This is a genomic window from Bradyrhizobium sp. USDA 336, from assembly GCF_044908355.1.
GTDB lineage: Bacteria > Pseudomonadota > Alphaproteobacteria > Rhizobiales > Xanthobacteraceae > Bradyrhizobium > Bradyrhizobium yuanmingense.
This window is the reverse complement of the sequence record NZ_JBIYDC010000002.1, coordinates 6,457,501-6,513,828: the sequence shown is the minus strand read 5'-3', so window position 1 is coordinate 6,513,828 and position 56,328 is coordinate 6,457,501. Positions and strand designations below refer to the sequence as shown.

Annotated in this window: 55 protein-coding genes (2 of these 55 cut by a window edge); 24 read left to right on the top strand and 31 right to left on the bottom strand. The window is 65.1% G+C overall.

Going from position 1 to position 56,328, the window contains the following annotated elements:
* Positions 1-139, top strand: partial view of a GMC family oxidoreductase gene (locus ABIA45_RS31530; protein WP_404654729.1) — the final stretch only. The gene continues 1,454 nt to the left of window position 1, outside the view; the window shows 139 of its 1,593 coding nt (coding positions 1,455-1,593); its start codon lies beyond the left edge, outside the window; its stop codon occupies positions 137-139.
* Positions 140-346: 207 nt separating this feature from the next.
* Here ABIA45_RS31530 and ABIA45_RS31525 read toward each other — a convergent pair whose 3' ends face one another.
* The gene (locus ABIA45_RS31525) at positions 347-1,108 is read right to left on the bottom strand and encodes an SDR family oxidoreductase (protein WP_157283146.1); all 762 of its coding nucleotides are present in this window, start codon (positions 1,106-1,108) and stop codon (positions 347-349) included.
* A 121-nt stretch (positions 1,109-1,229) separates the two neighbouring features.
* Between ABIA45_RS31525 and ABIA45_RS31520 the strand changes: the two genes are divergently transcribed.
* Complete coding sequence (locus ABIA45_RS31520; protein ID WP_036021099.1) at positions 1,230-1,742, top strand: CvpA family protein; 513 nt, start codon at positions 1,230-1,232, stop codon at positions 1,740-1,742.
* 130 nt (positions 1,743-1,872) lie between these two features.
* Positions 1,873-2,655: an SDR family oxidoreductase gene (locus tag ABIA45_RS31515; RefSeq protein WP_275510782.1), complete on the top strand. Its 783-nt coding sequence runs from the start codon at positions 1,873-1,875 to the stop codon at positions 2,653-2,655.
* 170 nt (positions 2,656-2,825) lie between these two features.
* On the opposite strand, the gene ABIA45_RS31510 is transcribed toward ABIA45_RS31515, so the two are convergent.
* Positions 2,826-3,302: a DUF3775 domain-containing protein gene (locus tag ABIA45_RS31510; protein ID WP_225174984.1), complete on the bottom strand. Its 477-nt coding sequence runs from the start codon at positions 3,300-3,302 to the stop codon at positions 2,826-2,828.
* A 127-nt stretch (positions 3,303-3,429) separates the two neighbouring features.
* Between ABIA45_RS31510 and ABIA45_RS31505 the strand changes: the two genes are divergently transcribed.
* The 6 genes from ABIA45_RS31505 to ABIA45_RS31480 all read left to right on the top strand — a co-directional run bounded on the left by ABIA45_RS31505 (position 3,430) and on the right by ABIA45_RS31480 (position 9,694).
* Positions 3,430-4,278: an MBL fold metallo-hydrolase gene (locus ABIA45_RS31505; protein ID WP_404654728.1), complete on the top strand. Its 849-nt coding sequence runs from the start codon at positions 3,430-3,432 to the stop codon at positions 4,276-4,278.
* Positions 4,279-4,364: 86 nt separating this feature from the next.
* Positions 4,365-5,207, top strand: a complete 843-nt coding sequence (locus ABIA45_RS31500; protein WP_035997147.1) for a fumarylacetoacetate hydrolase family protein — start codon at positions 4,365-4,367, stop codon at positions 5,205-5,207.
* Positions 5,208-5,357: 150 nt separating this feature from the next.
* Positions 5,358-5,969 (top strand): glutathione S-transferase family protein, encoded by a 612-nt coding sequence (locus ABIA45_RS31495; RefSeq protein WP_157283150.1) that lies wholly within the window; start codon positions 5,358-5,360, stop codon positions 5,967-5,969.
* A gap of 15 nt (positions 5,970-5,984) precedes the next feature.
* Positions 5,985-6,851, top strand: coding sequence for an MBL fold metallo-hydrolase (locus ABIA45_RS31490; protein WP_404654727.1), 867 nt, complete (start codon positions 5,985-5,987; stop codon positions 6,849-6,851).
* A gap of 128 nt (positions 6,852-6,979) precedes the next feature.
* On the top strand, positions 6,980-8,128 hold the full coding sequence (locus ABIA45_RS31485; protein ID WP_404654726.1) for an alpha/beta fold hydrolase: 1,149 nt from the start codon (positions 6,980-6,982) through the stop codon (positions 8,126-8,128).
* Between the two features lie 93 nt (positions 8,129-8,221).
* Positions 8,222-9,694 (top strand): amidase, encoded by a 1,473-nt coding sequence (locus tag ABIA45_RS31480; protein WP_404545597.1) that lies wholly within the window; start codon positions 8,222-8,224, stop codon positions 9,692-9,694.
* A 117-nt stretch (positions 9,695-9,811) separates the two neighbouring features.
* Here the strand turns inward: ABIA45_RS31480 and ABIA45_RS31475 are convergent, their stop codons facing one another.
* From ABIA45_RS31475 to ABIA45_RS31465, 3 genes are all read right to left on the bottom strand, one after another.
* On the bottom strand, positions 9,812-10,900 hold the full coding sequence (locus ABIA45_RS31475; protein WP_035997137.1) for a Zn-dependent alcohol dehydrogenase: 1,089 nt from the start codon (positions 10,898-10,900) through the stop codon (positions 9,812-9,814).
* A gap of 186 nt (positions 10,901-11,086) precedes the next feature.
* Positions 11,087-12,871, bottom strand: a complete 1,785-nt coding sequence (locus ABIA45_RS31470) for an acyl-CoA dehydrogenase family protein (protein ID WP_404654725.1) — start codon at positions 12,869-12,871, stop codon at positions 11,087-11,089.
* Positions 12,855-13,058 carry a hypothetical protein gene (locus tag ABIA45_RS31465; protein WP_404545593.1) on the bottom strand — a complete coding sequence of 68 codons (204 nt, stop codon included), beginning with the start codon at positions 13,056-13,058 and terminating at the stop codon, positions 12,855-12,857. Before ABIA45_RS31465 ends, ABIA45_RS31470 begins: the two co-directional genes overlap by 17 nt.
* Before the next feature lie 34 nt (positions 13,059-13,092).
* On the opposite strand from ABIA45_RS31465, the gene ABIA45_RS31460 reads away from it, so the two are divergent.
* Entirely contained in the window at positions 13,093-13,794 is a 702-nt protein-coding gene (locus tag ABIA45_RS31460) for an SDR family oxidoreductase (RefSeq protein ID WP_404654724.1), read from the top strand.
* Between the two features lie 100 nt (positions 13,795-13,894).
* Positions 13,895-14,725 carry an enoyl-CoA hydratase gene (locus tag ABIA45_RS31455; protein ID WP_404654723.1) on the top strand — a complete coding sequence of 277 codons (831 nt, stop codon included), beginning with the start codon at positions 13,895-13,897 and terminating at the stop codon, positions 14,723-14,725.
* Positions 14,726-14,910: 185 nt separating this feature from the next.
* Here the strand turns inward: ABIA45_RS31455 and ABIA45_RS31450 are convergent, their stop codons facing one another.
* A complete protein-coding gene (locus ABIA45_RS31450; protein ID WP_404654722.1) occupies positions 14,911-15,534 on the bottom strand; it encodes a GNAT family N-acetyltransferase in 624 nt (207 codons plus the stop codon).
* 68 nt (positions 15,535-15,602) lie between these two features.
* Positions 15,603-15,806, bottom strand: coding sequence for a DUF1127 domain-containing protein (locus ABIA45_RS31445; RefSeq protein ID WP_035997119.1), 204 nt, complete (start codon positions 15,804-15,806; stop codon positions 15,603-15,605).
* Positions 15,807-15,916: 110 nt separating this feature from the next.
* Here ABIA45_RS31445 and ABIA45_RS31440 point away from each other — a divergent pair, with 110 nt between their 5' ends.
* Both ABIA45_RS31440 and ABIA45_RS31435 read left to right on the top strand, forming a co-directional pair.
* Entirely contained in the window at positions 15,917-16,816 is a 900-nt protein-coding gene (locus ABIA45_RS31440; RefSeq protein ID WP_157283157.1) for a transcriptional regulator GcvA, read from the top strand.
* A gap of 144 nt (positions 16,817-16,960) precedes the next feature.
* Complete coding sequence (locus tag ABIA45_RS31435) at positions 16,961-18,289, top strand: MFS transporter (protein ID WP_157283158.1); 1,329 nt, start codon at positions 16,961-16,963, stop codon at positions 18,287-18,289.
* A gap of 188 nt (positions 18,290-18,477) precedes the next feature.
* On the opposite strand, the gene ABIA45_RS31430 is transcribed toward ABIA45_RS31435, so the two are convergent.
* Genes ABIA45_RS31430 through ABIA45_RS31420 form a run of 3 tightly spaced genes read right to left on the bottom strand, consistent with a single transcriptional unit; the run spans position 18,478 to position 21,084 of the window.
* Entirely contained in the window at positions 18,478-18,891 is a 414-nt protein-coding gene (locus ABIA45_RS31430) for a Rieske (2Fe-2S) protein (protein WP_157283159.1), read from the bottom strand.
* The gene (locus ABIA45_RS31425) at positions 18,891-20,000 is read right to left on the bottom strand and encodes an amidohydrolase family protein (RefSeq protein WP_271546013.1); all 1,110 of its coding nucleotides are present in this window, start codon (positions 19,998-20,000) and stop codon (positions 18,891-18,893) included. The genes ABIA45_RS31430 and ABIA45_RS31425 overlap by 1 nt, the downstream gene beginning before the upstream one ends.
* Before the next feature lie 25 nt (positions 20,001-20,025).
* Positions 20,026-21,084 (bottom strand): amidohydrolase family protein, encoded by a 1,059-nt coding sequence (locus ABIA45_RS31420; RefSeq protein WP_271546015.1) that lies wholly within the window; start codon positions 21,082-21,084, stop codon positions 20,026-20,028.
* A gap of 145 nt (positions 21,085-21,229) precedes the next feature.
* On the opposite strand from ABIA45_RS31420, the gene ABIA45_RS31415 reads away from it, so the two are divergent.
* Positions 21,230-21,712 carry a CinA family protein gene (locus tag ABIA45_RS31415; protein ID WP_404545587.1) on the top strand — a complete coding sequence of 161 codons (483 nt, stop codon included), beginning with the start codon at positions 21,230-21,232 and terminating at the stop codon, positions 21,710-21,712.
* A gap of 170 nt (positions 21,713-21,882) precedes the next feature.
* Here ABIA45_RS31415 and ABIA45_RS31410 read toward each other — a convergent pair whose 3' ends face one another.
* The 12 genes from ABIA45_RS31410 to ABIA45_RS31355 form a co-directional block, all read right to left on the bottom strand.
* The gene (locus ABIA45_RS31410) at positions 21,883-22,191 is read right to left on the bottom strand and encodes a DUF1488 family protein (RefSeq protein ID WP_271546019.1); all 309 of its coding nucleotides are present in this window, start codon (positions 22,189-22,191) and stop codon (positions 21,883-21,885) included.
* 46 nt (positions 22,192-22,237) lie between these two features.
* The gene (locus ABIA45_RS31405; protein ID WP_404654721.1) at positions 22,238-23,707 is read right to left on the bottom strand and encodes an AMP nucleosidase; all 1,470 of its coding nucleotides are present in this window, start codon (positions 23,705-23,707) and stop codon (positions 22,238-22,240) included.
* A 205-nt stretch (positions 23,708-23,912) separates the two neighbouring features.
* Positions 23,913-25,244 carry an HlyD family type I secretion periplasmic adaptor subunit gene (locus ABIA45_RS31400; protein ID WP_157283165.1) on the bottom strand — a complete coding sequence of 444 codons (1,332 nt, stop codon included), beginning with the start codon at positions 25,242-25,244 and terminating at the stop codon, positions 23,913-23,915.
* A gap of 10 nt (positions 25,245-25,254) precedes the next feature.
* Positions 25,255-27,003, bottom strand: a complete 1,749-nt coding sequence (locus tag ABIA45_RS31395; protein ID WP_057028339.1) for a type I secretion system permease/ATPase — start codon at positions 27,001-27,003, stop codon at positions 25,255-25,257.
* A 254-nt stretch (positions 27,004-27,257) separates the two neighbouring features.
* Positions 27,258-27,527 (bottom strand): GlsB/YeaQ/YmgE family stress response membrane protein, encoded by a 270-nt coding sequence (locus ABIA45_RS31390; RefSeq protein WP_035997080.1) that lies wholly within the window; start codon positions 27,525-27,527, stop codon positions 27,258-27,260.
* A 99-nt stretch (positions 27,528-27,626) separates the two neighbouring features.
* Entirely contained in the window at positions 27,627-28,604 is a 978-nt protein-coding gene (locus ABIA45_RS31385; protein WP_404654720.1) for an ABC transporter ATP-binding protein, read from the bottom strand.
* Positions 28,601-30,016 (bottom strand): amidase, encoded by a 1,416-nt coding sequence (locus ABIA45_RS31380; RefSeq protein WP_404654719.1) that lies wholly within the window; start codon positions 30,014-30,016, stop codon positions 28,601-28,603. Before ABIA45_RS31380 ends, ABIA45_RS31385 begins: the two co-directional genes overlap by 4 nt.
* Entirely contained in the window at positions 30,013-30,210 is a 198-nt protein-coding gene (locus tag ABIA45_RS31375) for a hypothetical protein (protein WP_036020905.1), read from the bottom strand. The genes ABIA45_RS31380 and ABIA45_RS31375 overlap by 4 nt, the downstream gene beginning before the upstream one ends.
* Complete coding sequence (locus ABIA45_RS31370; RefSeq protein WP_404654718.1) at positions 30,207-31,265, bottom strand: ABC transporter ATP-binding protein; 1,059 nt, start codon at positions 31,263-31,265, stop codon at positions 30,207-30,209. Before ABIA45_RS31370 ends, ABIA45_RS31375 begins: the two co-directional genes overlap by 4 nt.
* 181 nt (positions 31,266-31,446) lie before the next feature.
* Positions 31,447-32,349 (bottom strand): ABC transporter permease, encoded by a 903-nt coding sequence (locus tag ABIA45_RS31365; RefSeq protein WP_057028343.1) that lies wholly within the window; start codon positions 32,347-32,349, stop codon positions 31,447-31,449.
* A 216-nt stretch (positions 32,350-32,565) separates the two neighbouring features.
* A complete protein-coding gene (locus tag ABIA45_RS31360; protein ID WP_225127967.1) occupies positions 32,566-33,519 on the bottom strand; it encodes an ABC transporter permease in 954 nt (317 codons plus the stop codon).
* A gap of 245 nt (positions 33,520-33,764) precedes the next feature.
* A complete protein-coding gene (locus ABIA45_RS31355) occupies positions 33,765-35,423 on the bottom strand; it encodes an ABC transporter substrate-binding protein (RefSeq protein WP_404654717.1) in 1,659 nt (552 codons plus the stop codon).
* A 196-nt stretch (positions 35,424-35,619) separates the two neighbouring features.
* Between ABIA45_RS31355 and ABIA45_RS31350 the strand changes: the two genes are divergently transcribed.
* Positions 35,620-37,215: an ABC transporter substrate-binding protein gene (locus ABIA45_RS31350; RefSeq protein ID WP_157283171.1), complete on the top strand. Its 1,596-nt coding sequence runs from the start codon at positions 35,620-35,622 to the stop codon at positions 37,213-37,215.
* A 69-nt stretch (positions 37,216-37,284) separates the two neighbouring features.
* Here ABIA45_RS31350 and ABIA45_RS31345 read toward each other — a convergent pair whose 3' ends face one another.
* The 7 genes from ABIA45_RS31345 to ABIA45_RS31315 all read right to left on the bottom strand — a co-directional run bounded on the left by ABIA45_RS31345 (position 37,285) and on the right by ABIA45_RS31315 (position 45,728).
* Positions 37,285-38,529: an acyl-CoA dehydrogenase gene (locus tag ABIA45_RS31345; RefSeq protein WP_404654716.1), complete on the bottom strand. Its 1,245-nt coding sequence runs from the start codon at positions 38,527-38,529 to the stop codon at positions 37,285-37,287.
* A gap of 136 nt (positions 38,530-38,665) precedes the next feature.
* Positions 38,666-39,910, bottom strand: a complete 1,245-nt coding sequence (locus ABIA45_RS31340; protein WP_404654715.1) for an acyl-CoA dehydrogenase — start codon at positions 39,908-39,910, stop codon at positions 38,666-38,668.
* 132 nt (positions 39,911-40,042) lie between these two features.
* Positions 40,043-41,170: an acyl-CoA dehydrogenase family protein gene (locus ABIA45_RS31335; RefSeq protein WP_404654714.1), complete on the bottom strand. Its 1,128-nt coding sequence runs from the start codon at positions 41,168-41,170 to the stop codon at positions 40,043-40,045.
* A gap of 162 nt (positions 41,171-41,332) precedes the next feature.
* Positions 41,333-43,204, bottom strand: a complete 1,872-nt coding sequence (locus ABIA45_RS31330) for an AMP-binding protein (protein ID WP_271546046.1) — start codon at positions 43,202-43,204, stop codon at positions 41,333-41,335.
* Between the two features lie 43 nt (positions 43,205-43,247).
* Positions 43,248-44,054 (bottom strand): enoyl-CoA hydratase/isomerase family protein, encoded by an 807-nt coding sequence (locus ABIA45_RS31325; protein WP_271546048.1) that lies wholly within the window; start codon positions 44,052-44,054, stop codon positions 43,248-43,250.
* Between the two features lie 192 nt (positions 44,055-44,246).
* Positions 44,247-45,005, bottom strand: coding sequence for an SDR family NAD(P)-dependent oxidoreductase (locus tag ABIA45_RS31320; RefSeq protein ID WP_024337318.1), 759 nt, complete (start codon positions 45,003-45,005; stop codon positions 44,247-44,249).
* Between the two features lie 69 nt (positions 45,006-45,074).
* On the bottom strand, positions 45,075-45,728 hold the full coding sequence (locus ABIA45_RS31315) for a TetR family transcriptional regulator (protein WP_404545579.1): 654 nt from the start codon (positions 45,726-45,728) through the stop codon (positions 45,075-45,077).
* 149 nt (positions 45,729-45,877) lie between these two features.
* Between ABIA45_RS31315 and ABIA45_RS31310 the strand changes: the two genes are divergently transcribed.
* Together ABIA45_RS31310 and ABIA45_RS31305 are read left to right on the top strand one after the other, a co-directional pair.
* Positions 45,878-47,050 (top strand): acetyl-CoA C-acetyltransferase, encoded by a 1,173-nt coding sequence (locus ABIA45_RS31310; RefSeq protein WP_109142268.1) that lies wholly within the window; start codon positions 45,878-45,880, stop codon positions 47,048-47,050.
* Positions 47,051-47,167: 117 nt separating this feature from the next.
* Positions 47,168-48,712: an acyl-CoA synthetase gene (locus tag ABIA45_RS31305; RefSeq protein WP_404545577.1), complete on the top strand. Its 1,545-nt coding sequence runs from the start codon at positions 47,168-47,170 to the stop codon at positions 48,710-48,712.
* Between the two features lie 128 nt (positions 48,713-48,840).
* On the opposite strand, the gene ABIA45_RS31300 is transcribed toward ABIA45_RS31305, so the two are convergent.
* Complete coding sequence (locus ABIA45_RS31300; protein ID WP_404545575.1) at positions 48,841-49,383, bottom strand: methylated-DNA--[protein]-cysteine S-methyltransferase; 543 nt, start codon at positions 49,381-49,383, stop codon at positions 48,841-48,843.
* 136 nt (positions 49,384-49,519) lie between these two features.
* Between ABIA45_RS31300 and ABIA45_RS31295 the strand changes: the two genes are divergently transcribed.
* Both ABIA45_RS31295 and ABIA45_RS31290 read left to right on the top strand, forming a co-directional pair.
* Positions 49,520-50,338 carry an alpha/beta fold hydrolase gene (locus ABIA45_RS31295; protein ID WP_275497676.1) on the top strand — a complete coding sequence of 273 codons (819 nt, stop codon included), beginning with the start codon at positions 49,520-49,522 and terminating at the stop codon, positions 50,336-50,338.
* Positions 50,339-50,340: 2 nt separating this feature from the next.
* Positions 50,341-51,153, top strand: a complete 813-nt coding sequence (locus tag ABIA45_RS31290) for an alpha/beta fold hydrolase (RefSeq protein WP_404545572.1) — start codon at positions 50,341-50,343, stop codon at positions 51,151-51,153.
* Between the two features lies 1 nt (position 51,154).
* Here ABIA45_RS31290 and ABIA45_RS31285 read toward each other — a convergent pair whose 3' ends face one another.
* Positions 51,155-51,610: a carboxymuconolactone decarboxylase family protein gene (locus ABIA45_RS31285; protein WP_271546516.1), complete on the bottom strand. Its 456-nt coding sequence runs from the start codon at positions 51,608-51,610 to the stop codon at positions 51,155-51,157.
* A gap of 100 nt (positions 51,611-51,710) precedes the next feature.
* Between ABIA45_RS31285 and ABIA45_RS31280 the strand changes: the two genes are divergently transcribed.
* From ABIA45_RS31280 to ABIA45_RS31260, 5 genes are all read left to right on the top strand, one after another.
* Positions 51,711-52,610: a sigma-70 family RNA polymerase sigma factor gene (locus ABIA45_RS31280; protein WP_404545570.1), complete on the top strand. Its 900-nt coding sequence runs from the start codon at positions 51,711-51,713 to the stop codon at positions 52,608-52,610.
* A 139-nt stretch (positions 52,611-52,749) separates the two neighbouring features.
* Positions 52,750-53,427, top strand: a complete 678-nt coding sequence (locus tag ABIA45_RS31275) for a GntR family transcriptional regulator (RefSeq protein WP_404545568.1) — start codon at positions 52,750-52,752, stop codon at positions 53,425-53,427.
* 162 nt (positions 53,428-53,589) lie between these two features.
* On the top strand, positions 53,590-54,390 hold the full coding sequence (locus ABIA45_RS31270) for a phytanoyl-CoA dioxygenase family protein (protein WP_404545566.1): 801 nt from the start codon (positions 53,590-53,592) through the stop codon (positions 54,388-54,390).
* Between the two features lie 153 nt (positions 54,391-54,543).
* Positions 54,544-55,857 (top strand): NAD(P)H-dependent oxidoreductase, encoded by a 1,314-nt coding sequence (locus ABIA45_RS31265; RefSeq protein ID WP_404545564.1) that lies wholly within the window; start codon positions 54,544-54,546, stop codon positions 55,855-55,857.
* 178 nt (positions 55,858-56,035) lie between these two features.
* Positions 56,036-56,328, top strand: partial view of a TRAP transporter substrate-binding protein gene (locus ABIA45_RS31260; RefSeq protein WP_157287597.1) — the start only. Its footprint extends 796 nt past the window's final position; 293 of the gene's 1,089 nt are visible here — the first part of the coding sequence; the start codon lies at positions 56,036-56,038; its stop codon lies beyond the right edge, outside the window.

The window sequence follows — 56,328 nt, the reverse complement described above, 5'->3', positions numbered from 1 at the left end:
GTTGAAGGTGCATGGCGTGGCAGGATTGCGCGTCGTCGACGCTTCGATCATGCCGACGCTTATCGGCGGCAACACCAATGCGCCGACCATCATGATCGGGGAGAAGGCGGCGGATATGATCCGGGGGGAGATGCGCTAAGTCGTTCTCCGTCATTGCGAGCGCAGCGAAGCAATCCAGAGTCTTTCCGCGGTGGGATTCTGGATTGCTTCGCTACGCTCGCAATGACGATGTGGATGGAACACTGCGTGTGCCAACGATCGCGACACGTGGAGACTCCCCCTCACCCGGAATTTGCTTTCGCAAGTTCCGGCCTCTCCCCGCAAGCGGGGAGAGGCGAAGAGGGGCTCAATTCAGCAAGAAGCCGCCGTCCACGGTCACCACGCTCCCCGTCATGTAGCGCGACGCATTCGATGCCAACAGCAGGATCGCGCCGTCGAGATCGGACTCGGCGCCGACGCGGCGTTGCGGGATGCGCTTGGCGAGGCGCTCGCCTGCCGGCGTCGACCAGAAGGCGTGGTTCATCTCGGTATCGATATAGCCGGGCGCGAGCGCGTTGATACGGATGTTCTGGCCCGCGAGTTCGAGCGCCATCGCTCTCGTCGCCTGGAGGATGCCGGCCTTGGAGATCGCGTAAGGCGAGAGCGCCTTCAAGACGCCGGTGCCGAGCACGGAGGCGATGTTGACGATGTTGCCCGGCTGCTTGCGCGCGATCATGCGGCGCGCCACTTCCGTCGCGAGGAAATAGGCGCCCTTGAGATTGGCACCGATCACGGCGTCCCAATCCGCCTCGGTCTGCTCGGTCGCGAGCTTCTCGATGGCGATGCCGGCATTGTTGATCAGCACGGTGACGGGGCCGAGCGCGGCCTCGGCGGCGTCGACAGCCCTGGCGATCGAGGCGGTATCGGTGACGTCGAGCGCGACTGCCGCGGCGCGACCACCCTTGCCGCGGATCTCCTCTTCCAGGCCCTTCAATTTGTCGGTCTGCCGCGCAGCGAGCGCCACGGCCGCACCATGCGCCGCCAGCACCCGGGCAAATTGCCGGCCCAGCCCCTGGCTCGCACCCGTGACGAGGATGGTTTCTTTACTGACGTCGAATAGGTCTGACATGACGCGTTCCTTGGACGGTTCCTTTAAGCTTTGGAGCCACCAATACAGACGATTTTAGCGATCTGAAACCGGAATGATCGGCTCGGCGTTCATTCGTTCCGTCGAGGCGGGGCTTTCGCGAATGAACAGTTTCGATCTCGCTGTCTACGCCGCGCTGGCAGTCGCGGTCGGCTTGGGGTTCAGGACCGGGCTGCTGCGCAGTGCCATGACCATCCTCGCTTATCTGCTCGCCGCACCCATAGCGGTGGCGCTGATGCCGCTGATCGCACCGCAGATCGCCGGCAATCCGAACTCGCCGCTGTTGCAGAACTGGATCTGGTTCTTCGCCATCTTCGTCGTCGTCGGCATGCTGTTCGGCCATATCGGCCGCATCGCGCTGAACGACACGATCGGCGAGGCCGGCCTCGGCGACCGGCTCGGCGGCGCGGCGCTCGGCGCCGTCAGGGTCGGCCTCGTCGCCACCACCTTGGTGCTGGTGTTCGATCAGATCGTGCCGACGAACCGCCAGCCGCCCTTCCTCGCCGGCTCGCATCTGCGCCCGCTGTTCTCGACCGCGGGCCAGATGGGCTTCAAGTCGCTGCCGCCGGAAGCTGCCGCCGCGATCGACCGCCTCAAGCAGGAGCGGCGGATCTGATCTGGCGCATTTGCATCGCTAGCCGCGAGGCGCATGCATTTTGGTGCGGGCCGCTCCCTTATCAGCGGCATCACAGTTGGCTAAGGTAGCCGCCGTCCAAAACCTGCCTGACATTTACGGGAGTGAAACAGTGGATCTTGGGATCAAGGGTCGCCGCGCCATCGTCTGCGCATCCAGCAAGGGCTTGGGGCGCGCCTGCGCCATCTCGCTGGCCGAGGCCGGCGTTCACGTCACGCTGACCGCGCGCGGGGCTGATGCGCTGAAGAAGACCGCCGACGAGATCCGCAAGGCCTATCCCGACGTGACCGTCACCGAGATCGTCGGCGACATCACGACGCCGGCGGGCCGCGAGGCGGTGCTGAAGGCCTGCCCCGAGCCCGACATCCTGATCAACAATGCCGGCGGCCCGCCGCCCGGCGATTTCCGCAACTGGACCCGCGACGACTGGATCAAGGCGATCGACGCCAACATGCTGACCCCGATCGAGCTGATCAAGGCGACGGTCGACGGCATGATGGCACGCAAGTTCGGCCGCATCGTCAACATTACCTCGGCCGCGGTGAAGGCGCCGATCGATATCCTCGGCCTCTCCAACGGAGCCCGCGCCGGCCTCACCGGCTTCATCGCCGGCCTGTCGCGCAAGACGGTCATCAACAACGTCACCATCAATGGCCTTCTGCCGGGCCCGTTCGAGACCGATCGCCTGACCAGCACCGCGAAGGGCGAAGCCGACAAGCGTGGCGTCACGCCGCAGCAGATCCTGGCCGAGCGCGCCAAGCTCAACCCCGCCGGCCGCTTCGGCCAGCCCGACGAATTCGGCTATGCCTGCGCCTTCCTGTGCGGCGCCAAGGCCGGCTTCATCACCGGCCAGAACATTCTGCTGGATGGTGGCGCGTTCCCGGGGACGCTGTAAAGCATCATCGCATCACGAAGGATCGTCATGCCCGGGCTTGTCCCGGGCATCCACGTTCTTTGTTCGGCAAAGTAAGACGTGGATGGCCGGGCATAGGCGAGCGGAAGCGACGCCGTCCTTCGGACGGCTATGCCCGGCCATGACGATGTGGAGGCGTCAAAGCCCGATCCTCACCGCTGCTTGGTCGGCTCGTCCTCATCCTGCTGGCTCGGAGCGGAGGAATCGGCGGTGGTGCGCTCATCGGTCCAGTCGATGCCGAATTCGTCGAGCCCGTTCGCGAGCAGATCGCCCAGCATGGGCTCGCCGAGCAGATAGTGCACCGTTTCGCGGCGTGGGCTGCCATATTCACGGCGCGCCTCCGCCGCGCGGGCGCGCAGATCGTCCCAGTCATCGATCGTGCCGTCGCCGCGGCCGAGCCAGGTCAGCGCGACGAGGTCGAGCTGCTCGTCCTCGTTCAGGGCGATCATGAAGCTCCCGAGCTCCTGGACCACGGGATCGGAGCCATCGTCGTCGAGGACGTCCATCATATCGTCGTCGGCCGCGTTCGAGCCGGAGTCGGGATCAGAAGCCCCCTCCTTGACGTCGAATTCACGCGCCTTTTCGATAATGAAGGCGACCTTCTCCGCGGAAATCGCAAGCTCTGGCATGGCGTCCTCTTCGGCTAGCATCCAGTTCCCCGCGATAACGCCACATCACCTCAGATGATCCATTGCGCCCGATGGCAGAAAACGTGCATGTTCCAGCGCAAGAGCAAGAAAATGTGGGAGGCGGCGGATGCAGTGGAAGGTGGGTAAGATCAGGATCACCAAATTCGTCGAAATGGAGACGGTCGGCTCGACCCGCTTCATCCTGCCGGCAGCGACCAATGACGAGATCCAGAAGCTGCCCTGGCTGATCCCGCATTTCGCCACCGAGGAAGGCCGGCTGAAAATGTCGATCCACTCGCTGGTGGTGGAGACGCCGACGCGCCGGATCGTGGTGGACACCGGCCTTGGCAACGACAAGCAGGGCCGCGGCGTCCCCACCTGGAACAACCGCAGCACACCCTTTCTGAAGACCATGACCGCGGCGGGGTTTCCGCCTGAGAGCATCGACACAGTGCTGTGCACGCATCTTCACGTCGACCATGTCGGCTGGAATACGCGGCTGGTTGACGGCCGATGGGTGCCGACCTTCCCGAAGGCGCGCTACGTTTTCGGCAGGACCGAATATGATCATTGGCGTGATTACACGGCCGAGCCGGACAAGGTCGCGGTGTTCAACGATTCCGTGAAGCCAGTGGTCGATGCCGGCCAGGCCGATCTGGTCCCGAGTGACCATCGGCTTTGCGAGCAGATCGAAATGATCCCAACCCCCGGTCACAGCCCGGGGCACATGAGCGTCCTGATCGAGTCCGATGGCGAGCAGGCGCTTCTGACCGGCGACGTTGCCCATCATCCCTGCCAGATGGCCCATCTCGACTGGTGCTCGACCGTGGATACCGATCCCGCGCGATCGGCGGCAAGCCGGTACGCGGTGTTCTCGCGCTTTGCCGACACGCCCACACTGGTGATCGGCGGTCATTATTCGGCCGGACATATCAAGCGGGACGGCGACGCATTCAGGTTCGTGGCGCTGGGGTGATGCCCGTTTTGGGCGGTTGAATTTCCCGCCGCCCTGTTCCAAGAAGCTATTCAACCGATCGGTCCAATCTCCAGGGAGAAACGAGAATGAAGCTTGTTCGTTATGGCGAGAAGGGTGCGGAAAAGCCCGGCCTGATCGACAGATCCGGCCAGTTGCGCGACCTGTCGGCGCATCTGAAGGACCTCACCGGCGAGGCTTATTCGCCGGAATCCCTGAAGAAGCTGGCGGCGCTCGATCCCGCCTCGCTGCCCGCCGTTTCCGGCAAGCCCCGGTTCGGCGCGCCCGTCACCGGCATCTCGAAATTCGTGGCGATCGGCCTCAACTATTCCGACCATGCCAAGGAGACCGGCGCCGAGATCCCGAGCGAGCCGATCATCTTCATGAAGGCCAATACCTCGCTGTCGGGCCCGAACGATCCGGTCGAGAAGCCGCGCGGCTCGACCAAGCTCGACTGGGAGGTCGAGATCGCCGCCATCATCGGCACCCGCGCCAAATACGTCTCGGAAGCCGACGCGCTGAACCACGTCGCCGGCTATTGCGTCTGCAACGACGTCTCCGAGCGCGCCTTCCAGATCGAGCGCCTCGGCCAGTGGACCAAGGGCAAGTCGCACGACACATTCGGCCCGCTCGGGCCGTGGCTCGCCACCAAGGACGAGATCAAGGATGTGCAGAACCTGTCGATGTGGCTCGACGTCAACGGCCAGCGTCGCCAGACCGGCTCGACCAAGACCATGATCTTCTCGATGGCCAAGTGCATCTCCTATGTCTCGCAGTTCATGACGCTCCTGCCCGGCGACGTCATCACCACGGGCACCCCGCCCGGAGTCGGCCTCGGCATGAAGCCGCCGACCTTCCTCAATGTCGGCGACGTCGTCACGCTCGGCATCGAAGGCCTCGGCGAGCAGCGCCAGGAGATCGTGGCGGCGTAAGCCGCGCATCATACACCGTCGTCATGCCCGGGCTTGACCCGGGCATCCACGTCTCACAGTCTGACTACGCGGCAAGGCGTGGATGGCCGGGTCAAGCCCGGCCATGACGAGGAGACGCCGTTCGCACAAGTTCGATTGCAGGGAATTCCCATGAAGCTCACCTTCTCCCCCGCCTCGCCCTTTGCCCGCAAGGTGCGCATCGCCGCGATCGAGCTCGGGCTGATCGACAAGATCGAATTCGTGCCAGCAAGCGTGACGCCGGGCACGGCCAACGAGGACTATTCGAAGATCACGCCGCTGAAGAAGCTGCCGGTGCTGATCACCAATGACGGCGACGTGATCCTGGATTCCTATGTCATCGTCGAATATCTCAACGAGATCGCCGGCGGCAGCCTGATCCCGGATTACGGCCCGCGGCGCTGGAAGGCCAAGACCAATCACTCGCTGATCAACGGCATGCTCGATTCCATGCTGCTGTGCCGTTACGAGAAGATGGTGCGGCCGCAGGGCCTGCAATGGCAGGCCTGGTCGGACGACCATTGGAACAGAGCCTGGACCGGCATGGCGCGCTTCGAGAACATGCCTGACGTGCTGAACGGCCCGTTCGACATCTCGCAGATCGGCCTCGTTTGCGTGCTCGGCTATGCCGACTTCCGCTTCGCCGATTGCGGCTGGCGCAAGGCCTTTCCCAAGCTCGACGCCTTCCACCAGAAGATGCTGGAGCGGCCCTCAGTGAAGATCTCGGTGCCGCCACCCGCATAAAGTTCGGGAGTTCTCATGAGCCTCAGATTCTCGGTCGGCGATCTCACCATCCATCGCGTCATCGAGCAGGAGACCTCGTTCGTCCCGGCGCTGGAGATGCTGCCGGGGCTGACGGCCGAGGTGCTGGCCGAGAACCGGGCGTGGATGCGCGAGGCGAAGGCGCTGGACGAAGAGGACGTGCTGCTGCTGTGCTTCCAGTCCTACGTAGTGAAGACGCCGCACCACACCATCCTGGTCGACAGCTGCATCGGCAACGACAAGCCGCGGCCGCGGCCGAAATGGAACATGAAGACCGACGACACCTATTTGCGCGGCCTCGGGGCCGCGGGGTTTTCGGTCGACGACATCGACTTCGTGATGTGCACGCATCTGCATGTCGACCATGTCGGCTGGAACACGCGGCTGGAAAACGGCCGCTGGGTGCCGACCTTCCCCAAGGCGCGCTATGTGTTCGCTAAGCAGGAATTCGATCACTGGTCCGCGCAGAACGAGAAGACGGAGATCCCGCCCTTCGTCGACAGCGTGTTGCCGGTGGTCGAGGCCAACAGGCACGAGCTCGTCGGCAACGACCACGAGATCGGCGACCACGTCCGCATCCTGCCGACACCTGGCCATACGCCGGGCCATATCGCCATCACGATGGGCCGCGGCAAGGACGATGCGGTGTTCTCGGGCGATCTCATCCACTCGCCACTGCAGACGCTCTATCCGGAGCTGTCGATCAAATTCGACGTCGATCCGGCCGCAGCCGCGAAAACGCGCCGCAGCTTCCTGGAACGCTATTGCGACACCGACACGCTGTGCTGCACCGCGCATTTCCCCTCGCCGTCGGTGGGGAAGATCAGGCGCAAGGGCAACGCGTTTGAATGTGTTGCGGTTTAGTCTAGCGCAGCGAGCTGTCGTAGGGTGGGCAAAGCAAAGCGTGCCCACGGTATCTCGCGTTGAACAATGGTGGGCACGGCGCTTTGCGCCTTTGCCCACCCTACGAGACTGCCCGTGTGGAGAATACGATGACCGCGCTCCCCGACATCCCCCTGCCCGCCGAAATTCGCTCGCGCACCGTCGACGGCATCAACGGCTTGCGGATGCATGTGCTGGAGGCCGGTTTCGAGACCAAGGGACGGCCCTGTATCCTCTTGCTGCACGGCTTTCCCGAGCTCGCCTTCTCCTGGCGCAGGGTGATGCCGGCGCTGGCCGCCGCTGGTTATCACGTAATCGCACCGGACCAGCGCGGCTACGGACGCACCACGGGATGGAGCGCGGAGTACGACGGCCCTCTCGCGCCGTTCTCGCTTCTCAATCTCGTGCGCGATGCGCTCGCTCTGGTGTCGGCATTCGGCTACAGGCAGGTCGATGTGGTCGGACATGATTTTGGCAGCCCGGTCGCAGCCTGGTGCGCCTTGATCCGGCCCGACGTGTTTCGTTCGGTGACGATGATGAGCGCGCCGTTCGGCGGCCCACCGGCGCTGCCGTTCGGCACGGTCGACAATCCGGCAAAGCCCGCGGTGGAAGACCCGGTGCATCGCGAGCTCGCCGCGCTGCCGCGGCCACGCAAGCACTATCAATGGTACTATTCGACACGGGAAGCCAATGCCCACATGCAGCAGGCACCGCAGGGCGTGCACGATTTCCTGCGCGCCTATTATCATCACAAGAGCGCGGACTGGACCGACAACAAGCCCTATCCGCTGCAAGCGTGGTCGGCGCAGGAGCTGGCGAAGCTGCCGACCTATTACGTGATGGACTTGCATGAGACCATGGCCGAGACGGTCGCGAAGGAAATGCCCTCTCCGGCCGCGATCGCCGCGAACCAATGGCTGCCGGACAGCCAACTTGCCCATTACAGCGCCGAGTACAGCCGCACCGGATTTCAGGGCGGGCTGCAATGGTACCGCTACGGCACGTCGGGCACGCTGAACAATGAGATGCAATTGTTTGCCGGCCGCAGCATCGACGTGCCCTCCTGCTTCATCTCGGGCAAGCAGGATTGGGGCACCTATCAACGGCCCGGCGTATTCGAGACGATGCAGCGCAGCGCGTGCACGAAGATGCTCGGTTGCCATCTCGTCGACGGCGCCGGCCATTGGGTCCAGCAGGAGCAGCCGGCCGCGGTGAGCAGGTTGCTGCTCGACTTCCTCGCTAGCGCCGGCATGGCCTGATTTGATCGGGAACCACAATCTCCATCAAACAGCCGTTGAGAGATTCGGCCAAACTGCGCATCATCTTCCAAGAACCGGAGCGGGAGAAGCGCCGTGGCCAGATCGGAATGGAGTTTCAAGAGTGCGGTCGAACTGTCGGCCGCGTTGCGTGCGAAGAAGGTCTCGGCCGTCGAGCTGGCGCAGGACGCGATCGCGCGTATCGAACGGCACGACGGCAGGATCAACGCGGTGTGCGTGCGCGACTTCGATCGCGCGCTCGCTGCGGCGCGCGAGGCGGATGCGGCGCTGGCGCGCGGCGAGCGCAAGCCGCTGCTCGGCCTGCCTACGACGATCAAGGAATCCTTCAACATCGCCGGCCTGCCGACGACCTGGGGATTCCTGCCGCAGAAGGATTTCAAGCCTGTGGAAGACGCGCTGGCCGTGGCCCGCATCAAGCAAGCCGGCGGCGTGATCCTCGGCAAGACCAACCTGCCGGTCGGCCTCGGCGACTGGCAGAGCTACAACGACATCTACGGCACCACCAACAACCCCTACGATCTCGGCCGCACGCCGGGCGGTTCGTCCGGGGGATCGGCGGCAGCCCTCGCCGCAGGCTATTGCGCGCTCGCCACCGGCTCCGACATCGGCGGCTCCCTGCGTGTGCCGGCATTTCATTGCGGCGTGTTCGCGCACAAGCCGACTCTCAATCTCTGCGCGGCGCGCGGCGAGACCCCGCCGCCGTTTCCAGCCATTCCGCGCGAGGGCGACCTCGCCGTCATCGGGCCGATGGCGCGCAATGCGGCGGATCTGTCCTTGCTGCTCGACGTCATGGCGGGACCCGATCCTCTCGACATCGGTATCGCCTACAAGCTCGATTTGCCGGCTGCGCGGCATCAGTCGCTGCGGGATTTTCGTATCCTGGTGATCGACAGCCATCCTCTGCTGCCGAGCGACCGAGATGTCCGCAGCGCGATCGACAAGCTCGCAATCGATCTTGCGAAGGCCGGCGTCACCGTCGCACGCGAGAGCGCGCTGCTCCCGGACTTCGCGGAGACGTCCCGGCTTTACATGCGCATGCTGCTGGGTTTCCTCGGCGCGTTCTTGCCTCCCGACGAGCTGGCGGATGCGCAGGCGCGGGCGAGCCAGCTGTCACCGGAGGACACCAGCCTTGACGCGGAGCGACTGCGCGGCATCACCGCGAGCCACCGCGCCTGGGTGCTCGATGCGGGGGCCCGCGCCGTCCTGCGCGCGCAATGGCGGGCGTTGTTCGGGAGCTTCGACGCGGTGATCTGCCCGATCATGCCGACGCCGGCCTTTCCGCACGATCATTCGCCGGAGCAGCGCCTGCGAACGATCAGCATCGACGGCAAGGATTACCCCTATTCCGACCAGCTCGCCTGGCCGGGCATCGCAACGCTTCCGGGCCTGCCGGCAACGGCCGTTCCGCTCGGCCTGTCGAAGGACGGCCTGCCGGTCGGCGCTCAGATCGTCGGTCCCTTCCTCGAGGACCGCACGCCGCTCAAGCTCGCCGAGCTGATCGAGCGCGAGTTCGGCGGCTTCGTGCCGCCGAAGATGTTCGATGATTGATTCCTTCACGTCATTGCGAGCAAAGCGAAGCAATCCAGACTATCTCCGCGGAGACTCCTGGATTGCTTCGTCGCGAGGGCTCCTCGCAATGACGGAGCGAAACAGCGGTTCTGGAAATCAACTATCGAACACGATCACGCTGCGTAGCGTCTTGCCCGCTTTCATGTTGGCGAAGCCCTCGTTGATCTCGGAGAGCTTCAGCTTGGCCGAGATCCAATCTTCCAGATGAAGCCGGCCGCGCAGATAGAAGTCGACCAGGCGCGGCATGTCGACGCGGAAATGGTTCGAGCCCATCGAGGAACCCTGGATCTTGCGCTCGCGCAGGAAGTCGAAGCCGTGCAGCTCGATCTTCTGCCCGAACGGGATCATGCCGACGATGGTGGCGGTGCCGCCGGAGGCGAGCATGGCGAAGGCCTGCTCGGCAGTCTCCTTGCGCCCGAGCACCTCGAAGGAATGATGCACGCCGCCATTGGTGAGGTCGCGGACCTGCTTCACGACATCGCCGTCGGCCGGGTTGATGATGTCGGTCGCGCCCAGCTTGGTCGCGAGCTGGAGTTTTGCGGGATTGGTGTCGATGGCGATGATACGACCGGCGCCGGCGATCTGCGCGCCGTTAATCGCGGCCATGCCGACGCCGCCACAGCCGATCACGGCCACGGTCTCGCCGGCCGTCACCTTCGCCGTGTTCACCACCGCGCCATAGCCGGTGATGACGCCGCAGCCGATCAGGGCGGCGAGATCGAGCGGCATGTCCTTGCGGATCTTCACGATGGCGTTTTCGTGCACCAGCATCTGCTCGGCAAAGGAGGAGAGATTGAGAAACTGGTGCAGCTTCTCCGGCTTCGACCATTGCATCCGGTTGGAGACGCCCGGCAGCATCTTCACCGTCGCGTCGGTGCAGAGCACAGTGCGGCCGGTCGTGCAATTGTCGCAGGTGCCGCAGAAGACGGAGAGACATGTGACGACATGGTCGCCCGGCTTGACATAAGTCACATCGGAGCCGACCTGCTCAACCACGCCGGCGGATTCGTGCCCGAGCACCGCCGGCAGTGGATGCGGATAGAGCCCTTCCATGAAATGCAGGTCGGAGTGGCAGAGGCCGGCGACAGCGGTCCGGATCAGCACCTCGCGCGGTCCCGGCTTCGGCAGGCTGATGTCCTCGATGACGAGCGGCTGGTTGACTTCATAGAGGACGGCGGCCTTCATCGGTGTTTCCTCGTTGTTATTGTCTCGTTCATCGTCGACTCTGCACCTCTCCCGAAGGGAGAGGTCGGAAGCGCATCGAAGATGCGATTCCGGGTGAGGGGTTCAGGTCTCACGTGAGCGCATAACCCCTCACCCGGATCGCTTACGCGATCCGACCTCTCCCTATGGGAGAGGTGAAGAGAGAGCCTACGCCGCCAGAACCAGTTCGCCAACCTCGCTCATGCTGGCTGCGCGATCGCCGAGCAGCAGTTCGCCGATCTTCGCCTGCGCGGCATTTTCCGTGAGCCGGAACGGATCGCTCGGCGTCACGCGGTGGTCGATCACGAGGCGCGACAGCAGCAGCCGGCGTGCATCGCCGCGCGTGCCATGGATGCGATGTGCTTCCCAGGCGAGCGCCACCGCGCTGGCGACATGATAGAGCGCGCTGGTGGCGCGGCGCGCATCGGCTTCGTTCTCGGACTTGGCCGCAACTTCGCGTGCGAAGCCGACGACGCGGTCGGTGAGGCCACGCAGATGATCGCGCCAGGCCTGCGGTACCGAGGCGCTGTCGCCGAGCCGGGCGTGCAGATCGGCCGCGAGCGCGGATTCCGCGCCGTGGCGGCCCACTGCCCGCCGCAGCGCATCGATCGCGACAATGTTGCCGGTGCCTTCCCAGACCGAGCCGAGATGCGCATCGCGCAGCAGGCGGGCGGTGGCGAATTCCTCGATATAGCCGATGCCGCCGCGCATCTCGAGCGCATCGCCGCAAACCTTGCGCGCATCGCGCGTGGCGCGGAATTTCAGCGTCGGGGTGAGGATGCGCAGCAGCGCCGCAGCATCCTGGCTGCCGGCCTCGGCACGGTCGAGGGCATCAGCAGTGAGGAAGCTCATCGACAGGCCCTGCTCCACCGGCAGCATGATCTTCAGCATCTGCCGCCGTCCCAGCGGTAGATCGATGATGCGCTGCCCGAACACCACGCGGTTGGTCGCGACCGTCATCGCATCGTGATAGGCGCGGCGCATCAGTGCGGTGGACTTGACGCCGTTGGAGAGCCGCGACGAATTCACCATCTCGGCCATCTGCACGAAACCACGGTCGAGCTTGCCTACGGGGTAGGCGATCGCGCCTTCGAGCTTGATCTCGCCCGAGGCCATCGAGCGGGTGCCGAGCTTGTCCTTGAGGCGCACGATCCGGTAATGGTTCTGCGTGCCGTCGTCGAGGAAGCGCGGCATCAGGAACAGGCCGACGCCGCGGGTGCCGGGCCCGGCGCCTTCGGGCCGGGCCAGCAGCATTACGACCTTGGCGTCGGCATTCGAGCAGAACCATTTCTCGCCATAGAGGCGCCAATGGTCGCCTTCCTGCACGGCGCGCGTGGTCAGCGTGCCGACGTCGGAGCCGCCTTCCTTCTCGGTCATGAACTGGCCGCCCTGGGTCAGCTTGCTCATGTCGGTCGAGGTCAGGCCATCCAGATATTTCGCCTTGAGCGCCTCGCTGCCGAAATTCGCCAAGAGCTTGGCGCAGCCATCGGTGACGTTGATCGGGCAGCCCATCCCGAATTCGGTCTGGTTGAACAGGAAGGTGAAGGCGTGCTTGGCGACAACAGGGTATTTCTCCGGCCAGCCCATGATGCCCTTAGCGTTCGAGAGCGCATGGATGCCGAACTCGCCGAACGCGGCGTTCTCCAGCTCGCGATAGGCCGGGTGATATTCGATCCATTGCACGTCGCGGCCGAACTTGTCGCGCTGGTGCAGGATGGGCGTGTGACGGTCGGCAAGACGCGCGCATTCGTCGAGATGGCCGCCGGCGAGCTCACCGAGCCGGTCGAGATGCGGCTCGATGTGGCGGAACAGATTCTCCGGCAGATGGATGCGAAGCAGGTCCGCGAGCGCGGGATCGGCGCGGTAGAAATTCATGCCCGACGTATCGGACGCCAGCAGGCCGGAGGGTGCGGCCGCGATATCTTTTGGCTGCGCTTTAACCGGTCCGGGCATGATCGTCCTCTTCGTTTCCGTCCGACGGCAATTCTTTGCGCTTGCCGCTTTGGATGATGTCGATCATGCTCCAGTCGCAGACAGCGATAAAGCCGCAAAATGTCAGGGCGGCATGATCGCCGCGAGGGAGCAACTCGCCCTGCGGAATTGTGATCGCGCCGGCTGGTTGTCTGCGCGGACCATGCATAGATCAGCGGCTCCTACTTCGGAGAGATCACGCCATGGAACACCCGAACTACAGGATCGCCCTCATCGTCGGTGCCGGCGAAGGCCTCAGCGCATCGCTGGCGCGCCTGCTGGCGGCGCAGGGCATCCGCGTCGCGCTCGCCGCACGCAAGATCGAGAAGCTTGGCGCGCTCTGCACGGAGACCGGGGCCAAGGCCTATGCCTGCAACGCCACCGAGCCCGACGAGGTGGAGCGGCTGTTCGGCCTGGTCGAGCGCGAGATCGGCACGCCCGACCTCGTCGTCTACAACGCCTCCGGCCGCACGCGCGGGCCGTTCGTCGACCTCGTGCCGGCCGACGTCGCGCAGGCGATTGCGGTCAGTGCCTATGGCGGTTTCCTGGTGGCGCAGCAGGCGGCCAAGCGCATGCTGCCGCACCAGCACGGCGCGATCCTGTTCACCGGCGCCTCCGCCAGCGTCAAGGGCTATGCGCAGTCCGCTCCCTTCGCGATGGGCAAGTTCGCGCTGCGCGGACTTGCGCAGAGCATGGCGCGCGAACTCTCGCCGCAGGGCATCCATGTCGCGCATTTCGTCATCGACGGCGGCATCAGGAGCGCGAGGCGGCCCGACCCGGCGGATAAGCCGGACTCGATGCTCGATCCCGACGCGATCGCACAGAGCTATTGGAACGTGCTGCAGCAGCCGCGCAGCGCCTGGAGCTGGGAGCTGGAGCTGCGGCCCTGGGTGGAGAGGTTTTGATGGCTTGCGAGGAGCGAAGCGACGAAGCAATCCAGACTGGCTCTACGGAAAGATTCTGGATTGCTTCGCTTCGCTCGCAATGACGAACGAGGGAGGCGAGATGACCACGGAAACCACCATCGACACCGGCACCAATGAGCTCCTCTGCACGGTCCGCGACCGTGTCGCCGTGATCACGCTGAACCGGCCGGAGGCGCGCAATTCGCTGTCGGACGCGCTGACGCCGGCGCTGCGCACGATGATCCGGAGCTGCGGCGAGAATCCCGATGTCGGCGCACTGCTGCTGACCGGCGCGGGCGAAGCCTTCTGCGCCGGCGGCAATGTCAAGGGCATGGGTGCGCATCGCGACAAGGCGAAGCTCGACATGTCCTTTGACGACAAGGTCGTCGACCTGCAGGAGCGGCAGCGGCTGCTCACCGGCGCGCTGGTGTCTGTGCGCAAGCCGACGATCGCTGCGCTTCCCGGCCCCGCGGTCGGCGCCGGGCTCGCCATCGCCATGGCCTGCGACATCCGCATCGCCGCGCAATCCGCCTTCGTCGCCACCGGCTATGCCCGCATCGCGCTGTCAGGCGATTATGGCATCGCCTGGCTGCTCACTCGGCTGGTCGGCACCGCGCGGGCGCGCGAATTGATGTTCACCGGCGACCGCGTCGATGCCGCGCGCGCCGAGGCGATCGGCCTCGTCAACCGCGTCGTGCCCGACGACAAATTGCAGACCGAGGCGTTCGCACTGGCCAAATCGCTCGCCGAAGGCCCGCGCCTCGCGCTGCGCTACATGAAGGACAATCTCGACGAGGCCCTGCTGTTCGACTTCGAAACCGCGCGCGACCACGAAGCCGAGCGGCTGGTCCGCCTCACCACGACCGCCGATCACAAGGAGGCCGTGCAGGCCTTCATCGAGAAGCGGAAAGCGGTGTTCACGGGGAAGTAGTTCCGAAACGAGGCGTCATTCCGGGGCGATGCGCAGCATCGAACCCGGAATCCATCGGGCCGCGAAACGCGCGGTGTAATGGATTCCGGGTTCGCGCTACGCGCGCCCCGGAATGACGATGGAGTGAGAGACCGCAGTGGAAAAAACGCCCGGCGCTGGCTTGGCCAGGCCGGGCTGCAGTCATGTCAGGCCGAGGCTGAGGGGCTGTCGGCCTGACGGGAAAGGGCGGCGAGGCGCCAGCTCGCACAGGGAATGTCTTGCGGAGCGAGGTTGATCTCCTTGTCGAAGCGCACCAGCTTCCAGTCATCAGGGTGGTTGACGAAGGTGAAGCCGGCTTTGCGCGCGAGCGAGACCATGGTCTCGTTCGAGCGCAGCGTGTCGCCGTAGATGTGCTCGGCGCCGAGCGCGGCGGCGCGGCATTCGAGGTTCTTCATCAGCGCGGTGGCGATGCCGTGGCCCTGCCAGCGGTCATCGACCGAGAGGCCAAACTCGAGCGTCGCGGTCTCGGCATGGAAGGCATAGCGCGCTTCGGCGACGATGGTCTCGAAGCCGTCGACCATCATGGTCGTCACGATGGTGAAGCGATCGCGCTCGCCGACCTCAAGGAAATCGTGCAGCAGGCCCTTCGGCAATTCGCTGATCGCGCCGAAGAAGCGGTTGTAGCGCGAGCGGGTCGAGAGCGTGCGGAAATAGTGCTGCAACTCCTCGGTGTCGCGGGGCTCGACGAAGCGGACATTGAGCCGCTCGCCGTGCCTTGTGCTCAGCACGTCCGAATATTGCTTGAGGTCTTCGAGGCGAAGCGAGCTCATGACACATTCCCTGCTGAAATGGGACCGCCGGCGCCCCTGTGCTCAGGCGGCGCCGGCCTGGCGGCCTATCAGGCCCGCCAGAAGGGTTTGTCGGCCTCGTAGGCAATGTCGGACCAGGACAGCCCGACGTCCTGGAGATCGCGGGCGGTCCAGTGGGTCAGCTCGCGCCGGGTCCGGTAGCGCTCGTGCCAGACATGGAGGACCTCGCCGATCTGGTAAAGGACGCCCTGTGCATGATGATTTGTCATCGAATTGTCGGTCAATGTAGACATTTTCAGCTCCTGGAGCTAAGTTGTCCGCTAATATCTGCCTTCTGCTGCGCCGCGACAAACGACAATTTGTACCTTTTCGCATGAAATAACGTCATGCATCCTGCTGCCAAATGACTGCCAGATTGCCCTCCCTGAACGGATTGCGGGCGTTCGAGGCCGCCGCGCGCCATCTCAGCTTCACGCTCGCAGCCAGCGAGCTGAACGTGACCCAGACCGCGATCAGCCATCAGATCCGCAGGCTGGAGGAGGAGCTCGGCATCCGCCTGTTTATCCGGCAGAACCGCGCTCTAGCGCTGACGCCGGAGGCGCGCGACTATTTGCCGGGCGTCCGCGCCGCCTTCAACGATTTGCGCCTCGCCACCGACCGCCTGCTGCGGAAGGAGGACGACAAGGTGCTGACCGTGTCGACGCTGGCCTCGCTCGCCGCCAAATGGCTGCTGCCGCGGCTGACCGATTTCCAGGAGCAGCATCCCGGGATCGACGTGCGCATCACCACCTCGACCAGCCTGGTCGATTTCCAGCGCGACAATGTCGATGCCGCGATCCGCTATGGCCGCGGCCAATGGCCGGGCCTGCGCGCCGACTGGCTGATGGCGGACGAGCTGTTTCCGGTGTGCAGCCCGTCGCTGCTGCGCGGCGACAAGCCGCTGCGCCGCCCCGAGGACCTGCGCAACCATCCGCTGCTGCACACGTCGAGCACCAATAGCGACGACTGGCGGCTGTGGCTGACCGCGGCGGGCCTGCCGGCCGATATCGCAAGACACCCCGGCATCACCTTCGACATGATCTTCATGACCATCCAGGCGGCGATCGACGGCATCGGCGTGGCGATGGGACGGACCTCCTACGTGCAGGACGACATCGCCAAAGGTCGGCTCGTCGTGCCGTTCAAGATCGCGCTGCCGGCGGACGCCGGCTTTTACCTGGTCTCGCCCGAGGGCCGTCGCGAGGCGCCAAAGTTGGTCGCTTTTCGCGACTGGATGATCGCTGCAGCGCAAAATAAAGCCTGAAAATTCATCAGCTTCCCCGGCGAAATCGGTTGACTCGCCTCGCCCCGCGCGGGAAGGGGTATGGCAGATTGTCGCAGCATCAATCTGTCGCCTTGCCGAAAGAACGATTCTCGGCCGGCCACGCCTTTCCAAGGGGAGAACGCCATGGCTGGATCAGCCGCATCGACCAATCCACCCGCGATCAAATCGCGCATCGGCGCCATCCTGCGCGCGACCTCGGGCAATTTCCTCGAGCAGTTCGACTTCTTCCTGTTCGGCTTCTATGCCGCCGCGATCGGCAAGGCGTTCTTCCCCTCCACCAACGAGACGGCCTCGCTACTCAACACGTTCGGCGTATTCTGGCTCGGCGCTCTCATGCGTCCCGTCGGCGCGATCGTGCTCGGCGCCTATATCGACCGCATCGGCCGCCGCCAGGGCCTGATCGTCACGCTCGGCATCATGGCCTTCGGCACCGTCGTCATCGCGTTCTGCCCGAGCTACGCGACCATCGGCATCGCCGCGCCAATCATCGTGCTGATCGGCCGGCTGCTGCAGGGCTTCTCGGCGGGCGTCGAGCTCGGCGGCGTTTCGGTATATCTCGCGGAAATCGCAACGCCCGGCAATCGCGGCTTCTACACCTCGTTCCAATCGGCGAGCCAGCAGGTCGCGATCTTCGTGGCCTCGATCCTCGGCTTCATCCTCTCGGAGGTGATGCCGGCCGACTTGGTGGCCGCCTGGGGCTGGCGCATTCCCTTCTTCGTGGGCTGCCTGATCATTCCGCTGATCTTCATCCTGCGGCGGACGCTGGAGGAGACGCCGGCCTTCCTTGCCATGAGAAAGCATCCGACGACGCGCGAGGTGTTCGCCTCCGCACTCACCAACTGGCGCATCGTCGTGCTCGGCATGATGATCGCGATCCTGACCACGACGACGTTCTATTTCGTCACCGTCTACACGCCCACCTTTGGCAAGACTGTGCTGAAGCTGTCGACGCAGGACGCGTTGCTCGTGACATTGCTCGTCGCAGTGAGCAACTTCATCTGGAATCCGGTCGGCGGCGCGCTGTCCGATCGCATCGGCCGCAAGCCGGTGCTGCTCGCCATCGCCGGCCTCTCTCTCGTCACCGCCTATCCGGCGCTGCACTGGCTGGTGGCCGCGCCGACGTTCGGCAAGTTGCTCGCGGTCGAGATGATGTTCTCGTTCTATTTCGGCGTCTACAGCGGCACCATGCTCGGCGCACTCGTCGAGATCGTGCCGGCGCACGTGCGCACCACCTGCTTCTCGCTCGCCTTCGCGCTCGCCGCCGCCCTGTTCGGCACCTTCACGCCGTTCGCCTCGACCTGGCTGATCGAGCGCACCGGCGACAAGGCCGCGCCTGGCTTCTGGCTAATGTTCGCCGCCCTGCTCGGCATCATCGCGGCCTCGACGGTGTATCGCGGCGGCGGCACAGTGCCGGCCTATGATGCGGTGCCGGAGCCGGTGGCGGGGCGCTAGACGGTGTCATTTCGGGACGCGCACTCTCTTCATCTCTCCCCGCTTGCGGGGAGAGGTCGAATTCGATCGCAGATCGAATTCGGGTGAGGGGGTACAGGTATCTCGACGACCGCTCGTGTTGAGAGAGGCCCCTCACCCCAACCCTCTCCCTGTAAGAACGGGGCGAGGGAGCGCACCGCCGGTGCGGCTTAGATTTCGACCACCACGTAGTCGCTCTCGACTTTCACCGGGATGGTCTCCGCGACATAGGGCCCCTTCACCACGCTCGCGCCCGGCTCGACATGGGCGGGATAGGCCTTCACGCGGAAACGGCGGGGGTCGCAATAGGATTGGCCGGTGCGGATGTCGAACTCCCAGCCGTGCCAGGGGCAGCGGATGATCTCACCCAGCTTGGTGTATTCGATCTCGCCGGGATTGCGCGACTGGGCGAGACCGATCAACGGCCCCTCGCACAGCGCAGCGCCCTGATGCGGGCAGCGGTTCATCAGGCCGAAATATTCGCCTTTGATGTTGAAGACTGCGATCGGCCGCCCGTCGATCTCCAGGAATTTTCGCGTGCCGGGCGGGAGTTCATCCACTGGCGCAATGACGTGCCGCGCCATCAATTGATTCCGTACAGCTTCTTCGCATTGCCGAGATAGAACGCCTCGCGGTTGGCCTCGCTGACTCCCGCTGGCAGCACGCGCGACGGCTCGTCATAGTCCCAATGCGGATAATCGGTGGCGAACAAGAGACGATCCCAGCCGATCCATTTGATGACGTCGAACAGATCCTCGCGCCTTTCAGGATCTTCCATCGGCTGCGTCGTCCACCACACCTGCTCGCGGATATATTCCGACGGCGGCCGTTTTACATGCGGCACCTCGCTCCTGAGCCGCTGCCAGGCCTTGTCCAGCCGCCACGCCAGTGACGGCGCCCAGCCGAAGCCGGCCTCGATCATCACCATCTTCAATTTCGGGAAGCGCTCGAACACGCCCTCCAAAACCAGACTTGCAAGCGCCGATTGCTGGCACTGCGAATGCCCGACCATCTCCTCGATGTAATAGGATGGCCAGCCCGACGGCGTGATCGGATTGCCGCCGAAGCCGAAGGCGTGGACGCCGACCGGGAGCCCCGCTTCTTCTGCGGCCTGGTAGATCGGCCAATAGCGACGCTGGCCGAGCGGCTCGACATTGCGGCTGAGCAGCAGCACCTGCACGAAATTCTTGTCGCCGGCGCGCTCGCGAATCTCGGCGGCGGCCGATAGCCCGTCCTCATTGCCGACCACGATCGAGGCCTTCAACCGCTTATCTTTGCTGGTCCATTTGTCGATCTGCCAATCGTTGATGGCCGAGCACAGCGCGGCTGAGAGCTCGTGATTGCGGATGCCCTGCCCGGTGTTGAGCGGGTTGAGCACGCCCAGCTGCACGTTGTTGGGATCGAGCAATTGCTTCTGCATGAAGGCGAGTGAAGAGCCCTGCGGGCCGCCTTCCGGCGGATAGGCATCGCGGCGCGAGGCGTTGGGCTGGGCCTTTGGATAGGGCGGGCCTTCCAGCATGCCCTGATAGGCATGGACGCCGTAAATTTCGAGATGATGCTGCCAGCGTTTGGCGAGGTAGGGATAGAGCTCGGTGGGGGTCGTTCGTGCCGGATGGATGTCGCAGTCCGCGATTGCGGTCTTGACGGTCAGTGGGGAAGCGGCTTCTTGGTTCTCGCGGAACTGGATATTCATCGCCTTGCCTCCTTTGGCAGCGGGCTCATGTCAGGCGGGGATAGGTTGCATGCGGATTGTCGATCATGATCTTGCGCACGAGATCGGGGGACAGACCTTCGGGCAGCGCGTCCTGGCCGTCGAACTGCCAGTGCGGATAGTCCGTGGAGAATAGGACCAATTCGTCCGACTGCATATGATCAAACAGGCGAATTAATGTCTCGGGTTCCGGCGGGGCATCAAATGGCTGTAACGAGAAGCGGATGTTGCTGCGCACAATCTCCAGCGGCGCGCGATCGACCCACGGCGTCTCCATCCGCACCCCGCGCCAGAACTTGTGCAGACGCCACAGATAGGGCGCGATCCAGGACACGCCGGACTCCAGCATCACCATTTTCAGCCGCGGATATTTGGCGAACACGCCCTCGACGATCAGGCTGGTGAGCTGGGTTTGGAACGCCTGGGCCTGCCCGACATAATCCTCGATGTGATAGGACCCCCAGCCCACGGCGGTCGGCGGATTGTGATAGGCGGAACCGGCGTGGATGCCGACCGGGAGTTCCAGACGTTCCGCGGCCTCGTAGATCGGCCACAGCGCGCGCTTGCCGAGCGGCGTATCGCCCATCACCAGCATCAGCACCTGCACGAAGCGCTCGTCCGGTGCACAGCGCTCGATCTCGGCAACCGCTTTCTCGACGCTTTGCGTGGGGATCACGATCGAGCCGCGGAGCCGCGCGTCGCGATCGAGCCACTCCTTCGCCAGCCAATCATTCAGCGCGCGGCAGAAGGCCGCCTGCATGTCTTCCGAAAACACCATCTGAACGCCGTAGAGCGGATTGCAGATCGCATGCTTGAGCTGGAAGGGATCGAGCACGTGACGCTGCATGGCCTCCAGACTCTCGCCGGGCTTGCCGGTCTCGGGGCGCCAGTCCGGCCGCGCGGTGATCGGCGAGTTCTGCGGATAGGATTGCGAGACAAGGTCGACCATGCCGCGCGTCGTGACCTGATCGCGCCAATAATCGTTCAGGTACGGCAGCAGGCTGGTCAGATGCGGCACGGCCGGATGCACGTCGCAGTCGATGCCGCCGGCGATCAGGGATGCCATTACGTCTCCCTTCTCACGTTTCCTCGCATGTCTCTTCTTATCCCCGCCATTCAAGCAGGCCTGCCCGCCGCCCGCAACTCGGCCAAGCGTCCTGTCATATGCTAGGAAGGCTGAGCTCGGTTGCGAAGGAATGAGGGGTTACGACATGAAAGAGCTCGTCGGCATTGCGGAACAGGTCGCCGCCAAACTGATCGCGCGCAAACAGACCATTGCGGTTGCCGAATCCTCCGCCGGCGGCTTGATCGCGGCCAGCCTGCTCGCGGTGCCCGGCGCATCCGCCTATTTCCTCGGCGGCGCGGTGGTCTATACGCGCGATGCCAGGCGCGTGCTCATGGATATTTCGGACGAAGGAATGAGGGGCTTTCGGTCCTCGTCGGAGCCCTACGCGCAATTGCTGGCCGAGCAGATGCGAACGCGCTTCGACAGCGATTGGGGCCTGTCCGAGACCGGCGCCGCCGGCCCCGCCGGCAACCGCTACGGCGATTCGGCGGGCCATAGCTGCATGGCGGTTGCAGGGCCCGCGCCAGAGGTGATGACGCTGGAGACAGGAAGCAACGACCGGTTCGGCAACATGCAGGTATTCACGGCGACGGCGCTGAAGCTGATGTTGAGGAAGCTTGAGGGGTGATGCGGCTGTGCGATGTGAGCGAGCGGACAAGCTCGCCACATAATCGCTGTCATGCCCCGGCTTGACCGGGGCATCCAGTACGCCGCGTCTTCTCGGTTCTATCACTGCCGTCTCGGAGTACTGGATCGCCCGGTCAAGCCGGGCGATGACGACGGAGTGTGGCGAGACAGCTACCTTTCCAAATGCCGCATGAAAATCCGCACCACATAGCCCGGGAATCGCGGTGCCTCGTCGTAGAGATCGGACGCGATCCGCTCGATGGTCTCACGCAACGACAGGAATTGCGCCTGTCGTGCGCTGCTTTCGGTGCCCTGCATGCCCGCGAGCTCGTCCATCGCGGCGTCGCTGATCTGGCACTGCACGACCTCGCCATCGTTCAGCATGGTGAAGCGAAAGGCCAGCCGTTCCAGATCATGGCCAATGATCTTGTGGCGCATGAGTGGCATCAAGTCGTCCCGGTCGAGCCCCGCGCCGGACAATGCTGAAAATCGCTGCGCTTGTCAGCAGCAAAGTGCGGCCTCGGCCCTACTGGAACGCCACTTCGGCAAAGCTGCGGAGCTTGCGCGAATGCAGCCGTTCCGATTCCTGCTGCTTGAGCCGCTCCAGCGCCTTCAGGCCGATCTCGAGATGCTGGCCGACGCGACGGCGGTAGAATTCGCTGGCCATGCCGGCCAGCTTGATCTCGCCATGCAGCGGCTTGTCGGAGACGCACAGCAGCGTGCCGTAGGGAACGCGGAAGCGGTAGCCGTTGGCGGCGATCGCGGCCGATTCCATGTCGAGCGCCACCGCGCGCGATTGCGACAGCCGGCGGATCACCTCGGGCCCGGAAATTTCCCAATTGCGGTTGTCGACGCTCGCGACCGTGCCGGTGCGCATCAGGCGCTTGAGCTCGAAGCCTTCGAGCCCGGTGACGTCCTCGACCGCCTCCTCGAGCGCGACCTGCATCTCGGCCAGAGCCGGGATCGGCACCCACAGCGGCAGCTCGCGGTCGAGCACGTGATCCTCGCGCACATAGCCGTGCGCCAGCACGTAATCGCCGAGCCGCTGCGTGTTGCGCAGGCCCGCGCAATGGCCGAGCATCAGCCAGGCATGCGGCCGCAGCACCGCGACGTGGTCGGTGACATTGCGCGCATTGGACGGGCCGGTGCCGATGTTGATCAACGTGATGCCGCGATAGCCAGGTGCGACCAGGTGGAAGGCCGGCATCTGCGGTGCACGAGCCGGCGCAGTGCCGCTGATCGCGCCGCCGCTGTTCGTGATCACGTTGCCGGGCGCGACGAAAGCCTCGAGTCCGGCCTCGCCGGACTGCAGCCGCTGCTGGCACGCTTGCGCAAAGGCGTCGACATAGAACTGGTAGTTGGTGAAGATGACGAAGTTCTGGAAATATTCGGGATCGGTGCCGGTGTAGTGATAGAGCCGGCGCAGCGAGTAATCGACGCGGGCGGCGCGGAACAGGGACAGCGGCTCGGGCGCGCCGGGCTGGAGCTCGAAGGTGCCGTCGGCGATCGAATCATCCATCGTCGCGAGAACGGGCACGTCGAACGCATCGCGCAGCGAGCGTGTGACGGACGAGTTCTCGCTGGTGGTGATGGCGGCTTCGATATTGATGTCGCGCCGATAGGCGAAGTGGATCGGGATCGGCTCGGCGGACTCGCCGATCTCGACGGGCACACCGTGGTTCTGGATCAAGAGGCCGAGCTGCTCGGTGAGATAGCTGCGGAACAGATCCGGCCGCGTCACGCTGGTTTCATGCACGCCGGGTCCGGCCACGAAGCCGTAAGCAAGACGTGAATCCAGCCGCGCATGCGTCGCGGTGGTGATACGCACGAAGGGATAGTAGGCGCGAACCCGCGTCGTGATCGCCTCGCCGCCGACATAGGCTTCGAACCGGTCGCGCAGGAATTTCGTGTTGCGCTCGTAGATCTCCTCGAGGCGGGCAACGGCGAGGGACGCGTCGGAGAAGGATTGGGTGGCGATGGAGGGTGGGGATTGCATGGTTCGACCGCCGGATGATTGGGCCTGAGTCGAACTATAGCAAAGAAGGCGGTGTTGTAGGGTGGGCAAAGCGAAAGCGTGCCCACCAATATGCTCATCGTGTGAAAGATCGTGGGCACGGCGCTTTGCGCCTTTGCCCACCCTACGAGACTGGATTGCCTCGCTACGCTCGCAATGACGGGTGAAGATGACGCGATGTCACGCGTCACTTCTCGCGGAACGCCCGCATCAGCTGGTCGTGGAACGGCTTCATCAGATAGGACAGCATGGTGCGGTCGCCGGTCTGGACGAAGGCTTCCACCGGCATGCCGGGGATCATCTTGACGTCGCCGAGCCTGGCGATCTCTTCCGGCGGCATCGAGACGCGGATGGTGTAATGGCTCTGGCCGGTGCGCTGGTCGGTGGTGACGTCGGGCGAGACGCGGCTGACGACGCCGTTGAGCTCGGGCGTGGTGCGCTGGTTGAACGCGGAAAGGCGCAGCAGCGTCTTCTGGCCGATCTGGAGCTTGTCGATGTCGACCGGATTGACCTTGGCCTCGACCTGGAGATCGTCGGCCTGCGGCACGATCAGCATCAAGGTGTCGCCGGCGGTGACGACGCCGCCGATCGTGTGCACGCTCGATTGCAGCACCATGCCGTCCTGCGGCGCGCGGATGTCGACGCGGCGGAGCTGGTCTTCGGCCGCGACCTTGCGCTCGATCAGCTCGCCGATCTTGTCGTTGGTCTCGCGCAGGTCCTTGGAGACCTCGCTGACCACGTCCTTGTCGATCTGGATGATCTGGAGCTCGGTCTCGGTGATCTTGCCCTTGGCCTGGGCGCGCGCGGCGATGTACTGCGCGCGCTCGCCATTGAGGCGGGCCGAGTCGCGTTCGAGCTGGGTCAGGCGCGAGATCTGCACCAGGCGCTTCTCGTAGAGTTCGCGCACGCCGGTGAGCTCGTTCTGCACCAGCGCGATCTCCTGGTCCTTGGCCTTTTCCTGGGCGCTGAGACCTGCGATCTCCTCGTTGAGCTGCGTGATGCGCTCGCGCAGCTGGGCCTTCTGCCCGGTGCGGCCGTTGACGCGGACGTCGAACAGCTTGGTTTCGGCCGACAGCAGCACCTTGACGTCGGGATCGCCCGCCCGATCGAGGAGGCTTTGCGGGAATTCGATCTGGTCGAGACCGCGCTGCTCAGCCTGCAGTCGCGCCGCACGCGCCTGCGCGGCGTCGAGATTCTTGGTGACGATGGCAAGGTTGGCCTTGGTGACGGTGTCGTCGAGCCGCACCACGATGTCGCCGGATTTGACCAGGTCGCCGTCGCGCGCGCGCACCTCGCCGACCACGCCGCCGGTCGGATGCTGCACCTTCTTGACATTGGATTCGACCACGATCTGGCCCGGCGCGATCAGCGCGCCCGAGATCAGGACGGTCGAGGCCCAGCCGCCGAGGCCGACGACCAGGACCAGCACGATCACAAGGCCGAGCATCAGGTGGAACCTGATGGAGTCGCGGACGGTCTTCGCGGCCGCCTTGGTGCCGCCGATGGCCAACGTGCTCATGGCTTCGTGCTCATGGTTTGGCCACTCCGCCTTCGCTGACGATCTTGATCGGCGCCGGCGGCGTCACGCGCGGCTGCAGCACCTGGGCGAGCACCTGCTCCTTCGGCCCAAAGGCCTGCATGCGGCCGTCGCGCAGCACCAGGATCTGGTCGACCGCCTCGACGCCGATCGGGCGGTGCGCCACCACGACGACGATGGCACCGCGCTCGCGCGCCGAGCGGACGGCGCGGGTCAGCGCCTCGTCGCCTTCGGTGTCGAGATTGGAATTGGGCTCGTCGAGCACGATCAGGAAAGGGTTGCCGTAGAGCGCGCGCGCCAGCGCCACGCGCTGGGCTTGACCTGCGGAAAGCGCGGCGCCCTGCTCGCCGACTTGGGTGTTGTAGCCCTCGCGCATCTTGATGATCATCTCGTGCACGCCGGCCTCCTTGGCCGCGGCGATAATCGCCTCGGAGGTGGCCTCGGGATCGAACCGGCTGATGTTCTGCGCGATGGTGCCGCCGAACAATTCGACGTCCTGCGGCAGATAGCCGATATGGCGGCCGAGCGCGTCGCTCGTCCATTGATCGAGCGCCGCGCCGTCGAGCCGCACCTTGCCGCGCACCGGCTGCCAGACCCCGACCAGCGCGCGGATCAGCGACGACTTGCCGGAACCGCTCGGGCCGATCACGCCGAGGCCGTTGCCGGCGGCGAGCGCGAAGGTGACATCCTGCACCACGAGACGCTGATCGCCGGGCGGCACCATGGCGACGCCCTCGACCGAGAGCCGGCTGGTCGGCGCCTGCAACTGGGTTGGCATCGCCTGCGCCGGCATCTGCTCCAACAGGCGCGTCAGACGCTGCCAGCTCTGGCGCGCCGCGACGAAGGATTTCCAATGCGCGATGGCGAGATCGACCGGCGCGAGCGCGCGGGCGGACAGGATCGAGCCGGCGATGATGATGCCGGCGGTGGCCTCCTGGTGGATGACGAGATAGGCGCCGACCGCGAGCACGGCCGATTGCAGCATCATGCGAAGCACCTTGGCGACCGCGCCGAGACCACCGGCGACGTCGCTCGCCCGCTGATTGCCGGCGAGGTATTTTTCGTTGGCCTCGCTCCAGCGCTGGTTCATCCGGCCGGCCATCCCCATCGACACCATCACTTCGGCGTTGCGGCGGCTGGCCTGGGCGAGATCGTTGCGCTGGGCGGCGAGGCCCATCGCCTCCTTCGCCGGCTGGCGCGACATGAACTCGGTCACCAGCGTCAGCCCGACCAGGATGATGGCGCCGACCAGCGCGGTGACGCCGATCAGGACATGGAAAGCGAAGCAGATGGCGAGATAGAGCGGCAGCCAGGGCAGGTCGAAGAACGCGCTCGGGCCCATGCCGCCGAGGAAGGATCGGACATTGTCGAGATCGCGCAGCGGCTGCAGGCCCTCGTTGCGGCTGCCGACCAGCAGCGGCAGGCGCACGATGGTGTCGAACACGCGCTTATTGAGGGCCTCGTCGAGCGCGGTGCCGATCCGCCCCAAGATGCGGTTGCGGATCATGTCCAGCACGCCCTGCGCCATGTAGAGGAAGCTGGCGAGGATGATGAGGCCGACCAGGGTCGGGATGCTGCGGCTCGGCAGCACCCGGTCATAGACCTCCAGCATGAAGATCGACCCGGTCAGATAGAGCAGGTTGATCATGCAGCTCATCAGGCCCACGCCGATGAAGGCCGTGCGACAAGCGCGCAAGGCGTCACCGAGCTCTGAACGGCGGACGCCAGGGATGGCTGCCATCAGTCTGATCTCTTTCGGCTAACGGGCAAAGCCCTGATTTCAAAGGCGATTCAATGAGTACTCGCCTTGGATTAACATCTGTTTTCCGGCCGTCCAACGCGGTCGAATTTAATCCGAGGCCTCATGGGCCACATCTACCCCCGACAGCCTTCCGCGCAAGTCCGGAATTCCACAGGCTTGCGGCTTTTTCTTGCAGGCTTTCAGCCGCTTCCGCGAAAAGCGCGGCTCAAGTTCCGCTCAGCCGAATGCAGAGGCTAGAGCCGGCCCCCGCCGCGCACCAGGCGGACCACCAGCAGCAGGATGACCGCGCCGATGGCAGAATAGACGATCTGGGAGATCAAGCCGGTGCCCAGGCGAATGCCGAGCTTTGGAAACAGCAGGCTTGCCACCAGCGCACCGCAGATGCCGATCACGATGTCGCCGATAAGGCCGAACCCGGCGCCCCGCACGATCTTGCCGGCGAGCCAACCGGCGACGAGACCGACGAACAGGATAACGAGCAGGCCTTCGTTGGAAATGTACATCCGTGAGGTTCCTCTCCGTGAACGGAGCCATGGAACGGGAACCGGAATGAACGGGGTGTGAATGCTGGAGGCTCGCTCAGCCCGGCTCATTCATCCGAACTATGATACTGCGGTGACCGGCTCCGCCAGCACGCACCTCGCCGCCCGGCCCGACCCGACCTCGACATTGGCAGGCAATTGCTCCAGGCAGCGCGGCTCGGCGAGCTTGCAGCGGGGAGCAAAGGAGCAATTGTGCGGCTTCTCGGCCAGCGACGGCGGCGTGCCGGGGATGGTCTCCAGCCGCTGTCCGCGCCTGGCGCCGTGGATGGTGGAGGCGAGCAGGCCCCTGGCATAGGGATGCACCGGCGAGCGGACGATGTCGCGCAAGGTGCCCTGCTCCACGATCTGGCCGGCATACATCACCGCGACGCGGTCGCAGATCTCGATCGCAACGCCGATGTCGTGGGTGACGAAGATGACGGACATGCCGAACTCGCGCTGGAGTTCGCGCAGCAAGAGCAGAATCTGGATCTGCACGGTGGCATCGAGCGCCGTGGTCGGCTCGTCCGCCAGCAGGATTTTTGGCCGGCAGGCCAGCGCCAGCGCAATCATGGCGCGCTGCCGCATGCCGCCGGACATCTCGTGCGGATAAGCGTCCAGCCGCCGCTTGGCGGAGGGAATGCGCACGACCTCGAGCATCTCCAGCGCCCGCGCCCTACCCTCCGCATAAGATTTGCCTTCGTGACGCACCACGCTTTCGGCGATCTGCGCCCCGATCGTGTAGACCGGATCGAGCGCCAACGCCGGCTCCTGGAAGATCATCGAGACGGTCTGGCCGCGAAACGACGACAGCTGCTCGTCGTTCATGGCGAGCACGTCACGACCCAACACATTGACCGTGCCTGAGATCTGCGTGCGCTTCCTCGGCAACAGCCGCATCAGCGCACGCAAGGTCACGCTCTTGCCGGAGCCGGATTCGCCGAGCAGGCCCAGCACCTCACTGTTGCCGAGCGAGAGGCTGAGATCGTTCACGGCATAGACCGTGCGCTCGCCGGTGAAGCGGATGTTGAGGCCTGAGATCTCGACGAGTTTTGTCATGACGGCAGTTTCGGCAATCGATCGTGATAATCGGTGACGCGCTGGAACGCGGCGCCGATGGTCAGCAGGGTGGCTTCGTCGAAGGAGCGGCCGATCAGCTGCATGCCGACCGGCAGGCCGGTCGTGGTGAAGCCCGACGGAATGGTCAGTGACGGCAAGCCCAGGAAATTCACCGGGCGGGTGAACAGCGTCAGCCGCTGCAACAGCGCCGGCGCGTTCGGGCCGCCACCGACGTCGCTCTCCTCGATCGTCGGCGCCGGCACTGGGGACGCCGGCGCGATCACCGCATCGACGCCTGCCGTCGCGGCATTGTGGGCCGCGAGCGCCGGCCCGCGCCAACGCATCGCCTCGAGGTAAGTGATGGCGGGAACGGCGAGGCCGTTCTGAAGCCGCATCAAGACCTGCGGGCCATAGTCCTGCGGACGTTCGATCATCCAGCGCTTGTGGAAGGCGGCAGCTTCCGCGGCGAGCACGAGCTGGCTGGCCGAGGACAATTGCCGCTGGTCGGGCAGCTCGACGGGGACGATGTCGGCGCCCTCGCGCTTGAGTACCGCGATGGTCTCGTCGAGCACGCGCGCGACCTCGCTGTCGAGATCGTCGACATAGAACGAGGCGGGCACGCCGATCTTCAGACCTTTGAGCGAGCTCTTGGTGGCTGCGACGTAGTCCGTGAGCGGCTCGTGGCTGCAGGTCGAATCGGCGGGATCCGGCCCGGCCATCAGCGCCAGCAACAGCGCGCAATCCTCGGCCGTGCGGGCCAGCGGGCCGACGGTGTCGAGCGATTGCGACAGCGGCATTGCGCCGGCGCGGCTGACGCGGCCCACCGTGGTCTTGAGCCCCGTGACGCCACAGAAATGCGCGGGCATGCGGATCGAGCCGCCGGTGTCCGAGCCGAGCGCCGCATAGGTCAGGCGCGCGGCCACCGCCGAGCCGGAGCCGGATGAGGAGCCGCCGGTGATATGGGCGACGTTCCAGGGATTGCGCACCGGACCGTAATGGGCGTTGTGCCCGGTCGGGCCATAGGCGAACTCGGCGAGATGCAGCGTGCCGAGCCGGACCTGGCCGGCGTCCTTGAGCCGCTGCAAGGCGGTGGACGTGACGTTCGGCACGAAGTCGCGGCGGATCAGCGAGCCGCAGGTCGAGACGTGGCCGGCATCGTAGTACATGTCCTTGTGCGCAAGCGGCACGCCATGCAGGGGACCGCGGACATTGCCCTTGGCAAGCTCGGCATCGGCGGCATCCGCCGCTTTCAATGCAGCCTCGGCCTCGATCGACATGAAGGCGTTGAGATGCGGCTGCCACTGCGCGATGCGCTGCAGCAGCGCACGCGTCGCCTCGTGCGAGGACACCTGCTTCATCGCGATCGCGCGCGCGACCTCGGTGAGCGTCATCAGAGCGGGCTCGCGGCTCATTTCGACACCTTCTGCGTCTGCGCGAGCACGTAAGTTGCGGGCTCCAGATCGAACGGCAGCGTGCCGGCGATCGCGGCGAAGCCTTCGAAGGCGGGCCCGATGGCATTGGAGATGCGGATCGCGATCTCGTCGTCCACGGGCACGCCGGCGATATGCGCGATCGGCTTGATCTCTTTCGGTGTCGGTCTCGTCATGCGGTGTCTCCCCTGGGGGCGCGGCTATGGCCTGAGCCCGGTATGGCCATGTAGCACGCGGCCTCGTGACCCATATTATCCAGCGCGGTGAGCTTTGGTGTCGCATTTGCGCAGAGCGGCTCCGCAAACGGGCAACGGGTGTGGAAACGGCAGCCGGGGGGCGGATCGATCGGATTGGGCGGATCGCCCGTGATCGGGGGCGTCTCGGTGCGCCTGTCGGGATCGGAAGACGGCATCGCCGCGAGCAGCGCGCGGGTGTAGGGATGGGCCGGGCTGTCCCAGACCTGGTCGACCGGGCCGAGCTCGACGACCTCGCCGAGATACATCACCAGCACGCGGTCCGAGATGTAGCGCACCACGTTGAGGTCGTGGCTGATGAAGAGATAGGTGAGGCCGAATTCGCGCTTGAGATCGGCGAGCAGATTGAGCACCTGCGCCTCGACGGATTTGTCGAGCGCCGAGACGGCCTCGTCCAGGATCACCAGCCGCGGCGACAGCGCCAGCGCGCGGGCGATGTTGACGCGCTGGCGCTGGCCGCCGGAGATCTCGTGCGGATAGCGGTTGGCGAAGTTTTCCGGGCGCAGGCCGACCTTGCCGAGCAGCTCGCGCGCCAGATTGCGCGCCGAGCCATCGGCCATGCCGTGGACCTTGGGACCGAAGGCGATCGACTCCTCGATCGTCAGGCGCGGATTGAGCGAAGCGTAGGAATCCTGGAACACCATCTGCATGCCGCGGCGCAGCTCGCGCAAGCTCAGCGACTGACCGACGGTCATGCCGTCATAGATGATGTCGCCGTCATCGCGCGGCATCAGGTGCATCAGGAGCCGCGCGGTCGTGGACTTGCCGCAGCCGGACTCGCCGACGATGCCGACCGTCTCGCCCTTGGCGACGGAGAAGGAGACATTGTCGACGGCACGCACCGTGCGCTTGGCGGCGAACAGGCCGCCGCGCACCGGAAAGTGCTTGGTCAGGCCGTTGACCTGAAGCAGCGGCTGCGCGAGCCCGCCGCGGTCCTCGACCGGCTCCAGCATTTCGACGGAGGCATTCTCGCTCATGGCAGCGATCTCCCACCTCTCCCCATCGGGGAGAGGTCGGCGCGCAGCGCCGGGTGAGGGGGCGCGGCAGACTCGGTGGAGCGTAACCCCTCACCCGGATTGCATCTTGCGATGCAATTCGACCTCTCCCTGCGGGAGAGGTGTGGCACCGCCGCCGCGGCAAGCTGCGTCCTTCTCATCGTCAATTCCTGATGTCCATGGCGCTGCGCAGGCCGTCCGAAAGGAGATTGAAGCAGATCGAGACTGCGAAGATCATTGCGCCCGGCAAGGCTGCGACCCAGGGATTGACGTAGATCGCGGTGCGCAGCGTGTTCAGCATCAGGCCCCATTCCGGCTCCGGCGGCTTGGTGCCGAGGCCGAGGAAGGACAGACCGGCCGCCAGGATCATCGAGACCGAGATCAGACTGGTGGCATAGACGAAGATCGCGCCGAGCACGTTGCCGAGGATGTGGACGCGCATGATGGTGAAGGCGCCAGCGCCGGAGGCACGGGCGGCCTCGACGAAGTCCATGTTGCGCACGCCGGTGGTGACGCTCTCGGCGACGCGGGTGATCTGCGGCACGAACACGATGGTCAGCGCCACGATGGAGTTGAGGATGCCGGCGCCGAGCGCGCCAGAGATCGCGATCGCCAGCAGCACCGACGGGAAGGCGTAGAACACGTCCACCGTGCGCATGATCGCGGTGTTGAGCTTGCCGCCGACATAGCCGGCAATGATGCCGAGCGAGGTCCCGATGCAGAAGGCCAGGATCACGGGCAAAATGCCGATCACCAGCGACAGCCGGCCGCCATAGATCAGCCGCGCCAACATGTCGCGGCCGAGCTCGTCGGTGCCGAGCGGATAGCCTGTGGTGCCGATGTGGCGGAGCCGGCGGATCATCGAACCCTTGTAGGGGTCTTCGAGACCGAGCCACGGCGCGAGGATCGCGGAGAGGAAGATCAGCAGCAACACCAGCGCGCAGGCCATGCTGACCTTGTCGCGCATGATGCGGCGGCCGACGGTCGCCCAATAGCCGCGCGCCTTGGTGGCAGGCGCCGCCTGCAGCGCGGCGTCGGCGGTGGCGGACAGCGGAAGCTCGCTCATCGGCTGGCTCCCGTTGCGTATCGGTGTGGTCGGTGCGAACCGCTTGGTCGGTTAACCTCTCCCGCTTGCGGGAGAGGTCGTCGCGAAGCGACGGGTGAGGGCTTTCGCCTCTTGGGGGTTCTCGCGAGCGGAGACACCCTCTCCCCAACCCTCCCCCGCTCGCGGGGGAGGGAGCGCACCGGCTTCGCGGCTATAGCTCGGCTCAAATGCATCCCGCTAGCCCCGCTTGATGCGCGGGTCGATCGCGGCTTGGGCGATGTCGACCAGGAGATTGAGGAAGACGAAGAACAGCGCCAGGATCAGGATCGTGCCCTGCAGCAGCGGCAGGTCGCGCTGGAAGATCGCCGAGTTGAGCAGGAAGCCCGAGCCAGGCCAGGAGAACACGGTCTCGATCAGGATCGAGCCGCCGAGCATGTAACCGAGCTGCAGCCCCATCACCGCGAGCGCGGTGGGCGCGGCGTTCTTGATGACGTGGCGGAACACGCCGCGCTCGTGCAGGCCTTTTGCGCGCAAGGCCTCGACGAAATCCTGCGATAGGATGTCGCCGGTGAGCGCGCGCACCGTGCGGGTGACGATGCCCATCGGGATCACCGACGTCGTGATCGCCGGCAGCACCAGATATTTGAGGTGCGCCCAATCCCAGGCCCAGGAGTTGGAGCCGCTGGGGCCGGCGCCGACCGCGGGCAGCCAGTTCAGCTGGACCGAGAAGATGATGACGAGCAGCATGCCGAGCCAGTAATGCGGCACCGAGACGCCGGCGATGGCAAAGGAGGTCGCGACCTTGTCGATCCAGGTCTCGCGGAAATAGCCGGCGATCAGGCCGAGCAGGACGCCCATGGTGAAGCCGATGATGGCGGCGGCAATCGCGAGCGTGACGGTGTTGCCGACCGCGCGCATGACCTCGGCGAGCACCGGACGCCCCGTCGCGATGGAATTGCCGAGATCGCCGTGAAGGGCACGCAGCAGCCACAGGCCGAACTGCACCGGCAGCGGCCGGTCGAAGCCATAGGCGGCGCGCAGCTGCGCGGCGAGCTCCTGCGACGCATCGGCCGGCAGCACCGCGACCAGCGGATCGCCCGGCGTGATGTGCACGAGCAGGAAGCACACCAGCGCGACGCTGATGACGATCGGGACGACGTAGACAATGCGTCTGGCGGTATAGGCGAGCACGTTGGATTACTCAGGTTAGTGCGTAGAGGTCGTCATGGCCGGGCTTGTCCCGGCCATCCACGTTTTCTTGCTCCGTCATTCCCGGACGATGCGAAGCATCGAACCCGGAATCTCGAGATTCCCCGGTGCGCAATTGCGCACCTGAGGTCTGGTCCTTCGGACGATCCCGCAATGACGGAGCTGGAGGAGACACGTGGATGCCCGGGTCAAGCCCGGGCATGACGCGTCGATAGAGCGTACTCACCTCACTGCTTGATCGACACCGGCGAGAAGTCGATGAACCAGCTCTTCGGCTGCACGACGCCTGTCACCTTCGGGCTCATGGCGCGCGGGCCGACGTCGTGGGCGACGTAGAGGAAGGCGGCGTCATCGACGGAGGCTGCGTGCAGCTCGGCGAGCGCGGCGTCGCGCGCGGCGGGATCGAAGGTCTGCCGCGCCTTCTTCACCAGCTCGTCGAACTTGGGGTTGTTGATGAAGCCCCAATTGTTCGAGACCGGCGGCGCCATGCCCGACTGCAGGAAGCGCACCAGCGCGAAGAACGGGTCCATCGCCGCGTAGGTGACGTTGGTCGCATGCGCGCCGTTGGCGCTGGGATCCTTGGCGCCGCGGCGCCAGTTGGTGAACAGCGTATTCCATTCGATGACGTCGAGCTGGACGTCGAAATAGCATTCGGCCAGCGCCTGCTGCAGATACTCGTTCATCGGCAAGGGCTGCATCTGGCCCGAGCCGGACGCCGACGTCTGCGTCTTCACGGTCAGCTTCTTGTTGGGACCGTAGCCGGCCTCCTGCATCAGCTTTTGCGCAGCCGCCTTGTCGTACTTGATCTGGAAGGTGGGATTGCCGCGCCAGGGATGGCCGGGCTCGAAGGTGCCGGTCGCCGGCACCATCAGGCCGGCGAGCAGACCGTCCCTGAGGCCTTCGCGGTCGACGCAGAGGTTCGCGGCCTTGCGCACCCGGATGTCGTTCCAGGGCGAGCCCTCGACGCGCGAGAACTGCCATGGCCAGACGTGCGGCTGCTCGTTGGAGTAGAGCTTGAAGCCGCGCTGCTTCAATTCGGGGATCGCGTCCGGTGCCGGCGCCTCGACCCAATCGACCTGGCCGGAGAGCAGCGCCGCGGTGCGCGCGTTGGCTTCCGGCATCGGCAGCAGCACCATCTTGTCGACCTTGGGCACACGATCCTTGTTCCAGTAGTTCGCGTTCTTGACCAGCTCGAGCCGCTCGCGCGGCGTAAAGCTCGCCATTTTCCAGGGACCGGTACCCGAGGCGTCCTTGGCAAACGCAGTCCAGGCGGCCTGCGACTTCGCCTTGGCGTCGGCGCCCTCGGCCTTGTCGTAGAAGGACTGCCACTTCGCCGGGCTCGCCATGAACAGATTGGTGAGGTTGATCGGCAGGAAGCTGTCGGGCTCCTTGGTGGTGAGCTCGACGGTCATGTCGTCGATCTTCTTCGCCGAGGCCAGCGTCGGCATGCGCGAGGCCGTGACGCCGACCTGGCTGGCGTCGAATTGCGGCGCATCCTGCTTCAGCACCTTCTCGACGTTCCACACCACGGCGTCCGCGTTGAACGGCGAGCCGTCGTGGAAGGTGACGCCGGGGCGCAGCTTGAAGACCCATTTGGTCTTGTCGGCATCGTCGACCTTCCACTCGGTGGCAAGACCGGGGATCACCACGCTCGCCTTCTCGGCGGAGGACAGGTCCCAGCCGGTCAGCGCGTCGTACATGGTGAGGCCGGTGAAGCGATTTCCTTCAAAACCCTGATCGGGCTGGCCGAGCGTGCGCGGAATATCGGCAGCGGTCATGCCGATGCGCAGCACGGTCTGCGCGCTCGCCACACGCGGCCATGCGGCGGCTGTTGTTAGAGCGAGCACCGCGATCAGTGCCGCACGTGTCTTCTTCTTAGTAAGCATCGCCTCGTCCTTCTCCGGCTTTGGATGATTAATTTTGATGCAATGGTATGCAATGGCTATGCCAAGGAGAAACTTTTTCTGCAAATCTTGCCTGCGGCGACAAGTCCTTGTGGATCGCCAGGAGGCAACCAGGCGGGCTGCCTATTCTGGCATCAAGATTGCAAGTTCGGCTCCGAAATCCCTGGGAGCTTGGACCATGCGTATTCGCTTATCGACCTGTCTCGCCGTGCTTGCGCTGGCGTCCTCCGCTATCTCGGCGCGTGCCGAAAGTGTTGTGCGCTACGGCATCTCGATGGCGGATATTCCGCTCACCACCGGCCAGCCTGATCGCGGCGCCGGCGCCTATCAGTTCACGGCCTACACGATCTACGATCCGCTGGTCGCCTGGGAGATGGACGTCGCCGACCGCCCCGGCAAGCTGGTGCCGGGTCTTGCCACCGAATGGAAGGTGGACGATGCCGACAAGACGAAGTGGCGCTTCAGCTTGCGCAAGGGCGTGAAGTTTCACGACGGCAGCGATTTCAACGCCGATGCGGTGATCTGGAATCTCGACAAGGTGCTCAACGACAAGGCGCCGCAATTCGACAAGCGGCAGAGCGCGCAGGTGAAAACCCGCCTCCCCTCCGTCGCCAGCTACGCCAAGATCGACGACTTCACGGTGGAGATCACCACCAAGACGGTGGATTCCTTCTTCCCCTATCAGATGCTGTGGTTCCTGGTCTCGAGCCCGGCGCAATATGAAAAGCTCGGCAAGGACTGGGACAAGTTCGCCAGCCAGCCCTCCGGAACCGGCCCGTTCAAGCTGACGAAGCTGGTGCCGCGCGAGCTCGCCGAGCTCAGCAAAAATCCGGACTACTGGAATAAGAAGCGCATTCCCAAGGCCGACAAGATCGTGCTGGTGCCGATGCCGGAAGCGCTGACGCGCACCAATGCGCTGCTCGCCGGCCAGGTCGACCTGATCGAGACACCCGCGCCGGATGCCGTGCCGCAGTTGAAGGCGGCCGGCATGAAGCTGGTCGACAACGTCACGCCGCATGTGTGGAATTATCACCTCAGCGTGCTGCCGGGCTCGCCCTGGACCGACATCCGCCTGCGCAAGGCGCTGAACCTTGCGATCAACCGCGACGAAGTCGTCGGCCTGATGAACGGCCTCGCCAAGCCTGCCAAGGGCCAGGTCGACCCGTCGAGCCCGTGGTTCGGCAAGCCGGGCTTCGAGCTGAAATATGATCTCGCCGCCGCCAAGAAGCTGGTGGAGGAAGCGGGCTATTCCAAAGCAAAGCCGCTGAAGACCACCTTCATCATCGCGCAAGGCGGCACCGGCCAGATGCTGTCGCTGCCGATGAACGAATTCCTGCAGCAAAGCTTCAAGGAGATCGGCATCGAGATCGACTTCAAGGTGGTCGAGCTGGAGACGCTCTATACGCATTGGCGCAAGGGCGCCGCCGACGAGATGAACGCCGGCATCACCTCCAACAACATCGCCTATGTCACCTCAGATCCGCTCTACGCCATCGTCCGCTTCTTCCATTCCGGCCAGATCGCGCCGGTAGGCGTCAATTGGGGCGGCTACAAGAACCCGAAGGTCGACGCGCTGATCGACGAGGCCAAGCAGACTTTCGACAGCACCAAGCAGGATCAATTGCTGGCGCAGGCGCATGCGCTGATCGTGGACGATGCCACGCTGGTGTGGGTCGTCCACGACACCAACCCGCACGCGCTGTCACCGAAGATCAAGCAGTTCGTGCAGGCGCAGCACTGGTTCCAGGACTTGACGACGATCGGGGTGGAGTGAGCAACGCGCAAGGGTGGGCACGGCGCTTTGCGCCTTTGCCCACCCGAGGTCCATGCTCAGCGCGCGCGATCACCGCCCCTTGGTCGGGATCTTGTTGTACGGCACGTCCTTGTCGACGCGGATGTCGCCCGGCAGGCCCAGCACGCGCTCGGCGATGATGTTGCGCAGGATCTCGTCGGTACCGCCGGCGATGCGCATCGAGGGCGAGGACAGCAGCATCTGCTGGAATTGGCCCTGGGCCGTTTCCTCGTCGTTGCCGGTGAGAACACCGGCCGCACCCTGCAGGTCCATGGCGTAAGTCGCGATGTCCTGCAGCATCATGCCCGAGACCAGCTTGCCGATCGAATTCTCCGGGCCCGGGCGCTCGCCTTTCGATAGCGCCGAGATCGTGCGGTAGCTGGTGTATTTCAGCCCGTTCGACTTCGCCGCCCAGCTCGCGAGCTTCGAGCGCACGGCGGGATCGTCGATGGCGAGGCCCTCCTCCAGCATCAGGTTCGAGCAGAGCTCGAACATTTCAGGCACGCCGGTCGCGAGCCGCGCGCCGATCGACATGCGCTCGTTCATCAGCGTGGTCAGCGAGACGTTCCAGCCGTCGCCGACGGCGCCCAGCCGCTGGCTATCGGGGATCACCACATCGGTGAAATAGACCTCGTTGAACTCCTGCATGCCGTTGGCTTGCTTGATCGGCCGCACCTCAACGCCGGGGCTCTTCATGTCCAGGAAGAACATGGTGAGGCCCTTGTGCTTGGGCACGTTCGGATCGGTGCGTGCGATGAGGAGGCCATAGTCGGAATAATGCGCGCCCGAGGTCCAGATCTTCTGGCCGTTGACGACCCAATTGTCGCCCTTCTTCTCCGCGCGGGTGCGCAGGCCCGCGACGTCGGAGCCGGCAGACGGCTCGGAGAACAGCTGACACCAGATCTCCTCGCCCGATGCGAGCTTCGGCAAGTAACGGCGCTTGGCCTCCTCGCTGCCGAACGCCATCACGGTCGGGCCGCACATGCCTTCGCCGATCTGGAACGGCTGCGTCAGCTTGCCGTAGACGCCCTCCTCCTGCTGCCAGATCACTTTCTCGATCGGCGTCGCGCCGCGGCCGCCATACTCCTTCGGCCAGTGCAGGCAGGCCCAATTGCCCTCGAACTTCTTCTTCTGCCAGGCCTTGCCGACATCGACGATGTCGTGATTGGCAAGGCGGATGCGGCCGAGCGAGGACTTTGACAGCTCGCCATGCAGCTCCTTCGGCGCATTGGCCTCGATCCATTTGCGCGCGGTCTCGCGGAACGCGGCTTCCTGCGGGGTGTCGTCGAAATTCATCTTCGAGCTCTCCTCTCTCGTGCCCCGGACGCTGCGCAGCGCGAAGCGGTGCGCTGCAGAGCCGGGGCCCATTGCGGCCATCTGGGTCCCGGCTCTGCGAAGCAGCACTGCGTGCTGCATCGCGTCCGGGACACGGCTAATTCCTTCCCTTCGTCGGGATCTTGTTGAACGGCACGTCCTTGTCGACGCGGATGTCGCCTGGCAGGCCCAGCACCCGCTCGGCGATGATGTTGCGCATGATCTCGTCGGTGCCGCCTTCGACGCGGGTACCCGGCGCGCGCAGCAGCATGGCCTGGAAACGGCCGGCGAGCTCGGCATCCTCACCGCTGACGACGCCGGACGCGCCCTGCAGATCCAACGCGTAGGTCGCCACGTCCTGGATCATGGAGCCCGCCACCAGCTTGCCGATGGAGTTCTCCGGCCCCGGGCGTTCACCCCTCGACAGCGCCGAGATTGCGCGCATGCTGGTGTATTTCAGCCCGCTCGCCTTCACCGCCCAGTTCGCCAGCTTGGATCGTACCGCGCGATCCTCGATCGCCGGGCCGTCGTCGAGCATCAGGCTGGAGCAGTACTCGAACAATTCGGGGAAGCCGGTCGAGACGGCCGCGCCGATCGCGCTGCGCTCGTTCATCAGCGTGGTCAGCGAGACGTTCCAGCCGTCGCCGACGTCGCCGAGACGCTGATGGTCGGGAATGCGGACATTGGTGAAATAGACCTCGTTGAAGTCGGAGGCGCCGCTCGCCTGCTTGATCGGCCGCACCTCGACGCCGGGGCTCTTCATGTCCAGGAAGAACATAGTGAGGCCCTTGTGCTTGGGCACGGTCGGATCGGTGCGGGTGAGCAGGATGCCGTAGTCGGAATAATGCGCGCCCGAGGTCCAGATCTTCTGGCCGTTGATGATCCAATCGTCGCCGTCCTTCTCGGCGCGTGTGCGCAAGCCCGCAACGTCCGAGCCGCCCGCCGGCTCGGAGAACAGCTGGCACCACACCTTCTCGCCGGAGGCGAGCGGCGGCAGATAGGTGCGCTTATGCTCCTCGCGCGCGAACGCCATCATGGTCGGCCCGCACATGCCGTGGCCGATGATGAACATGCGGGACAGCTGGCCGAACGGCCCCTCCTCCTGCTGCCAGATCACGCGCTCGATCGGCGAGGCGCCACGCCCGCCATATTCCTTCGGCCAGTGCAGGCAGGCCCAGCCGGCGTCGGCCTTTTTCTTCTGCCAGGCTTTTGCGACCTGCAGGATATCCGCGTTTTTGAGCACGGTACGCCCGAGCGAGGATTTGCGCAGCTCCTCCTCGTATTGCTTGGGCGCGTTGGCGTTGATCCAGGCGCGGGCGGTGGCGCGGAACTCGGCTTCCTGCGGGGTGTCGTCGAAGTTCATGGTCTCATCTCTCGGTTCGTTCCCCGGACGCTGCGCAGCGCGAAGCGGTGCGCTGCAGAGCCGGGGTCCATTGCAGCCCCTGGGTCCCGGCTCTGCGGCGCTCCGCGCCGCGTCCGGGGACACGAGCGAGGGTTACGCCGCGTTCTTCTTCCGCATGCGGTCGATCAGCTGATCCTCCCAATAGGACAGGCTGCCCAGGCCAAGCGCCATCGCATTGGCGCTGCGGTAGTACATGTGGCAGTCAAATTCCCAGGTGAAGCCCATGCCGCCGTGGACCTGGATGTTGTTCTTGGCGCAGTGCTGGAACGCCTGCGTCGCGCTGATGCGCGCGGCGGCGGCGGCTTCCGGCAGCTCGGCCGCATTGGTCGAGAGTGCCCAGGCGCCGTAATAGCTGTTGGATCGCGCCAGCGTCGCCGAGACGTACATGTCGGCCAGCATGTGCTTGACGGCCTGGAACGAGCCGATCTGCCGGCCGAAGGCGATGCGGTCCAGCGCGTAGTCGCGGCCCATCTCCAGCGCGCGGTCGGCGCCGCCGACCTGCTCGAACGCGCACAGCACCGCGGCGCGGTCGAGCACCTGGGTGAGGATGCTCCAGCCGTCGCCCGCGGCGCCGAGAGGCTCGGCTTTGGCGTCCTTAAAGGTGATCTCGGCCTGCCCGCGGGTCGGATCGAGATTAGTGAGGTTCTTGACCTCGACGCCGCCGGCTTTGAGATCGACCAGGAACAGCGAGATGTCATTGTCGCGCCCGCTCGATCCCGTGCGCGCGGCAACCACCGCAAAATCGGCGATGGCACCGTCGGCGACCGGCTTCTTGACGCCGTTGAGCACCCCGTTCGCAGCCGTCAGCTTGACGTTCTTCGGCGCTGGGTTGCCCTTGCCCTCGAACAGCGCCAGCGTGCCGATGGCCTCTCCGGACGCAATCGCCGGCAGCCATTTCTTCTTTTGCGCGTCGCTGCCGGCGATCAGCAACGCTTCGGCGGCGAGGTACACGGTCGAGGAAAACGGCACCGGCGCGTTGGCGCGGCCCATTTCTTCCGCGATCACGCACAGCTCGAGATGGCCCGCGCCGGCACCGCCGAACTCCTCGGGAATCGCGACGCCGAGGAAGCCCATCTCGGCGAGGCCTTTCCACAGCTCCTTGTCGTAAGGCGTCTTGCCGTCGAGCACGACACGCACCGCCTTGGGCGAGCATTTCTCGGCGAGGAACTTGCGCGCTTGGTCGCGGAGCTGTTTTTGGTCGTCGGAGAAATCGAAGTTCATGGCGGGGCTACCTTTGTTTATTCGTTGTCATTTATTGGCACCGTCATTCCGGGGCGCGCCCCTTGGCGCGAGCCCGGAATCCATAACCACGAGCCGGGGTTATGGATTCCGGGCCTGGCCCTTCGGGCCATCCCGGAATGACGAGGGGAGAGAGTTGCGCTCTCATTTCAGCACGATCACATCTTCATCCGGCTTGTCCGCATAGAGCCGCTCCACCAGCGCCGCGCGGCGTTCCAGGCCGGCGCGCTGGTTGATGTAGCCCTTGTCGGTGAGCTCGTTGCCGTCGATCGAAGGCGGCTCGACCATCAGCATCGCGCGCGCGATGACCCGGCTGCTGGCGCCTTCGCACTCACGGTTGTGGGCTTCCAGGCCGCGCCTGAAGCAGGCGATCACCTCGGGATGCTTCACCGCATCGGTAAAGCTCAGATCGGGATTGCCGGCCAGCTGGCGGCAGGCGTGCAGGTTCGGCCAGGCCAAGAGGCCGATGAAGGGACGGTCCTGCCCCGCGACCAGCGCGTCGTGCACCACAGGCGTCGCTGCTGCGATCGCATCGGTCCGCAGAGAGCCGACATGCACGAACGTGCCGGTGGTGAGCTTGAAGTCTTCCACCACGCGGCCGGCAAAGATGATGCCTTGCACCGGATCGGCATCGTCGACGAAGATGCCGGCATCGCCAATGCAGTAGAATCCTTCCTCGTCGAACATTTTCCTGGTCAGCTCCGGCTGGCCGAAATAGCCGGGCGTGACGTTGACGCCGCGCAGGCGCAATTCGTACTTCGAGCCGCAAGGCACCATCTTCAACTCGACGCCTGGGAACGGCAGGCCGATCAGGCCGACGCGCTCGGTGTCCCAATAGGTGCCGGTCGAGGTCGGCGCGGTCTCGGTCGAGCCCCAGCCGGTATAGAACACGATCCGCTCTCCGGTGGTCTTTACCGCCAGCGCTTGCATGCGCTCGTAGAGATCGTCAGGCAGGCGCGCGCCGCCATAGGCCATGATCGAGAGGTTCTTGAAGAATGAGCGGCAAAGCGCGTCGTCCTTCTCCATGGCGGCGGCGAGCGCGGCATAGCCGGCGGGCACGTTGGCGTAATAGGTCGGCGAGATCTCGCGCAAATTGCGCAGCGTCTCCTCGAACTGGCCCGGCATCGGGCGCCCGTCGTCGATATAGAGCGTGCCACCGTCGACCAATATTGGATGGAACGCGGCATTGCCGCCCATGGTGTGGTTCCAGGGCATCCAGTCCAGCATGGTCGCAACAGGCCCGTTCGGATCGCGCGGCCGCACCTGCATCATCATCGCCGCATTGGCGCACATCATCTCCTGCGTGTTGATGACGGCCTTGGGCATGCCGGTCGAGCCCGACGTGAACAGCAGCTTGCCGATGGTCTGCGGCGTGATCTTCGCGATCGAGGCCTCGACATCGGCCGTGACGGGCGTTGCTGCGAGCTCGGCAAAGCTGACGCTCTTGATGCCCTCGCAGGGCCGCGCGACGTGGACCACGGTGACGCCGCTGAGGTCGAGCGCCTTCAGCGCCTTCTCGAAGGTCGGTCCGTCCTGCACCATCAGTACGGCCGGCTTGATCAGGTCGAACAGATACTTCAGCTTGACGTGGTCGTGGCTCATCAAGGAGTAGGCCGGCGATACCGGCGCTGCGGGGACGCGCGCCTGCATCGCAGCCTGCGTCATCAGCGCATGCTCGATCGAATTGCCCGAGAGGATCGTGACGGGCCGGCCGCCGAGCTCGAGATTGAGCAAGCCTTGCGTCAGCGCGTCCACGATGCGCTTGGCTTCGCCATAGGACACCTTGCGCCATTCGCGGTTCGGACCGCCGCGCTGCGCCAGCCAGATGCGCTCGGGCGCTTCCTTCGCCCATTTCGCCAGCGACGCCGGAATGTGCTTCTCATAAGGCTGCAGCGGAATGCGCGACTTCAGCACCACCGTGCCGTCGGCGCGGCGCTCGACGTCGATGTCGCGCGCGAGCCACTGGACCTTGCGAAAGGCGGGCTTCGTCATCACCGCTGCCGCGCTTCCACTCATTTTGCGTCTCCCGGAATTACTGTCCTTTGCGGATCGTTCTCGTTCAGCGCCTGATATAGACAGGCTTTCGCTTCTCAAGGAAGGCCCTGATGCCTTCCGAAAACTCCTCCGAGCGGCTGCACAGGACCTGGTTGCGATCCTCCATCGCAATCGCGGCTTCGAGCGAGCCGGCATCGACGCTCATGTTGAGGCATTCCTTGGATAGCCGTAGGCCCACGGGCGAGGCCGTCATCATCGCCTCGACGTAAGGCCCTGCCGCGTCATCGAGCTTGTCCTCGTCCACGAGCTCCGAGACGAGGCCGACCGCGAGCGCGCGCTCCGCTCCGATGAAGCGCCCGGTGAGGATCAGCTCGGATGCAACGGAGACGCCGACGAGGCGCGGCAGAAAATAGCTGGTGCCGATGTCGCAGCCGCCGAGACCGAGCTTGATGAAGGCACAATTCATCCGCGCCGATCTCGTCGCGATGCGCATGTCTGAGGCCAGCGCCAGCGCAAAGCCGCCGCCGGCGGCCGCGCCCTGCACCAGCGCCAGGATCGGCTGCGGACAGCGCCGCATCAGTATCACGATGTCGGCGATGCGCCGCTGCGAATCCAGCGACTCCGTGACGCCCGGCGGCTCCTGCTGCCCGGCCCGGCGCTCCATCGCGGCTTTGAGATCGAGGCCGGCACAAAAATTCCTGCCGGCGCCCTTGAGCACGACGACGCGCGTGTCGCGATTGCGTTGCAGGCCCTGGAAATAATCGTTGAGCGCATCGATCAGCGCGGGATCGAGCGCGTTGAGGTGCTCGGGCCGATTGAGCGTCACCCGGTCGACGCCGTCGTCATGCTCGATCAGCAGCGGTTGGGACATGAGGCTCGTACCTTCGTGCCACACAGAGACCGTCTCCCACCCTCCCCTGGAGGGGGAGGGTCGATCGCGCGCAGCGCGAGCGGGGTGGGGTGACAGTCTCTCCCCACCGAACAGTGCCCGAGTGGAGAGATCACCCCACCCCGGCGCTTCGCGCCGACCCTCCCCCTCCAGGGGAGGGTAAGAGAGAGCCGCCTACCTTGGCGCCATCCTGATCGCGCCGTCGAGGCGGATGGTCTCGCCGTTCAGCATCGGGTTCTCGACGATGTGCACCGCGAGCATGCCGTATTCGTTGGCATCGCCGAGACGCGAGGGATGCGGCACCTGGGCGCCCAGGCTCTTGCGGGCCTCTTCGTTCAAGCCCATCAGCAGCGGCGTGAAGAACAGGCCGGGCGCAATGGTGTTGACGCGGATCTTCTGGCTGGCGAGATCGCGCGCGGCCGGCAGCGTGAGGCCGACGACGCCACCCTTCGAGGCCGAATAGGCGATCTGGCCGATCTGGCCTTCGTAGGCGGCAACCGAGGCAGTGTTGATGATGACGCCGCGCTCTTCGCCGATCGGCTCCGCAGTGACGAGGCGCTCAGCGAACAGACGCAGACAGTTGAACGTGCCGATCAGGTTGACGTTGATGATGCGCGCGAACTTTTCGAGCGGATAGACACCGTCGCGGCCGACGATGCGCTGCGAGCCGCCGATGCCGGCGCAGTTCATCAGCACGCGGGCGACGCCGTGTGCGGCTTCCGCTTTGGCAATCGCAGCCTTGATCTGCTCCTCGCTGGTGACGTCGGCGTGCAGCGCGACGCCCTTCACTTCGGCGGCCACCTTCTCGGCGTTTTCCTTGCTCTGATCGATCACGCCGATCTTGGCGCCCTTGGCGGCCATGGCGCGGGCGGTCGCGGCACCAAGGCCCGAGCCGCCGCCGGTGATGAGAACGGCTACGTCTTTCAACTGCATTTTAGAACCTCTCCTTGTTGTGGCGAATGGCGAATAGCGAGTGGCGAATGGAGCCTGCGGCCCAATTCGCTATTCGCCATTCGCCATTCGCTCGTTCAGTATGCCGCCGCAGATCAGCGTTTCCATGTGCTTGATGTATTGCCGGCAAACATCATCGGTGACCGGGCCGACGCCGGTCGCGCGGGACATCGCGTGCCGGCCGAAGAACAGGTGATCGCAGGCGCCGATCAGGCTGGTGTAGAACAGCACCGGATCGGTCGGGCGGAATTCGCCGCGGCTGACGCCTTCCGCCAGCAGGCGGCGGTGGAAGTCCAACAGCGGCGCAACGAAGAATTTCGAGACTTCGTCGGCGGAGCTCGCGCTGGTCTCGTGCAAGAGATAGTGGATCAGCCGGTTCATGTAGGGGAACCGATGATAGGCGCGGATGATGCCGGCGACATGCAGCTTCAGCTTCGCCGTCGACGTGATCGGCTGCGCCAGCAGATATTCGAGGTTGGTCATCTCGGTCGCGGCATCCCGCGCGAGCAGCGCCAGCAGCAGGCCGTCCTTGTTGCCGAAGTGATATTTGACCAGGGCCGCGTTGGCGCCCGACTTCTGCGCAATGTCGGAGAGCGAGATCTCAATCGACGAGCGCTCGATCATCAGCTCGCTCGCGGCCACCAGCAATTTCTCTGCCGTGGAATTTTTCCCGCTGGGGAGCCTGTTCGGTACGCTGGTCGCCACGGAGATCCCTGTTTGGCCGCTGGAGCGGGCGCAGATAAGCGCAAGCAGCGCCTCATCACAAGAGTTAATTGATCGATTGACTAAACGATCTTCGGCCCCTTAAATCCGTCCCCGACAACTAACCCAATCAGAATCCAGGGAGAGACCGAATGGCCGAGGCTTACATCGTCGCCGCAGCGCGTACCGCCGGCGGGCGCAAGGGGGGCCGCCTCGCCGGCTGGCATCCGGCCGATCTCGCCGCGAAGGTGCTGGACGAGCTGGTCGACCGCACCAAGGTCGATCCGGCCCAGGTGGAGGACGTGATCATGGGCTGCGTCATGCAGGTCGGCGAACAGTCCAACAACGTCGCGCGCAACGCGATCATGGCCTCGAAGCTTCCGGAAAGCGTGCCGGGCACCTCGATCGACCGCCAGTGCGGCTCCTCGCAGCAGGCGCTGCACTTCGCCGCGCAGGCGGTGATGTCGGGTGCGATGGACGTCGTGATCGCGGCCGGCGTGGAGTCGATGACGCGGGTGCCCATGGGCCTGTCGTCGCAGCTTCCGGCCAAGAACGGCTTTGGCAATTACAAGAGCCCGGGCATCGAGAAGAAGTATCCGAACATCGTGTTCAGCCAGTTCACCGGCGCGGAGATGATGGCCGAGAAGTACGGCCTCTCCAAGGATGAGCTCGACCAGTACTCCTACGACAGCCATCAGCGCGCGATCGCGGCGACGCAAGCAGGTCACTTCAAGAAGGAGATCGTGCCGCTCGAGATCACCCGCGCCGACGGCAGCAAGGACACCCACCACATCGACGAAGGTATCCGCTTCGATGTCACGCTCGACGGCATCAAGGGCGTCAAGTTGATCGCCGAGAACGGCAAGCTCACCGCAGCCAGCGCCAGCCAGATCTGCGACGGCGCCTCCGGCGTCATGGTGGTGAACGAGAAGGGCCTGAAGCAGCTTGGCGTCAAGCCGCTCGCCCGCATCCATCACATGACCATGACCGGCGGCGATCCCGTGATCATGCTCGATGCTCCCCTGCACGCCACCAAGCGTGCGCTGGAGAAGGCCGGCATGAAGATCGGCGACATCGACCTGTTCGAGGTCAACGAAGCCTTCGCCTCGGTGCCGACCGCCTGGCTGAAGACCACGGGTGCCGATCCGGAGCGTCTCAACGTCAACGGCGGCGCCATCGCGCTCGGCCATCCGCTCGGCGGCTCCGGCACCAAGCTGATGACGACGCTGGTCCACGCCCTGCACCAGCGCGGCAAGCGCTATGGCCTGCAGACCATGTGCGAGGGTGGTGGCATGGCCAACGTGACGATCGTGGAGCGGCTGTAAGAAAAGCAAAAGCGAGTAGCGAGTGGCGAGTAGCGAATGGTGACTAGGCGAAGAGCGGTTTGCCCTTCTTCCCTATTCGCCACTCGCTACTCGCCATTCGCGTTTTGAGGAAACGCCATGACCCACCCCTGTATCCACGCCAAGACGACGCCCGACAAGATCGCCTACCAGATGGCCGGGACCGGCAAGGCGATCACCTATCGCGAGCTCGACGAGCTCTCGAACCAGGGCGCGCAGCTGTTTCGCTCGCTTGGCCTCAAGGCCGGTGACCACATTGCGCTGTTGATGGAGAACCGGCTCGCCTTCATGGAGCTGTGCTGGGCGGCACAGCGCAGCGGGCTCTATTACACCGCGATCAGCCGCTACCTGAAGCAGGACGAGATCGATTACATCATCGCCGATTGCGGCGCCAAGGTCGTGATCACGACGCCGAAATGCGCCGACCAGATCAAAGGCCTGATCAAGGGCACGCCCGGCGAGCCGATCTTCTACATGATGGACGACCCGCTGCCCGGCTTCCGCTCCTACGACAAGGAAGCCGCCGCGCAGCCGACCACGCCGATCGCCGATGAGGTCGCAGGCTACGACATGCTGTATTCGTCGGGCACCACCGGCCGCCCGAAGGGAATCAAGAAGGCTTTCGAAGGCAACAGGATCGACGTGCCGAACGCCTTCCTGCGCGTGCTCTGCGCCGACATGTGCGGCATGAATGCGGAGAGCACCTATCTGTCGCCGGCGCCGCTCTATCACGCAGCGCCCCTGCGCTTCAACATGATGGCGATCGTGCTCGGCGGCACCTCCATCATCATGGAGCACTTTGACGCCGAAGAGTTCTTGAAGCTGGTCGAAAAGTACAAGGTGACGCAATCACAGCTGGTGCCGACCATGTTCGTGCGCATGCTGAAGCTGCCGGACGAGGTGCGCACGAGGTACGACGTCTCCACCCTGAAGGGCGCGATCCACGCCGCCGCGCCCTGCCCCATCGACGTCAAGGCCAAGATGATCGAATGGTGGGGGCCGATCCTGATCGAGTATTACGCCGGGTCTGAAGGCAATGGCGTCACCGTCTGCAACTCGCAGCAATGGCTGGAGCACCGCGGCAGCGTCGGCCGCGCAGTGGTCGGCAAGATCAAGATTCTCGGCGAGAATGACGAGGAGCTGCCGGTCGGCGAAATCGGTACCGTCTATTTCGCCGACGCGCCCGCATTCACCTATCACAACGATCCCGAGAAGACGAAGAAGGCCTACAACGCCAAGGGTTGGTCGACCCTCGGCGATGTCGGCTATCTCGACAAGGACGGCTTCCTCTATCTCACCGACCGCAAGTCCTACATGATCATTTCCGGCGGGGTGAACATCTATCCGCAGGAGACGGAGGACGTACTGATCACGCACCCTGAGGTGGCCGACGTCGCGGTGTTCGGCGTGCCGAACGAGGAGATGGGCGAAGAGGTCAAGGCGGTGGTGCAGCCGCACGACATGAGCCGCGCCGGCAAGGCACTCGAGGCCGATCTGATCGATTATTGCAAGAGCCGCCTCTCCGCCATCAAATGCCCGCGCTCGATCGATTTCGAAGCCGAGCTGCCACGCACGCCGACCGGCAAGCTGGTGAAGCGGCATTTGCGCGATCGGTATTGGCCGAAGACAGCGGCGAAGATTTAGGGAGAGCGGCCGCTCTCAACACCGTCATGCCCGGGCTTGTCCCGGGCATCCACGTTCTTTGTACCGCAAAGGAAGACGTGGATGGCCGGGTCAAGCCCGGCCATGACGCCGAGCAAGCTTTGGTATCTTCAATCGAACAGGCTCGGGGTGTGGTTCACCAGCGCGCCTTCGATCTCGAGCATCTTCAGCTTCGTGACCACGCCGCCGTTCGCGGAGAAGCCCCCGGGCTTGTTGCCCGCCGCCAGCACGCGATGGCAGGGCACGACGATCGGGCACGGGTTGCGGCCGAGCGCCTGGCCGACGTCGCGGGACAGCTGGACGCCGCCGAGCTGCTTGGCGATGTCGCCGTAGGTGACGGTCTTGCCGGGTGGAATCGCGCGGGCGATCGCGTAGACGCCGCGGTTGAACTCGGGCACGCCGTCGAGGTCGAGCGGAATATCGGTGAGATCATCCGGCTCGCCGGCGAGCAGTCTCGTCATGCGGTCGACCGCCTGTTGCACCTCGGCGGTCGGCTCGGCCTCAATGGCGTCAGGATGGCGCTGGCTGATGCGGGTGCGGATCTTCTGCTCGCCGCCCATCGGCAATTGCGTGCCGTTGATGCCGCGCGGGCCCCAGGCGATGGCACACAGGCCGATCTTTGTGTCGAACAGGGCAAAATGCTGGTCGGTCATGACTTGGTTCCTGGATTGCTTTCGTTGCAGGCCCCCACTTTGATGTCGTGCCAAATCTAGGCTTGGAAATAGTTGCGATCCACCCGGTTTCCGGGAATCTTGCACAGGCGTTCCAATCCTCTCCCGCGAGTCCATAATGCAGAGCCTCCACGTCAACGGTTACGACATGCCCTATCTCGACGTGGGCGAAGACAGGGGCCGTCCGCCACTCGTCTGCGTGCATGGATCGCTGAATGACTTCCGCGTCTGGGGCTGCGTGCTCGGGCCGCTGACGCAGCGGCACCGGGTGATCGCCGTCAGCCTGCGGCACTTCTTCCCGGAAAAATGGGATGGGGTCGGTGACACCTATTCGATCGCCCAGCACGCCAGCGACGTCATCGCCTTCATCGACAAGCTCGACCTCGGGCCGGTCGATTTGATGGGCCATTCCCGCGGCGGGCATATCTGCTTCCGCGTGGCACAGCAGCGGCCCGATCTGTTGCGACGGCTGATCCTGGCCGAACCGGGGGGCGAGCTAGATGCCAGCCTTGATCCGGATTACGTCGGCGGCCCCTCGCCGCTGCTGGCGCGCTTCACCGCCTCGGCCGAGAAGATCGCCGCCGGCGATGTCGACGGCGGCCTTGCCGTCTTCGTCGACACGCTGGAAGGCCCCGGCACCTGGCCGCGATTGCCCGCGATGGTGAAGCAGAACCTGCGCGACAATGCCTATACCCTGATCGGCCAGGTCCGCGACAGCCGCCCGCCGTTCTCTAGGGCGGACGCGGAGGCGATCAAGATGCCGACGCTGTTCATCCTGGGCGCGCGGACCAAGGGCCTCTTGCCGAAAGTGCTGCATGCGCTGGCCGCCCATGTGCCTTATTCCAAGACGGCGATCATCCCGAACGCGACGCATCCGATGTTCGAGCAGGCGCCGCAGAAATTCTCCGAAGTGGTTTTGGATTTTCTGGCGAGCTGACCATGCAAAGCTTCCACGTCAACGGTTACGACATGGCCTATCTCGAAGTCGGTGAGGGTCCGCCGCTGGTCTGCGTGCACGGCACACTCGGCGACTTCCGCACCTGGTATTCGGTGCTCGGTCCGCTGTCGAAATCCCATCGCGTGATCGCGGTCAGCCTGCGGCACTTCTTTCCCGAGCATTGGGACGCCGTCGGCGACGACTACAAGATGGCGCAGCACGTTGCCGATACGATCGCCTTCATCGAGCAGGTCAAGCCCGGCCCCGTCGACCTGATGGGCCATTCGCGCGGCGGCCACATCGCCTTCCGCGTGGCGCAGGCGCGGCCCGATCTGTTGCGCAAGCTGGTGCTCGCCGAGCCCGGCGGCGATCTCGACGTATCCCTGCCTGTGCCGGCAGGCACGCCCGCGCATCCGCCGCTGGCGGCGCGCACCGCGCGGTCGGTCGAGATGATCCGCGCCGGCGACCTCGAGGGCGCGGTGCGGAATTTCTACGAAGGTATCGAAGGCGACGGCTCCTGGCGGCGCGTGCCGGCTGCGGCCAAGCAGCAACTGCGCGACAACGCGCTCACCTTCCTCGGCCAGATCAACGAGCAGCGCCGGCCCTACACGCTCGGCGATGCGCAGGCGATCAGGACGCCGACGCTGCTGATCGGCGGCGGCGCCACCACCGGCAGCCTGTCAGTGATGTGGCGCGTGCTGGCCGCGCACATCGCGGGCGCCGAGACGGCGGTGATCGCGAACGCCGGCCACTGGATGTTCGAGCAGGCGCCGCTCGAGTTCGGCGAGGTGGTGAGTAGGTTCCTGGCGAAGTAGCTCACACCTTCCACACGCCGACGGGCATCTTGATCGTCGCGTTCAAGCGGTTCCACACGTTGATCGTCGCGATCGCAAGAATCAGGGTGGCGAGCTCGCGCTCGTCGAAGTGCTTGGCGGCTTCATTCCAGATCGCATCGGGCACCGGATCCTCGCGATCGGCAAGGCGCGTGGCGGCTTCGGTCAGGGCCAGCGCGGCGCGCTCGGCATCGGTGAAGTAGGGCGCCTCGCGCCAGGCGGATACGGCGAACAGGCGCTCGTCGGTCTCGCCCAGCCTGCGGGCGACCTTCGGGTGCATGTCGACGCAGACGCTGCAGCCATTGATCTGGCTGGCGCGCAGGTGCACCAGTTCCAAGAGCTTTTCCGGCAGACCCTGTTTTGTCAGGTTGCCGAGGGACTGAAGGACATTCATGGCCTCCGGCAGGACCATGACAGGGTGTTTCATGCGGGCGTGCATCATGTTGCAACTCCATCTGTCGAATTTCGAAGGTTCCGGTCACATCGACTGGATTGGCTTCGTCATGGGCTTGACGGATCGCGACGAGGGAATGTGACCGATGACCGAAGAAAATTTTCTGACTGAGCAGTTCGAAGCGAGCAGGGACCATTTGCGTGCGGTCGCCTACCGCATGCTGGGCTCCCGCGCCGAGGTCGACGATGCCGTGCAGGAGGCCTGGCTGCGGGTCAGCCGCTACGACCTGTCCGACATCGCGAATTTGCGCGGCTGGCTGACCACGGTCGTTGCCCGTATTTGCCTCGACATGCTGCGCGCCCGGAAATCGCGCCGCGAGTATCCGATGGGTCCGCACGTACCCGAGCCGGTCGACGATACCCGCGAGCGCGAAGCGGAGATGGCCGATTCGGTGGGTGCGGCGCTGCTGGTGGTGCTGGAAACGCTGCAGCCCGCGGAGCGGCTCGCCTTCGTGCTGCACGACATGTTCGCCGTCCCGTTCGAGGAGATCGCGCCGATCGTCGGCCGCTCGGTCGATGCCTCGCGGCAGCTGGCGAGCCGCGCCCGGCGGCGCGTGCAGGGCGCACCGGTGCCGGAGACGGATCTGACGCAACAGCGAAGGATCGTCGATGCATTTCTCGAAGCCTCGCGCGGGGGCAACTTCGAAGGGCTGCTCGCGGTGCTGGATCCCGACGTCGTCTTCCGCGCCGATCTGGCGGCGGTGCGGCTCGGCTCGCTGGCGGAGGTCCGCGGCGCCGAGGCTGTCGCGCAGCTCTACAAGGGCCGCGCCCGGGCGGCGCGCACGGCGCTGGTCGATGGCGAGATGGGTGCTGCCGTCATCCTCGGCGGACAGTTGCGGGTCGCGCTGCGCGTGACGTTCGTGGGCGAGCGGATCGGCGCGATCGAGGCCGTCGCCGATGCGGACGACATCGCCGCGATGGAGGTGCAGGTGCTGGATGGCTCAGATCCGGACCCGTTGTCGCGAAAACAACCCCATGCACAGTAGACGGACTTAGGAAAATCAACAGCTTACCCGGGTGACATGAAGCCATTGGGATCGCCCCAGATACGGCTTGACGCTCTACTTGGCCGAGCGTAAGTTCGAATACGGAATTCCGTATTCCGATAAGCTTGGAGCTGCCGGCGTGATCCCTCTCGACCCGCTCCCGAACCTGATCGACCAGGTCTATGCGCGGATCCTGGAGGCGATCTCTGACCGCACGCTTCGGCCCGGCCAGCGCATCCGGCAGAACGAGCTCGCCGATCGGCTCGGCGTGTCGCGCCAGCCGGTGTCGCATGCGCTGCATCTGTTGCATCGGCAAGGCCTGGTCGCCGAGAGCGGCCGCCGCGGCTTTGAAGTGACACAGCTCGATCCCGCGCGCATCCGTCAGCTCTACGAGGTGCGCGGCGCCATCGACGCGCTGGCGGCCGGGCTGGCCGCTCAGCGCGCGGCCAGCGACGCAGCGGGACGCGCGCGACTGGAGGCAGCGCTCGCCGCCGGGCGCCGCAGTGACCGCAACACGATTCTACCCGAGCTCATCACCCTCGATGTCGATTTTCACCGCGCGATCTATCAGCTCGCCGGCAATCCCGTGATCGAGGAGGCCATGGCGCCGCAATGGCCGCACATGCGGCGCTCGATGGCGACAGTGCTCTCCGAGCTCGATTATCGCGCCAGCGCCTGGGCGGAGCATGCCGATATTGCCGGACATATTCTCAGCGGCAACGCGACGGCGGCCGAACGCGCCGCGCTCGCGCATGCACAGACGGCGGGACGGATGACCGAGGAGAGATTGCGGGTGACGGAAGAGGCGGCGGCGTAGCACGCCGTCATTCCGGGGCGACGCGACGGGACCGCGCGAAGCGCGGCCCGGGAGCGTCGAGCCCGGAACCCATCGGGCGGCAGAGACTGCGGAGGAATGGATTCCGGGCTCACGCTTCGCGTGCCCCGGAATGACAAAACAAAGCAAACAGGAGGACGACCCGTGAAACTGTCCCAGGAGCAATTGGAGTTCTTCCACCGCGAGGGCTGGCTGTTCCTGCCCGAGCTGTTCGCCCAAGAGGAGGTCGACCTGCTCGCGCGAGAGGCGGTCGCCATTTACGATGCCAACCGGCCCGAGGTCTGGCGCGAGAAGAGCGGCGCGCCGCGCACCGCCTTTGCCGCGCATGTCTACAACGAGGCGTTCGCGATCCTCGGCGCGCATCCGCGCATGATCGAGCCGGTCGAGCAGGTGTTCGGCGAGCCCGTCTACATGCACCAGTTCAAGATCAACGCCAAATCGGCCTTCACCGGCGACGTCTGGCAATGGCACCAGGATTACGGCACCTGGAAGCGCGACGACGGCATGCCGGAGCCGCGGGCGATGAACATCGCGATCTTCCTCGACGAGGTGATGCCGATCAACGGCCCCCTGATGCTGGTGCCGCGCAGCCAGAATGCGGGCGATCTCGAGGCTTCGCACGATCTCGCCACCACCTCCTACCCGCTGTGGACGCTGGACGAGGATACGGTGACGCGCCTCGTCAAGCAGGGCGGCATCGTCGCGCCCACCGGCAAGCCCGGCGGCATGCTGATGTTCCACGGCAATCTCGTGCACGGCTCCAGCGGCAACATCACGCCCTATCCGCGCAAGATCGTGTACCTGACGCTGAATGCGGTCTCGAACCATATCCGCACACCGACACGACCGGATTACATCGCGCATCGCGATTTCACGCCGATTAAGACGGTCGACGACGACGCGCTGCTGCGGCTGGCACGGACACCGCGGCAGGCGGCGGAGTAACCTGTCATTCCGGGGCGACGCGGAGCGTCGAGCCCGGAATCCATCGGGCCGCAGTGCTTGTGGAGAAATGGATTCCGGGCTCGCGCTTCGCGCGCCCCGGAATGACGAAGTTTGACAGTGTCACCTCACAGCCATAGCGATCTCGGACCCCCCATGAACCTCTTCCGCCTCCTGCAAGCCCGCGCATCCGCCGGCAAGCCCGTCCGTGTCGCGCTGATCGGCGCCGGCAAGTTCGGCTCGATGTTCCTCGCACAGGTGCCGCACACGCCGGGGCTGGAGGTGCCCATCATCGTCGACATCGACCGCGACCGGGCCCGCGAGGCCTGCCGGACCGTCGGCTGGAGCGCCGAGCGCATCGCCGCGACCGTGTTCACCGATGACGGCGTGCGCGCCATCGCCGGCGGCGCCATGGACGTGGTGGTGGAGGCGACCGGCAATCCCGCCGTCGGCATTGCCCACGCGCGCGCCGCGATCGCGGCGGGCAAGCATATCGTGATGGTAAATGTCGAGGCCGACGTGCTGGCGGGCGCGCTGCTCGCCGACGAAGCGCGCAAAGCCGGCGTGGTCTATTCGCTCGCCTATGGCGACCAGCCGGCGCTGACGGCGGAGATGGTCGATTGGGCCCGCGCCACAGGCTTTCACGTCGTTGCCGCCGGCAAGGGCACGAAGTACCTGCCGGCCTATCACGACGTGACGCCCGACGGTGTCTGGCAGCACTATGGCCTGACCGCGGGCGAAGCGCAGTCGGCCGGCATGAATCCGCAAATGTTCAACTCTTTCCTCGACGGCACCAAATCGGCGATCGAGATGGCCGCGATTGCCAATGCCTGCGGCCTCGACGTGCCCGCGGAGGGCCTGGCGTTTCCGCCGTGCGGCGTCGACGATCTGCCGCATGTCATGCGGCCGCGCTCGCGCGGCGGCGTGCTGGAGCGATCCGGTGTCGTCGAAGTCGTCTCCTCGCTCGAGCGCGACGGCAGGCCGGTGTTTCGCGATCTGCGCTGGGGCGTCTATGTCGTGCTGGAAGCACCGAACGACTATGCCGCCGACTGCTTCCGGCAATATGGACTGAAGACCGATGCCAGCGGACGCTTCGCCGCCATGTACAAGCCGTATCACCTGATCGGGCTCGAGCTGAACATCTCGGTGCTGTCGGCCGCGCTACGGGGCGAGCCCACCGGGCAGCCTTACGGCTTCCGCGGCGACGTCGCCGCCGTGGCCAAACGTAACTTGCGTGCCGGGGAGGTGCTCGACGGCGAAGGCGGCTACACGGTATGGGGCAAGCTGATACCGGCGGCCGCGAGCCTCAGGGCCGGGGCCCTGCCGATCGGGCTCGCACATCGCCTCAAGCTTAAGCACGACGTCGCCCATGGCACGTTGGTACGCTGGAGCGATGTCGAATTCGACCCCGGCAACGAAACGGTGAAGGCACGCAGGGCCATGGAAGCCGCGTTCGCGCCGCAGCATTGATCGGCTTGGCAGGCGCACAACCAAAGCGAGCTTGATTTGCTGTTCCCCTTTCGTCATGCTGCCTGCGATCCGGGAACATTGAATTTCGGACACCAAGAAACGTCGGCCACCGGCGAAGATGAAGCGGCGTCAAGACCGCGATCCCTCGTCGAGGACACGACACCGCAGGAGGGAACGCATGGAACGTCGTAAATTTCTGACGGCAGGCGGACTGGGCCTTGCCGCAAGCGCAATTGCAGCGCCGGCTGTCGCACAATCAATGCCCGAGGTGAAATGGCGGCTGGCGGCGAGCTGGCCGAAATCACTGGATACGCTCTACGGCGGCTGCGAGTATTTCTGCAAGCGGGTCGCGGAGATCACCGACAACAGATTCCAGATCCAACCCTTCGCGGCCGGCGAAATCGTCGGAGGCCTGCAAGTGCTCGATGCCGTGTCCAACGGCACCGTCGAAATGGGCAACACGGCGCTCTA

Coding starts and splice junctions, on each gene's coding strand:
- ABIA45_RS31525 (WP_157283146.1), bottom strand. CDS start 1,108: ATGTCAGACCTATTCGACGTCAGTAAAGAAACCATCCTCGTCACGGGT.
- ABIA45_RS31520 (WP_036021099.1), top strand. CDS start 1,230: ATGAACAGTTTCGATCTCGCTGTCTACGCCGCGCTGGCAGTCGCGGTC.
- ABIA45_RS31510 (WP_225174984.1), bottom strand. CDS start 3,302: ATGCCAGAGCTTGCGATTTCCGCGGAGAAGGTCGCCTTCATTATCGAA.
- ABIA45_RS31505 (WP_404654728.1), top strand. CDS start 3,430: ATGCAGTGGAAGGTGGGTAAGATCAGGATCACCAAATTCGTCGAAATG.
- ABIA45_RS31500 (WP_035997147.1), top strand. CDS start 4,365: ATGAAGCTTGTTCGTTATGGCGAGAAGGGTGCGGAAAAGCCCGGCCTG.
- ABIA45_RS31495 (WP_157283150.1), top strand. CDS start 5,358: ATGAAGCTCACCTTCTCCCCCGCCTCGCCCTTTGCCCGCAAGGTGCGC.
- ABIA45_RS31490 (WP_404654727.1), top strand. CDS start 5,985: ATGAGCCTCAGATTCTCGGTCGGCGATCTCACCATCCATCGCGTCATC.
- ABIA45_RS31485 (WP_404654726.1), top strand. CDS start 6,980: ATGACCGCGCTCCCCGACATCCCCCTGCCCGCCGAAATTCGCTCGCGC.
- ABIA45_RS31475 (WP_035997137.1), bottom strand. CDS start 10,900: ATGAAGGCCGCCGTCCTCTATGAAGTCAACCAGCCGCTCGTCATCGAG.
- ABIA45_RS31470 (WP_404654725.1), bottom strand. CDS start 12,871: ATGCCCGGACCGGTTAAAGCGCAGCCAAAAGATATCGCGGCCGCACCC.
- ABIA45_RS31465 (WP_404545593.1), bottom strand. CDS start 13,058: ATGCATGGTCCGCGCAGACAACCAGCCGGCGCGATCACAATTCCGCAG.
- ABIA45_RS31460 (WP_404654724.1), top strand. CDS start 13,093: ATGGAACACCCGAACTACAGGATCGCCCTCATCGTCGGTGCCGGCGAA.
- ABIA45_RS31455 (WP_404654723.1), top strand. CDS start 13,895: ATGACCACGGAAACCACCATCGACACCGGCACCAATGAGCTCCTCTGC.
- ABIA45_RS31450 (WP_404654722.1), bottom strand. CDS start 15,534: ATGAGCTCGCTTCGCCTCGAAGACCTCAAGCAATATTCGGACGTGCTG.
- ABIA45_RS31445 (WP_035997119.1), bottom strand. CDS start 15,806: ATGTCTACATTGACCGACAATTCGATGACAAATCATCATGCACAGGGC.
- ABIA45_RS31440 (WP_157283157.1), top strand. CDS start 15,917: ATGACTGCCAGATTGCCCTCCCTGAACGGATTGCGGGCGTTCGAGGCC.
- ABIA45_RS31435 (WP_157283158.1), top strand. CDS start 16,961: ATGGCTGGATCAGCCGCATCGACCAATCCACCCGCGATCAAATCGCGC.
- ABIA45_RS31430 (WP_157283159.1), bottom strand. CDS start 18,891: ATGGCGCGGCACGTCATTGCGCCAGTGGATGAACTCCCGCCCGGCACG.
- ABIA45_RS31425 (WP_271546013.1), bottom strand. CDS start 20,000: ATGAATATCCAGTTCCGCGAGAACCAAGAAGCCGCTTCCCCACTGACC.
- ABIA45_RS31420 (WP_271546015.1), bottom strand. CDS start 21,084: ATGGCATCCCTGATCGCCGGCGGCATCGACTGCGACGTGCATCCGGCC.
- ABIA45_RS31415 (WP_404545587.1), top strand. CDS start 21,230: ATGAAAGAGCTCGTCGGCATTGCGGAACAGGTCGCCGCCAAACTGATC.
- ABIA45_RS31405 (WP_404654721.1), bottom strand. CDS start 23,707: ATGCAATCCCCACCCTCCATCGCCACCCAATCCTTCTCCGACGCGTCC.
- ABIA45_RS31400 (WP_157283165.1), bottom strand. CDS start 25,244: ATGAGCACGTTGGCCATCGGCGGCACCAAGGCGGCCGCGAAGACCGTC.
- ABIA45_RS31395 (WP_057028339.1), bottom strand. CDS start 27,003: ATGGCAGCCATCCCTGGCGTCCGCCGTTCAGAGCTCGGTGACGCCTTG.
- ABIA45_RS31390 (WP_035997080.1), bottom strand. CDS start 27,527: ATGTACATTTCCAACGAAGGCCTGCTCGTTATCCTGTTCGTCGGTCTC.
- ABIA45_RS31385 (WP_404654720.1), bottom strand. CDS start 28,604: ATGACAAAACTCGTCGAGATCTCAGGCCTCAACATCCGCTTCACCGGC.
- ABIA45_RS31380 (WP_404654719.1), bottom strand. CDS start 30,016: ATGAGCCGCGAGCCCGCTCTGATGACGCTCACCGAGGTCGCGCGCGCG.
- ABIA45_RS31375 (WP_036020905.1), bottom strand. CDS start 30,210: ATGACGAGACCGACACCGAAAGAGATCAAGCCGATCGCGCATATCGCC.
- ABIA45_RS31370 (WP_404654718.1), bottom strand. CDS start 31,265: ATGAGCGAGAATGCCTCCGTCGAAATGCTGGAGCCGGTCGAGGACCGC.
- ABIA45_RS31365 (WP_057028343.1), bottom strand. CDS start 32,349: ATGAGCGAGCTTCCGCTGTCCGCCACCGCCGACGCCGCGCTGCAGGCG.
- ABIA45_RS31355 (WP_404654717.1), bottom strand. CDS start 35,423: ATGCTTACTAAGAAGAAGACACGTGCGGCACTGATCGCGGTGCTCGCT.
- ABIA45_RS31350 (WP_157283171.1), top strand. CDS start 35,620: ATGCGTATTCGCTTATCGACCTGTCTCGCCGTGCTTGCGCTGGCGTCC.
- ABIA45_RS31345 (WP_404654716.1), bottom strand. CDS start 38,529: ATGAATTTCGACGACACCCCGCAGGAAGCCGCGTTCCGCGAGACCGCG.
- ABIA45_RS31340 (WP_404654715.1), bottom strand. CDS start 39,910: ATGAACTTCGACGACACCCCGCAGGAAGCCGAGTTCCGCGCCACCGCC.
- ABIA45_RS31335 (WP_404654714.1), bottom strand. CDS start 41,170: ATGAACTTCGATTTCTCCGACGACCAAAAACAGCTCCGCGACCAAGCG.
- ABIA45_RS31330 (WP_271546046.1), bottom strand. CDS start 43,204: ATGAGTGGAAGCGCGGCAGCGGTGATGACGAAGCCCGCCTTTCGCAAG.
- ABIA45_RS31325 (WP_271546048.1), bottom strand. CDS start 44,054: ATGTCCCAACCGCTGCTGATCGAGCATGACGACGGCGTCGACCGGGTG.
- ABIA45_RS31320 (WP_024337318.1), bottom strand. CDS start 45,005: ATGCAGTTGAAAGACGTAGCCGTTCTCATCACCGGCGGCGGCTCGGGC.
- ABIA45_RS31310 (WP_109142268.1), top strand. CDS start 45,878: ATGGCCGAGGCTTACATCGTCGCCGCAGCGCGTACCGCCGGCGGGCGC.
- ABIA45_RS31305 (WP_404545577.1), top strand. CDS start 47,168: ATGACCCACCCCTGTATCCACGCCAAGACGACGCCCGACAAGATCGCC.
- ABIA45_RS31300 (WP_404545575.1), bottom strand. CDS start 49,383: ATGACCGACCAGCATTTTGCCCTGTTCGACACAAAGATCGGCCTGTGT.
- ABIA45_RS31295 (WP_275497676.1), top strand. CDS start 49,520: ATGCAGAGCCTCCACGTCAACGGTTACGACATGCCCTATCTCGACGTG.
- ABIA45_RS31290 (WP_404545572.1), top strand. CDS start 50,341: ATGCAAAGCTTCCACGTCAACGGTTACGACATGGCCTATCTCGAAGTC.
- ABIA45_RS31285 (WP_271546516.1), bottom strand. CDS start 51,610: ATGCACGCCCGCATGAAACACCCTGTCATGGTCCTGCCGGAGGCCATG.
- ABIA45_RS31280 (WP_404545570.1), top strand. CDS start 51,711: ATGACCGAAGAAAATTTTCTGACTGAGCAGTTCGAAGCGAGCAGGGAC.
- ABIA45_RS31265 (WP_404545564.1), top strand. CDS start 54,544: ATGAACCTCTTCCGCCTCCTGCAAGCCCGCGCATCCGCCGGCAAGCCC.